This window comes from Candidatus Eisenbacteria bacterium, assembly GCA_020847735.1.
GTDB lineage: Bacteria > Eisenbacteria > RBG-16-71-46 > RBG-16-71-46 > RBG-16-71-46 > CAIXRL01.
In genome coordinates this window covers 1-57,671 of sequence record JADLBL010000011.1, presented here as the reverse complement: position 1 = coordinate 57,671, position 57,671 = coordinate 1, and the positions used below count along the sequence as shown (strand labels likewise).

The 57,671-nt window shown below is 69.9% G+C and carries 46 protein-coding genes and 1 tRNA gene (1 of these 47 running past the window's edge); 11 read left to right on the top strand and 36 right to left on the bottom strand.

The genetic code is table 11. From position 1 onward, the window contains the following. From IT347_04955 to rpmE, 6 genes are all read right to left on the bottom strand, one after another. Positions 1–78, bottom strand: partial view of a hypothetical protein gene (locus IT347_04955; GenBank protein MCC6348929.1) — the start only. 156 nt of this gene lie to the left of the window's left edge; only the first 78 of its 234 coding nucleotides appear in the window; the start codon lies at positions 76–78; the stop codon falls past the left edge of the window. Positions 79–124: 46 nt separating this feature from the next. Then, positions 125–607, bottom strand: a complete 483-nt coding sequence (locus IT347_04950) for a hypothetical protein (protein ID MCC6348928.1) — start codon at positions 605–607, stop codon at positions 125–127. A 10-nt stretch (positions 608–617) separates the two neighbouring features. After that, entirely contained in the window at positions 618–1,268 is a 651-nt protein-coding gene (locus tag IT347_04945) for a hypothetical protein (protein MCC6348927.1), read from the bottom strand. A 154-nt stretch (positions 1,269–1,422) separates the two neighbouring features. Further along, positions 1,423–2,499: a peptide chain release factor 1 gene (prfA, locus tag IT347_04940; protein MCC6348926.1), complete on the bottom strand. Its 1,077-nt coding sequence runs from the start codon at positions 2,497–2,499 to the stop codon at positions 1,423–1,425. A gap of 11 nt (positions 2,500–2,510) precedes the next feature. Then, on the bottom strand, positions 2,511–3,467 hold the full coding sequence (locus tag IT347_04935; GenBank protein ID MCC6348925.1) for a DUF1385 domain-containing protein: 957 nt from the start codon (positions 3,465–3,467) through the stop codon (positions 2,511–2,513). A 76-nt stretch (positions 3,468–3,543) separates the two neighbouring features. Then, positions 3,544–3,804: a 50S ribosomal protein L31 gene (rpmE, locus tag IT347_04930; GenBank protein MCC6348924.1), complete on the bottom strand. Its 261-nt coding sequence runs from the start codon at positions 3,802–3,804 to the stop codon at positions 3,544–3,546. Positions 3,805–4,291: 487 nt separating this feature from the next. Between rpmE and IT347_04925 the strand changes: the two genes are divergently transcribed. Beyond that, positions 4,292–4,624, top strand: a complete 333-nt coding sequence (locus tag IT347_04925) for a hypothetical protein (GenBank protein ID MCC6348923.1) — start codon at positions 4,292–4,294, stop codon at positions 4,622–4,624. 18 nt (positions 4,625–4,642) lie between these two features. Here IT347_04925 and IT347_04920 read toward each other — a convergent pair whose 3' ends face one another. From IT347_04920 to IT347_04860, 13 genes are all read right to left on the bottom strand, one after another. Next, on the bottom strand, positions 4,643–7,048 hold the full coding sequence (locus IT347_04920; GenBank protein ID MCC6348922.1) for a T9SS type A sorting domain-containing protein: 2,406 nt from the start codon (positions 7,046–7,048) through the stop codon (positions 4,643–4,645). Continuing rightward, positions 7,045–11,508, bottom strand: coding sequence for a DUF1929 domain-containing protein (locus IT347_04915; GenBank protein MCC6348921.1), 4,464 nt, complete (start codon positions 11,506–11,508; stop codon positions 7,045–7,047). The genes IT347_04920 and IT347_04915 overlap by 4 nt, the downstream gene beginning before the upstream one ends. A gap of 10 nt (positions 11,509–11,518) precedes the next feature. Further along, positions 11,519–11,674, bottom strand: coding sequence for a hypothetical protein (locus tag IT347_04910; GenBank protein MCC6348920.1), 156 nt, complete (start codon positions 11,672–11,674; stop codon positions 11,519–11,521). A 253-nt stretch (positions 11,675–11,927) separates the two neighbouring features. Then, on the bottom strand, positions 11,928–12,878 hold the full coding sequence (locus IT347_04905) for a PD40 domain-containing protein (protein MCC6348919.1): 951 nt from the start codon (positions 12,876–12,878) through the stop codon (positions 11,928–11,930). Between the two features lie 46 nt (positions 12,879–12,924). Next, a complete protein-coding gene (locus IT347_04900; GenBank protein MCC6348918.1) occupies positions 12,925–13,416 on the bottom strand; it encodes a DinB family protein in 492 nt (163 codons plus the stop codon). 137 nt (positions 13,417–13,553) lie between these two features. Then, complete coding sequence (gene rho, locus IT347_04895) at positions 13,554–15,047, bottom strand: transcription termination factor Rho (protein MCC6348917.1); 1,494 nt, start codon at positions 15,045–15,047, stop codon at positions 13,554–13,556. A gap of 592 nt (positions 15,048–15,639) precedes the next feature. Then, positions 15,640–16,299: a YbbR-like domain-containing protein gene (locus IT347_04890; GenBank protein ID MCC6348916.1), complete on the bottom strand. Its 660-nt coding sequence runs from the start codon at positions 16,297–16,299 to the stop codon at positions 15,640–15,642. 56 nt (positions 16,300–16,355) lie between these two features. Beyond that, a complete protein-coding gene (locus tag IT347_04885) occupies positions 16,356–17,738 on the bottom strand; it encodes a sigma-54-dependent Fis family transcriptional regulator (protein ID MCC6348915.1) in 1,383 nt (460 codons plus the stop codon). A 22-nt stretch (positions 17,739–17,760) separates the two neighbouring features. Further along, positions 17,761–18,060 (bottom strand): hypothetical protein, encoded by a 300-nt coding sequence (locus IT347_04880; protein MCC6348914.1) that lies wholly within the window; start codon positions 18,058–18,060, stop codon positions 17,761–17,763. A gap of 76 nt (positions 18,061–18,136) precedes the next feature. After that, positions 18,137–19,474 carry a hypothetical protein gene (locus tag IT347_04875; protein ID MCC6348913.1) on the bottom strand — a complete coding sequence of 446 codons (1,338 nt, stop codon included), beginning with the start codon at positions 19,472–19,474 and terminating at the stop codon, positions 18,137–18,139. 10 nt (positions 19,475–19,484) lie between these two features. Continuing rightward, positions 19,485–20,030 carry a DinB family protein gene (locus IT347_04870; GenBank protein ID MCC6348912.1) on the bottom strand — a complete coding sequence of 182 codons (546 nt, stop codon included), beginning with the start codon at positions 20,028–20,030 and terminating at the stop codon, positions 19,485–19,487. A gap of 111 nt (positions 20,031–20,141) precedes the next feature. Beyond that, positions 20,142–21,566: a dihydrolipoyl dehydrogenase gene (lpdA, locus tag IT347_04865; GenBank protein MCC6348911.1), complete on the bottom strand. Its 1,425-nt coding sequence runs from the start codon at positions 21,564–21,566 to the stop codon at positions 20,142–20,144. Positions 21,567–21,709: 143 nt separating this feature from the next. Beyond that, positions 21,710–22,510: a tetratricopeptide repeat protein gene (locus tag IT347_04860; GenBank protein MCC6348910.1), complete on the bottom strand. Its 801-nt coding sequence runs from the start codon at positions 22,508–22,510 to the stop codon at positions 21,710–21,712. Between the two features lie 216 nt (positions 22,511–22,726). Between IT347_04860 and IT347_04855 the strand changes: the two genes are divergently transcribed. Beyond that, a complete protein-coding gene (locus tag IT347_04855) occupies positions 22,727–26,293 on the top strand; it encodes a 5'-nucleotidase C-terminal domain-containing protein (GenBank protein ID MCC6348909.1) in 3,567 nt (1,188 codons plus the stop codon). A gap of 23 nt (positions 26,294–26,316) precedes the next feature. Here the strand turns inward: IT347_04855 and IT347_04850 are convergent, their stop codons facing one another. Together IT347_04850 and IT347_04845 are read right to left on the bottom strand one after the other, a co-directional pair. Then, positions 26,317–27,543: an N-acetylmuramoyl-L-alanine amidase gene (locus IT347_04850; GenBank protein MCC6348908.1), complete on the bottom strand. Its 1,227-nt coding sequence runs from the start codon at positions 27,541–27,543 to the stop codon at positions 26,317–26,319. Positions 27,544–27,626: 83 nt separating this feature from the next. Further along, the gene (locus tag IT347_04845) at positions 27,627–29,111 is read right to left on the bottom strand and encodes a Do family serine endopeptidase (protein ID MCC6348907.1); all 1,485 of its coding nucleotides are present in this window, start codon (positions 29,109–29,111) and stop codon (positions 27,627–27,629) included. 371 nt (positions 29,112–29,482) lie between these two features. Here IT347_04845 and IT347_04840 point away from each other — a divergent pair, with 371 nt between their 5' ends. Further along, positions 29,483–30,220 (top strand): UDP-2,3-diacylglucosamine diphosphatase, encoded by a 738-nt coding sequence (locus tag IT347_04840; protein MCC6348906.1) that lies wholly within the window; start codon positions 29,483–29,485, stop codon positions 30,218–30,220. Between the two features lie 42 nt (positions 30,221–30,262). Here IT347_04840 and IT347_04835 read toward each other — a convergent pair whose 3' ends face one another. From IT347_04835 to IT347_04805, 7 genes are all read right to left on the bottom strand, one after another. Then, positions 30,263–31,177, bottom strand: a complete 915-nt coding sequence (locus IT347_04835; GenBank protein ID MCC6348905.1) for a PorV/PorQ family protein — start codon at positions 31,175–31,177, stop codon at positions 30,263–30,265. 108 nt (positions 31,178–31,285) lie between these two features. Continuing rightward, the gene (locus IT347_04830) at positions 31,286–32,740 is read right to left on the bottom strand and encodes a DUF4384 domain-containing protein (protein ID MCC6348904.1); all 1,455 of its coding nucleotides are present in this window, start codon (positions 32,738–32,740) and stop codon (positions 31,286–31,288) included. A gap of 119 nt (positions 32,741–32,859) precedes the next feature. Further along, entirely contained in the window at positions 32,860–33,675 is an 816-nt protein-coding gene (locus IT347_04825; protein ID MCC6348903.1) for a hypothetical protein, read from the bottom strand. An 810-nt stretch (positions 33,676–34,485) separates the two neighbouring features. Continuing rightward, on the bottom strand, positions 34,486–37,608 hold the full coding sequence (locus tag IT347_04820; GenBank protein ID MCC6348902.1) for a sigma 54-interacting transcriptional regulator: 3,123 nt from the start codon (positions 37,606–37,608) through the stop codon (positions 34,486–34,488). 93 nt (positions 37,609–37,701) lie between these two features. Beyond that, on the bottom strand, positions 37,702–38,010 hold the full coding sequence (locus tag IT347_04815; GenBank protein MCC6348901.1) for a hypothetical protein: 309 nt from the start codon (positions 38,008–38,010) through the stop codon (positions 37,702–37,704). A 147-nt stretch (positions 38,011–38,157) separates the two neighbouring features. Beyond that, complete coding sequence (locus IT347_04810) at positions 38,158–39,084, bottom strand: hypothetical protein (protein MCC6348900.1); 927 nt, start codon at positions 39,082–39,084, stop codon at positions 38,158–38,160. A 56-nt stretch (positions 39,085–39,140) separates the two neighbouring features. Further along, entirely contained in the window at positions 39,141–39,683 is a 543-nt protein-coding gene (locus tag IT347_04805; protein MCC6348899.1) for a winged helix-turn-helix transcriptional regulator, read from the bottom strand. Between the two features lie 132 nt (positions 39,684–39,815). Here IT347_04805 and rlmN point away from each other — a divergent pair, with 132 nt between their 5' ends. From rlmN to IT347_04780, 5 genes are all read left to right on the top strand, one after another. Then, entirely contained in the window at positions 39,816–40,886 is a 1,071-nt protein-coding gene (gene rlmN / locus IT347_04800) for a 23S rRNA (adenine(2503)-C(2))-methyltransferase RlmN (protein MCC6348898.1), read from the top strand. 16 nt (positions 40,887–40,902) lie between these two features. After that, positions 40,903–42,414 carry a HAMP domain-containing protein gene (locus IT347_04795; GenBank protein MCC6348897.1) on the top strand — a complete coding sequence of 504 codons (1,512 nt, stop codon included), beginning with the start codon at positions 40,903–40,905 and terminating at the stop codon, positions 42,412–42,414. Positions 42,415–42,422: 8 nt separating this feature from the next. Continuing rightward, the gene (locus IT347_04790; protein MCC6348896.1) at positions 42,423–43,790 is read left to right on the top strand and encodes a sigma-54-dependent Fis family transcriptional regulator; all 1,368 of its coding nucleotides are present in this window, start codon (positions 42,423–42,425) and stop codon (positions 43,788–43,790) included. Positions 43,791–43,971: 181 nt separating this feature from the next. Continuing rightward, a complete protein-coding gene (locus IT347_04785; protein ID MCC6348895.1) occupies positions 43,972–45,270 on the top strand; it encodes a BamA/TamA family outer membrane protein in 1,299 nt (432 codons plus the stop codon). A gap of 15 nt (positions 45,271–45,285) precedes the next feature. After that, positions 45,286–45,963, top strand: coding sequence for a DUF4390 domain-containing protein (locus IT347_04780; protein MCC6348894.1), 678 nt, complete (start codon positions 45,286–45,288; stop codon positions 45,961–45,963). Between the two features lie 31 nt (positions 45,964–45,994). Here the strand turns inward: IT347_04780 and IT347_04775 are convergent, their stop codons facing one another. The 4 genes from IT347_04775 to IT347_04760 all read right to left on the bottom strand — a co-directional run bounded on the left by IT347_04775 (position 45,995) and on the right by IT347_04760 (position 49,514). Continuing rightward, positions 45,995–46,996, bottom strand: a complete 1,002-nt coding sequence (locus IT347_04775) for a hypothetical protein (protein ID MCC6348893.1) — start codon at positions 46,994–46,996, stop codon at positions 45,995–45,997. A 256-nt stretch (positions 46,997–47,252) separates the two neighbouring features. Beyond that, positions 47,253–48,353, bottom strand: a complete 1,101-nt coding sequence (locus IT347_04770; protein MCC6348892.1) for a hypothetical protein — start codon at positions 48,351–48,353, stop codon at positions 47,253–47,255. Further along, positions 48,331–48,948 (bottom strand): zf-HC2 domain-containing protein, encoded by a 618-nt coding sequence (locus tag IT347_04765; GenBank protein ID MCC6348891.1) that lies wholly within the window; start codon positions 48,946–48,948, stop codon positions 48,331–48,333. Before IT347_04765 ends, IT347_04770 begins: the two co-directional genes overlap by 23 nt. Then, a complete protein-coding gene (locus IT347_04760; GenBank protein MCC6348890.1) occupies positions 48,945–49,514 on the bottom strand; it encodes a sigma-70 family RNA polymerase sigma factor in 570 nt (189 codons plus the stop codon). Before IT347_04760 ends, IT347_04765 begins: the two co-directional genes overlap by 4 nt. A gap of 193 nt (positions 49,515–49,707) precedes the next feature. Between IT347_04760 and eno the strand changes: the two genes are divergently transcribed. Together eno and IT347_04750 are read left to right on the top strand one after the other, a co-directional pair. Further along, positions 49,708–50,994: a phosphopyruvate hydratase gene (eno, locus tag IT347_04755; GenBank protein ID MCC6348889.1), complete on the top strand. Its 1,287-nt coding sequence runs from the start codon at positions 49,708–49,710 to the stop codon at positions 50,992–50,994. A gap of 91 nt (positions 50,995–51,085) precedes the next feature. Continuing rightward, entirely contained in the window at positions 51,086–51,451 is a 366-nt protein-coding gene (locus IT347_04750; protein MCC6348888.1) for a septum formation initiator family protein, read from the top strand. A 65-nt stretch (positions 51,452–51,516) separates the two neighbouring features. On the opposite strand, the gene IT347_04745 is transcribed toward IT347_04750, so the two are convergent. Then, positions 51,517–52,329 carry a hypothetical protein gene (locus tag IT347_04745; protein MCC6348887.1) on the bottom strand — a complete coding sequence of 271 codons (813 nt, stop codon included), beginning with the start codon at positions 52,327–52,329 and terminating at the stop codon, positions 51,517–51,519. A gap of 217 nt (positions 52,330–52,546) precedes the next feature. Between IT347_04745 and IT347_04740 the strand changes: the two genes are divergently transcribed. Beyond that, a tRNA-Met gene (locus tag IT347_04740) sits at positions 52,547–52,623 on the top strand. Positions 52,624–52,811: 188 nt separating this feature from the next. Here the strand turns inward: IT347_04740 and IT347_04735 are convergent. From IT347_04735 to IT347_04725, 3 genes are all read right to left on the bottom strand, one after another. Further along, positions 52,812–53,576, bottom strand: a complete 765-nt coding sequence (locus tag IT347_04735; GenBank protein MCC6348886.1) for an ATP-binding protein — start codon at positions 53,574–53,576, stop codon at positions 52,812–52,814. Positions 53,577–53,772: 196 nt separating this feature from the next. After that, the gene (locus IT347_04730; GenBank protein ID MCC6348885.1) at positions 53,773–55,707 is read right to left on the bottom strand and encodes an ATP-binding protein; all 1,935 of its coding nucleotides are present in this window, start codon (positions 55,705–55,707) and stop codon (positions 53,773–53,775) included. Positions 55,708–55,727: 20 nt separating this feature from the next. Next, complete coding sequence (locus IT347_04725) at positions 55,728–56,924, bottom strand: AIPR family protein (GenBank protein ID MCC6348884.1); 1,197 nt, start codon at positions 56,922–56,924, stop codon at positions 55,728–55,730. Positions 56,925–57,671 lie beyond the last annotated feature (747 nt).

Below are 57,671 nucleotides of genomic sequence, written 5' to 3'. Positions count from 1 at the left end.
CGCAACGGCCGCCACCGGAGCGAACAGCAGCGGCGCCATCGTCACCGCAGCGAGCCAGCGGCGGGAAGTCTTCCGCATGTGGATCACCCCCTTTCCATGAACACGCGGGGGCGAACCGTAGGCGTCAGCGCGCAGGGGGCGCGAGGTCCTCCGTCGGCGAAAGCACGCGATCGAGCGTTCCGTCAGGTCCGAAGACGAGCGTCTCGCCGTAGACCCGCCGGCCCCAGCGGCGGCGCCAGGCGCCGGCCGAGTCCCACCACACGCCGGCCGCCAGGCCCGCGCCGACCACCAGCGAATCGGGCCGCCGCGGCACGTCCACGAGGAGCACGCCGAGCGCCGCACCGTCGTGGTCGGCCGCTCCGTCGCGGCGCAGCTCGGCGAGGCGCGCCGTGCAGTGCGGGCACTCCGGGTTCACGGCGACGATCCAGCGCCGCGCGGGCGCGCCGGGCCCCGGCGCCACCAGGCGCGCGAGCGAGGCGTCCGGCCAGCGCGGCGTCTCGTAGTGGCGCGTACGCTCCCTCCACCACATCGCTCCGAGCCCGACGAACAACACCAGCGCGAGCAGGAGCGCGAGGCGGTTGATCCGGGTCACGAGGGTCTCGGCCACGCGGGCTCCTTCATCCGGAGGGGCCGCGGCCCGGAAGGGCGCTCCCCACCCACAACTCGATCAGCCACCACTGCGCGAGGTGCGACGCGAACCACACCGCGCACGTCAGCGCGAACGCTTCGCGAAAACGGCTGCCCGTGAGTGCGGACTGAAACTCCGCCCACAGCGCGCAACGCGCCAGCGCCAGCAGCCCGGCGCCGCCGAACGCGATCGCGATGGCGCCCACGGCGGCGCCGTCGGGTGCGAACGCACGCGCTCCCGCGAGCGCCGCCGCCCACGGCCCGGCTCCGTGCCGCGCCGCGTCGAGCACCTGCAGCGCCAGCAGCTCGAGCACGCCCGTTTGCACCACCGCCACCGTGGCCGCCGCGATCGGCAGCCGCCGCCCGCGCGCGGCCCACAGCATGCCATAGAAGCCGGCCTCGGCCAGCGCCGCCAGCAGCACCGCGGCGGTCGCCACCCACGCAAGCACCTCCGGTGAGGACCACGCGTGCGCGTCCGGCGCGGGCAGCCGTCGCGGCAGGTCGCGCGCGAAGCGCGAGTGCCAGCCGTCCAGCGGCAGCCACACCAGCACCGGCCACCACCACGCCGGCCAGAACGCGACCTTCTCCCGCGGCGCGGGCTCCTCCCCGTCCCAGTCCTCGAGCATCAGCGGCTCGTTCATCCGAGCGACCCTCCCGTGCGGGGAGTCAGCACGGGACGTGCCGGGACCGAGCGCCGCGAATGCCCCGCGCTGCGCACCCGCGAGGCGTGCGCGCCGTGCGCGAAGCGTCACCCGCGGGGACGGACGCCCGGCGGCACGACGATCCGGGCCGCGGTCAGGAGCCGCCGCCGGCGAGCGCCGCGAGGCGCTCGGCGGCATCGGCCACCACCAGCGCCTCGGTCATCTCGCCGATCTCGCCCTCCATGAAGTTCGCGAGCGAGTGCAGCGTGAAGTTGATGCGGTGATCCGTCACGCGGCCCTGAGGGAAGTTGTAGGTGCGGATCTTGGCCGAGCGGTCGCCGGTCGAGACCTGCGACTTTCGCTGCGCCGCGTACTTCGCCTGGGCTTCGGCCAGTTTCGCGTCGTAGAGACGGGCGCGCAGCACCTTCATGGCCTTCGCCCGATTCTTGATCTGCGAGCGTTCGTCCTGGCAGGTCACGACGACGCCGGTCGGCAGGTGCGTGATGCGCACCGCCGAGTCGGTCGTGTTGACGCCCTGGCCGCCCTTGCCGCCCGAGCGATAAACGTCCACCCGCAGGTCCTCCTCGCGTATGTCCACGTCCACGTCCTCGACCTCCGGCAGCACCGCCACCGTCGCGGCCGAGGTGTGGATGCGGCCCGACGCCTCGGTGGCCGGAACGCGCTGCACGCGGTGCACGCCCGACTCGAACTTCATCTCGCGGTACACGCTCTCGCCCTCGAGCGTGAAGATCACTTCCTTGTAGCCGCCCACCGCCGCTTCGGAGAGGCTCATCACCTCGTGCTTCCAGCCGCGCGCGTCGGCGTACTTGGAGTACATGCGGTAGAGGTCGCCGGCGAACAGCGCCGCCTCGTCGCCGCCGGTACCGGCCCGGATTTCGACGATCACGTTCTTGTCGTCGTCCGGGTCGCGCGGCAGCAGCAGCTTCTTGAGCTGTTCGCCCAGCGCGGCCTCGCGCTCGCGCAGGCCCGGGAGTTCGGCGTTGGCCAGCTCGGCCAGCTCGGCGTCGCCGGACGCCGCCGCCTGCTCGTCGTCGGCGATCGTCCTCGCGACTTCACGGTACTCGGCGGAACGGTTCACGGTCTCCTGCAGCCGCGCGCGCTCCCGGGACAGGTCGCGCAGCCGACGCGGGTCGGTCGCCACCGCCGGGTCGGAGAGCAGCGTCTCGAGCTCGGCGTAACGTTCCTCCACGCGCCGCAGCGCCTCGGCCATGTTCGCGTCCATCATTGGATGAAGCTCAGCTCCTTCATGCCGCCTTCGGCGCGCATCTTCACCACGGTCGCGTCGTCGAGCACGCGCTCGAGCGAGCGGATCGCCACCTCGCACATCGCCAGGTCGGGCTCGCGGGTCGTGAGCAGCTGGAACTGCATGCCGGGCCAGGTGACCGCGCGCACCCACGGGCGATCGAAGTACTTGCCCGAAAGCCGGATGAACTCGAACGCGACGCCGGCGATGAGCGGCATGCAGGCGATGCGCACCAGGTGCATCGCCACGTTCGTCGGCCGCCCCACGAACGTGAACACGACGATGCTGATGACGACGACGAGGAACAGGAACGTCGTTCCACAGCGCGGGTGCAGGCGCGGGAAACGCTGGACGTTCTCCGGGGTCAGCTCGACGCCCGCCTCGACCGCGTGGATCGCCTTGTGCTCGGCGCCGTGATAGCCGAGCACGCGCGCCATCTCCTTCCACTGCGAGATGAGCAGCAGGTAGAGGACGAACGCGAGCAACCGGAAGAGCCCGTCCACGAGCCCGAAGGCGACGCGGCCGTGAAAGCCGAGCGTGCTCGTGAGCCGCGCGGGCAGCACCACGAACAGGAAGAGTCCCAACGCCAGCGCGAGCAGCAGGGTCAGGCCCTGGACCAGTGCGCCGAGTCCGCCCTTTCCTTCCTGCCCGCCCTTCGCGCCCTGCGCCGCGTCCTTCACCGGCTCGTCCTTCACCGCCTCGTCGGCGCTGAAGTTGAGCGCGAGGACGCCGACGTACATCGTCTCGAAGAGCGACACCGCACCGCGCACGACCGGCAGGCCGAGCCAGCGATGGCGCCTGGTCACCGATTCGAACGCGCGGTCCATGAACGTGACGGTGCCGTCCGCGCGGCGGACGGCGACCGCGATCTTCGACGGCGCGCGCATCATGACGCCTTCGACGACCGCCTGGCCGCCGACCGGCAGGAAGGGCATGGGGAACTCCGCGGACAAAGACTCGGGCCCCCGCGCGCGGCCGTGCGACCGGCATGCGGAGGCCCGATGTGCGTCGCTAGCCGTTCGAAGCTTCGGACTTCTCCGCCTTCTCGGCCGTGACCTTCGCGTAGCGCTTGCGGAAGCGATCCACGCGGCCGGCCTTGTCGAGCAGCTTCTGCTTGCCGGTGAAGAACGGGTGGCAGCTCGAGCAGATGTCGAGGTGAACCTTGCCGTCCGAGGAGTGCGGCTTGAGCGTGGTGCGCGTGCTCCACTCCGCTCCGCAGCCGTAGCAGTGGAACGGGCGCATCTCGTAGATCGGATGAATGCCTGCCTTCATCTGGGTGCTTCTCCGCTGCGGCGGCGTTCCCCGGCGTCCGGGCCGGCGCCGCTTCGCGCGACGCGGGACTGCGGATGGTGCCGGGCGCTCCGCCTGGGTAGGGGTGGTAAGAGGGCGGCGAGTATGCCCGAGCGGCGGGTCCGCGGGCAAGCAGGGGGCTGGCTCTGCTTTGCGCCGCTCCAACGCAAGCCAGTCCCGCCCAAGTCCAACGCGATTCCGTCCTCCCGAAGACAAACTGCGCCGCTCGCCGATCCCAAGTCTATTTGCGCGTTGTTACGCGAGCCGACCGTTCTCAAACCCCAGCCGGCGCCGGCTGGTCAGAGGACAGAATCACTCCTGAACGGCCGACGTGGCCGCGGGAAGCGCCATCGCGGGCACGAGGTGGGGACAGGACCCGGCGCAGAAGCGTATGGTCCCCGACATGTCGGATCCGGAGGAGCAAAGCGACCGCCCCCTCGCAGGGCCCGTGTCCCCGGCGGCGTGGATCGTGGCCATCGCCGCCGACGTCGTTCAGTTCGCGGCACTGCCCCTGTTCGTCGAGGGCGCGCTCTCACCACTGAACGATGCGCTCGACGTGGCAGTCGCGGTGGCCCTTGTCTGGATGCTTGGCTGGCACATCGCGCTGTTGCCCACCCTCATCGCGGAACTGATTCCGGTCGTCGGCATCGCACCGACCTGGACGACGGCTGTCGCGATCATCGCACTCGCACGGCGAAAGCGCGCCGTCACATCGTCGCCCGCGGCCGCCGCACCTTCGGACGGCTCGCGGGCCGAGGTGATCGAAGCGCGGCCGCGGGTTCCTCCGCATCCGACCGAATGAACCCACCCCTCCACGGAGTTATCGGACCCGCGTGAGTCTGGTCGTCACCGACCCGCCACCCGCTTGCGCGGAGACGAAGTACAATCCTGGTGCGACATCGGTCCCAGCGGTATCGCGGCCGTCCCACTCGAGCCGGCGCTCGCCCGCTTCAAGCCATTCATCGTGAAGCGTTCGCACCACCTTTCCCTGCACGTCGTACACCCGGACCAGAGCCGCTTCGGCCCGAGGCAGCGCCAGCGTCACCGTCGTCCGAGCCGTAAAGGGATTGGGGCCGCTCGCCCGCCACTCCAACGTCGAGATGCGCGCCGGTGTGCGCACGTCCACCGGGCCAAGATGCAGCACCTCACCGTTCCAGGTGAATCGTAACCGGTAGCGATACTCACGGCCCGGCTCGACTCCGGCGTCCACGTACTCCGCTTCGCTCGCGCCACCCGCGAGGGTCACCGAGCCGACCGCTTCCTCCGAGCCGCTGCCTTCACTACGCAGAACCACCAGGCCCGAGAGCCCTTGCAGGTCATTGACGCGCCAGTGGAGCCGCACGCCGGCCGCCACCGGCTCGGCCGCAAGGTCGGAGACCGCCGCCACCGCCGTCGGCACGTCCACGATGCGCGCCCCATAGATGTCGCAGCGGTTCGGCCAGTCGCGAAAGTCCGTCCACGCCACCATGCCGAAGTCGTCGCCCGCGGCCAGCGCGATGCGATCGCCGATCAGCTCCGCCGACTGGCTGCCGTCCCAGGGGTTGAAGCCCGCGCGAAGCGGCAGGTCGGGCCCGAAGCTGGCGCCACCGTCCACCGACACCGCCGCGTAGGGGCGCACTTCGTTGCCGAATGCCGAGCCACGCCGGTCGTACCAGGCCACGTACACGCGCCCCTGACCGTCCACGGCCACGTTGGGCTGATGCTGGTCCGCTCCCGCCGGGTCGTGGTTGACCCGGACCCTGGGCGACCACGTTACGCCGCCGTCGGTCGAGCGGATCAACACGATGTCCCGCATGTCGCGCGCCACCGATCCGGGAGCCACCTGCCAGGTGCGAAGGCGAAGAAAATAGTATGGCGCCTCGATGGTGCTTCCGGTCAAGCTCAGCAGGTAGCGTCCGGTGCGCGGCAACGTCACGACTGGCGCCTTGCCGTGGGCTCCGTTCTCCAGGTCCCGGTTTCCGAGCATGAGCAGCCACGCGAGCGACAGAAGGCTGCCATCCGGAAGCTGCTCGAGGAGCTGGCAGCCCTTGCCGTAGACGCTCGGGGAGTCACCGTCGAGCTGGATCGTCTGACCGGCGGCGCCGTCGAAGGCGAACCAGTCCCGGTCTACCGGGCCGGTGTGGCCGCCGCTCCAGAGCGAGCCGCTGATGTTGCTGTCGAGCGTCACCATCTGTGCGTTCGCGGGAGTGTCGTTGAGCTCAGTGTCAACATGAGTGACGGTTGCGGGCGCGGGCGTTCCCTCGGCATGCTCGGCCCAGGCGAGGTAGAGGGTGCCGCGCGATGGGTTGTTGCTGCGATCAATCGCGAGCGTCGGAAAGTTCGGGGCGCCCCGCACGAGGCCTTCGCGGTAGTACGGGTAGCTGCGGAGTCCCATACCGAAAGGCACGTTCCAGCCCACGGGCGTTGTCGCAAGGTTGTCGAGCATGCTGGTCACGACACTCGGGGGCGAGAACGTCGCGCCGAGGTCCGCCGAGCGGCGCATGAGGACCTGACCCAGGGCGTAATCCACCCAGGTCACGTAAAGCGAGCCGTCCGGCCCCACGACCAGGCTCGAACCGTTGCAGTTCGGACTGCTGAGGTCGAGGTGCGATGACCACGTTGCCCCTGAATTCAACGAACGGAGGAACCAGATTGTGCTTTGGTACGGTGCGTTGCAGCGGGTGAAGGTGGTGTAGACACGTTCACCGAGAGGGTCCGCTCCGATGACCGGCAAATCGTCTGGTCGGTCGTAATCGCCACCTTCATAGCCGCACGAAACCGCTGGCGTCCAGCTCGGGACATCGAGCGCCGGCCGGCGATAGTAGAAGTGCCCGATGTTGTCCACGAGCAGGTGCACGGCTCCCCCTTGCCCCGTAGCGATCGCCAAGGGAACTTGAGCACCCCAGTAAGGAGGAATGGCGAGTGGCAATACCCACTCATTGGTCCAGGTGACGCCACGGTCCATCGAGATTCCGTAGGAGACATTGTTCGGGTACGCGTCGGCACCACCCCAAGCACCGAAGGCCCCCTGTCCTTGAGCCACCAGTTGCGGATCGTGGTAACGAGTGGAAATACTGGTCGAGAGTCGTTGCTCTGGCATTGCGGTCTGGGCCCAGCCCCCACGCACCAACAGAGTTCCGACGACAAGCACCACGACAAGGAGCGCTTCTCGGTGGCGCCGAGTCCACAACGGACGGTGCGCGTGGTGCTCGCGAAACGAGCAGTTGGGGAAGTGCTCGGTCCTCATGGCAGCACCACCAGCTTGCGCTGCGCCCGGAACGTGCCGGCCACCACCCGGAACGAGTAGATCCCGGGCGCCAAGCGCGGACCGTTCGTGTGCCGCAGGTCCCACTCCAACGCCTGCCGGCCTGCGGCGTACTCGCCGTCGAAGCGCCTCACCCGGCGACCCTGCGGATCGAAGATCTCCAGGCGAACGCTCGTGCGCCGCGGCAGATCGAACGCCAGCCGGACCGTGCCGTGCGCCGGGTTGGGCGCCGCCGGGTGAACCGCGAAGGCGGTCGGAAGGCCACTCGGCTCATCCTTCGCCAGGCGACCGGCGAGCAAGTGCGCCAGCGAAGGCGCCACCGGCGTGCCCGTCGCCTCCAGCAGCCACGTGCGCGCGCCCTCCTGCGGCGGCGCCAGATCACCGAAGAGCAGCGAGAGCGTGTCGCCCGCGACCATCGCCAGGGTCGTGTCCACCGTGCCACCTACCGCGTCGAACGCTTCACCGGCGAAAGTGCTCACGGCATGAACGAGAGGCGCCGGCCGCGCCACGACCGCGCTCGCACCTGCGAGCTCACCGGCGAAACGCAGTGCATGGGCGCCCTTGAACGTGAGCCGCAGCCGTTCGGTCCGAACCTCCGGCAGGGCGGTTACGTCCCAGTCACGCCGCGGGTGAACCACCGCCAACTGTGTCCACACCCCGTCGCCAGGGTCGCGCTCGACGAGCACGCCGGCCGACTGGCTCCCGCCTGCCATCAGCTCGAGCACAAGCGTGCGCGCGGCCGGTGACACCTGCCCCGGCAGGGAGATCTCGAGCACCTCGCCCGAGTCGGCGTAGACCGGCTCGGCTCCAAGACCGGTCGCCCGCGCCGTGACATCGCGCCCCATCCGGTCGCGAGCGAGCGTCGTGGCGGCGCGAACGCCTGCCCGCAACTCCCCAGACGGGGCCACAACCACCTCGGTTCCCTCCGCGTGGTCGGCCGCGAGTAGTCGCACCTGCGAGACGAGCAGCCCGCGGCTCTCGCCCTGGCGGAGGTACGCCCGCCGCTGACCACCGACCAGTCCCGGCGGCTGCCGCAGGCGCAGCATGTCCCGTGCTCGTGCGCCGAGCGGCACGCCGGGGAAGAGCGTGTTCTCGTTCGCGGATGGGCTGCCCGCGCCGGGCTTCCCGAAGTCGCCCCGGCTCGCCGTCTGGGCACGAGTGCCGTACTGGCCGCCGCCCCCACCGCCCGAGCTGCCGCCGTCGTCACACTGGACGGCGTTCGTCACGAGTTCGTTGGAGAGCGCCGAGCTGTCGGCGTTGTCACCGATCGCCTTCAGAGCAAACCGGTACCAGACCTGGTCCTGCAGACCGTCCACCATCACCTCCTCGGTCGCGAAGACCGCCTGGGGCGCCGCAGTCGCCTTCGCCGTCCACTGGTTGAAATGCGGCGGGCTGCTGTTGAGCGTCCAGCGCAGGTTGTAGCTCCTCGCCTTGCCCGAAAACGCCAGCGTGTCGTCATCGGCCGGGGCGTTCCAGCGCAGCCGAATCGCCGGCGTGCTCTCGCACGCGTTGACCTTGCTCAGGTTCATGTACGTCCCACCCCGCGGGGGCACGACGTCGAGCGAATCGCGCTGGGCGCCCGCAGGTCGGCGCACCGTCACCCACCTGGCAAGCGAGGGCACGGGCAAGGAGCTGGCACCGGTGCCGCGGCCGAGGGTGACGAACAGCATGTACTCACCCGGCGGCGCGTAGAAGCTGTCGGGCGGCGCCCACGCCAGCAGACGCGCCGGGGCCGTCCGCGCCACGAACGCCAGCGGCACGAAGCGCTGGCTCTGGTCGAAGCCGTGCGTGACTGCCGCCGGCCGCAGCAGAGCGACGCTGCGAATCGAGTCCAGATCGGCCGCGTCGGCGAGCGTCAGTGTGAACGGCTCGCCGTAGCGCAGGACCTCGGGCCCGTCGGCGATCGCCGGGCGATGCGCATAGCTATCGCCGCTGAACAGGTACGGCGGCTCGAAGATGCTCACCGTCACCCGATCCGCCAGGTTCGGATCCTCGCCCCCTGAGGTCATCACGCGTCCGTCCGGAAGGAGCAGTGCGGCCGAGTGATAGTTGCGGATCTTGTGATCTTCTCGCAACGAGTCCCCGATCGCGTTCCAGGATCCCGCACCGACTCGCCAGAGTTGTGGGCGCTGGACAGGCAAGCCGCCATCGCTGAGCGGCTTGGTCACGCCCCCGGTCGCCAGAACGTCGCCGGTGGGCAGCAACGTCAAATTGTGATTCATCCGGGCGGTCAACGGGGCGTTCCCTTGTCCTCCGTAAACCTCCCACGCCGGCATCTGCCCCGCCGCGATCTCGATCGTTTCGGTCCGGGCATGCGCCGTACCCTGGTCGCTGGGGCCGTGCGAGCCCGCCCGCAGCACCTTCCCCGGCCGGTACATGACCGCCGATCCCATCACCGCGGCATCCATGAAATGGTGGGAGGCGTCGTCCGACCACTGGTTCGTGGCGAGGCTGTAGAACCGCCGGTACGGCTGATCCAGCCGATCCGCCGGGGCCGGACCGGCGTTGAAGAGCCGTCCGTCCGGCAACACGAACAGGTAGGGATACGCCGAGATGGATCGCTGGCTGAGCGAATCCTGGCTCGTCACGGTGGTCCACGTTCCCTGCGGCGCCGACCACGGCGAGCACGACGGCGACGTGCCGCTCGGATCGTACGCTTCCAGGCTGCTCTCGTTGATGTAGCCCGCGTCCCCGTACGCGAGCAGCGACAGGCCCTTGGTCGGCGGCATGGCGGGAAAACCCCGGGCCCGCACGGGTGGCTGGAACCACTTGTTCTTGACCCCGGATCCGTAGCTTTCGACCTGAATGCACCACACCGAGTCCGTGAGCCCGCCCGCCTGGCCGTCGCCGTTCAGATCGCCGCCGACCACCACCAGCCGCTCGCTCCAGCTGTCGTAGGCCATCGCCGCGCGCGCGCGCGGCAGCGGACCTGGCTTCTGATTGCACGACCACGCGATCCAGTCCCATTCGTAGTTCGGACCCGCCGCGGTCGTGTCCGAACGGCTCAGCGCCCACAGGTGCGAGTCGAGTCCGTTGGTGCAGCGCGCATCGGCGTCCGTCAGCAGATTGCCGCGCCCGTCCTGGCCGCCGAACAGGTAGAACTTGTGCGACTCCCCGCGCAGCATCGGCCGCTGCTGCGTCGCCATGTGCCCCTGGCGCGCCTTCGGCGAGCCCCAGACCGGATCCGTCGCCGGCCGCAATGCCTGCCACTGCGCCGGCGCGACGCTGCCCACACCGAAGGTGTAGAGGCTGTCCGGAGCGAGGGTGCTGTCGTTCGTCTGCCCGCCGAACACGACGAGCCGCGCGTACGGAGCCCCGCTCACGCCGGCATCGCCCGGGTCGAACCACAGCGTGTGGCCGTAGCGGGCACGACCCGGCGTGTCGTCGGGCAGCACACGCTGCCAGGCAAGGTCCTGCACCTGCCGGTAGTAGCCGTCCACCAGGCGCGAGGCCGAGGGACGGACCCGCCCGAGCCACAGATCGCTCAGCGCGTGCCCGCTCGAATCGAGGCCGCCGAACAGATAGCAGGCCAGACTGTCCTGCGCGCCGGTCAGAGTCGTCCTCGCATCCCCCCAGGTCACGCCCGCCCAAACCATCGCCGCGCGCGTGCGCGGGCACGGAATCGCCTCGGGCAGGCCGGGGGTCGCGTCGTAGTCCATCTGATTGAGCCGGATCCAGGTCATGACCGAATCGTTCGGCAGCGGCGAGGGCTGCACGAGCCAGGCATCTCCCAGCACCGTGTCCTCGGCGGCCGACACCACCTGCCGGCCACCGAAGATCACCGCCGTGCCGCTCGGGATGCCGGCCTGCGCGTGGTCCTCCCGCGCACGCGGGTACTGCCCCGCAGTCGGAAAGTTCTTCCGCACCCGGGTCAGCCCCGTGGGCGGCGTTATCTCCGCCGGCACCGCCGTCGTGTCGCCCCAGTAGTATCGCGCCGCGAACGCCAGCGAACGCCACGTGCGGTCGCTGGCGCCGGCGTTCGTGCGGCCGCCGTAGGCCCCGAACCAGCTCCGCGCTTCACCCGCCGCCGCCAGCGTGCGCCCGTCCGGCAGCGCCGTCGCCGTCGCGTACCAGCGCTCGGCCGCCATGGTCGCGTCCGTCGTCCACGGATTCGCCGCCCCGCCGAACCACGCCGGATCAAATGTGTACACCGTCTCGCAGGCGTTCCGCGGCTGGTAGTTCCCGCCCAGGAACAGCATCCGCCCATCGGGCAGCACCGAATGTCCGTTGCAGAACAGGTCGTTCACCGCCGTGTCCGGATGCGCGACCGATTCCAGCACCGACAGCGAGTCCACGAAGGTCGCCGGTGGCAGCCGCAGCGTGTCGTCGTCCGCGAAGAATCGCCACAGCTTCATCTTCTGGTTCGAGCCCGACTCCCCGAACAGGAACACCTTGGCCGCGTTCGACTGCGGCTCGCGCAGCAGCACGACGTGCGTGCCCACGACGCCGAGATCACCCGTGCTCGACCACCGGCCGGTCGTGCTCAGGGATGCCGCACGAGTTCCGGGGGGGGGCAAATTGCGTGAGAAGCATCGCGAGCACCACGACCTTCCGACCGGTGCCTGCCGGCGCGGGCAGCGACGTGCGTTGCGTGACGGACGACGGCATGGCGGCCTCCTCCGAACGGGCCTGCGGCCCGCGATGAGCCGAGTCGTCCCGGGGCCGCTGACCGCCACGCCGCGATGGATCGCCGAGCGTCCGTCCCAGGGTGCGAAACGACATCCTCTCCCTGCTCGATTCGGGGGTGGGAAAAGGTTACGCGCTGAATGTCGAACTGGGAAGGAATTGTTCACGGCGGCTTCATGGACATGCTGCGAGCGAGTCCAGGATCCGGCGAATGGGTCGGCCCCCGACCCTGGACCTACCGCTGCTCGCGCGGGTCGCCGATCACGATTCGCGCGGCGCTGCCGTCGGCGCGGGCGACGCAAATGCGCGAGCGCGGCCAGGCGCCGGCGAGGAACGCGATGCGGCGGCCGTCGCGCGAGGGGCGGGCGTAGAAGGCCTCGATTCCTCCCAGCACGACCTGGTTCGAGCCGTCGGTCGCGATGGTGGTCAGCAGCCTTCGGCCCGCCGGGGTGAGCCCGGCGAACAGCAGCCGTCCGTCGGGCAGGAAGCAGGGATGGATCGCGCCCGCGTCGGTCGTGGGCACGACCGCGGCGTTCGAGCCGTCGGCGCTCGCGACGTGCAGGCGATCGCCGCCCGCGTCACGCGCGTACCAGACGAGCTTCGTGCCGTCGGCCGACCAGGCCGGATTGTGCGAGTCGGTCGAATCGTTCGTCAGCCTTCGTGGGTTCGAGCCGTCGGCGTTCATCACGAACAGCTCCTGCGCGCCGTCGCGGTTCGAGGTGAATGCGATCCGGTCGCCGCGCGGCGACCATGCCGGCTCGCGATCCACCGCCGGGTCGCGCGTCAGCCGCCGGGCGTCGGACCCGTCCCGCCGGGCGCTGTACACGTCCCAGTTGCCGTCCACCTGCGCGCCATAGACGAGCCGGCGGCCATCGGGCGAGAAGTCCACCCACTGCGCGTTCGGAACGAGGCGCACGCGCCGGGTGCCGGCGGGAGTCGAGCTCCAGATGCTCCAGCTCGGCGAGCTGTCCGGCTCGACGATCGAGTACTCGGACCAGGCGATCGTCTGGCCGTCGGGCGACCAGGCGACGTCCTGCCGGAACGACGGCGGCGTGGCGGGCGCGGCCGGCGTCGCCGGCGCGGACGGAACGGCGGATTGCGGCGCGACGGACACCGCCAGACCGGCGAGCAACGCCGCCAGCGCGAGAGCGACGCGTGCGAACTTCACCCGCCGCGCCGCGCGCACGCGCTCCCTTCCGCGATCGGCCCCGGCGACGCGGGCACGGGGCGCGTCACGCCTTAGGCTTCAGCACCGGCAGACCCTGCGCCCGCTTGAGCGCGGCCATCTCGCCCGCGTGCCAGAGGTTGTGCTGCACGGCGCCGTGCAGCTGCACGTATGCGCTCGACGCGCCTTCCTTGAGAGGCCGGTCGAGCCTCGAGTCGGGAAACGCGCGGGCGGCCCGGACGAGCGCCGCGTTGGAACGCCGGAGTTTCGCGAGCGTCGCGTTCCACGCGGCCAGGGTGGGTTTCGGAGCGGGCGGCCAGTCCTTCGGACCGCCGAGCTTGATGACCGGCCAGCGACCCGCGAGATGCGCACGCACCGCGTCCTGCCAGACGATCTGATGAAGCGCCAGATCCCAGATGCTCTTCCAGCCGGAGATCGGCCTCGCGGCGGCCTGCTTCGGCGTGAGCCCCGCCAGCACTTCGAGCACCGACGGGCCGTGCCAGGCGGGCCCCGCGAGGCTGCGGTGAAGCTGGTCGGCGATGCGTGCGGTTTCCTTCATGGATCCTCCGGGCGGAACGGACGCCGCACGCAGGATAGCAGCACGAGCCCGCGGGACTTCGCAAGGAAGTCGGGTACGGCGTGCCGGGCGGCCGCGCGCGCGGGCCGCCGGCCGGCACGCGCGGAGCCGCTGAAGGATCAGGAGTTCATGTTCTCGAGAAACTTCTTGTTCGTCTTGGTGTCGCTCATGCGCGTGATGAGGAACTCCATCGCCTCGACCGGGTTCAGTTCGTTGAGAAACTTGCGCAGGATCCAGACACGCGAGAGCACGTCGGGCGCGAGCAGCAGCTCTTCCTTGCGGGTGCCGGAGCGGTTGATGTCAATGGCCGGAAAAATGCGCTTGTCGGCGATCTTGCGATCCAGGACCAGCTCGGAGTTTCCGGTGCCCTTGAACTCCTCGAAGATCACCTCGTCCATGCGCGAGCCGGTCTCAATGAGCGCGGTCGCGACGATCGTGAGCGAGCCGCCGGCTTCGATGTTGCGCGCCGACCCGAAGAAGCGCTTGGGGCGCTGCAGCGCGTTCGCGTCCACGCCGCCCGACAGGATCTTGCCCGAGTGCGGCACGACCGTGTTGTGCGCGCGCGCCAGGCGCGTGATCGAATCGAGCAGGATGACGACGTCGCGGCCGTGCTCGACGAGGCGCTTGGCCTTCTCGATCACCATTTCGGCGACCTGCACGTGGCGCTCGGCGGGTTCGTCGAAGGTGGACGAGACGACCTCGCCCTTCACCGAGCGCTGCATGTCGGTGACCTCCTCGGGGCGCTCGTCAATCAGCAGCACGATGAGCACCACCTCGGGATGGTTCTCGGCGATGGCGTTGGCGAGCTTCTGCAGCAGCACCGTCTTGCCCGCCTTGGGCGGCGAGGTGATCAGCGCGCGCTGGCCCTTGCCGATCGGCGAAAGCAGGTCAATGATGCGCGTCTCGAGGCAGCGGTCCTTGGTCTCGAGGTTGAGCTTCGCGATGGGGTAGAGCGGCGTCAGGTTGTCGAACAGGATCTTGCCCTTCGCCGACTCGGGGCTCTCGAAGTTCACGGCCTCGACGCGCAGCAGCGCGAAGTAGCGTTCGCCTTCCTTGGGCGGCCGCACCTGCCCCGACACGGTGTCGCCCGTGTGCAGGTCGAAGCGTTTGATCTGCGAAGGCGAGACGTAGATGTCGTCGGGCCCCGGCAGGTAGTTGTATTGCGCCGAGCGCAGGAAACCGTAGCCCTCGGGCAGGATCTCGAGCACGCCCTCGTTGAAGATCAGGCCGTTCCGCTCGGTCTGGCCCTCGAGGATCATGAAGATCAGCTCCTGCTTGCGCAGGCCGCTCGTGCCGGTGATCTCGAGCTCCTGACAGATGCGCAGCAGCTCGGACATGGTCTTGCCCTTGAGCGCCTGCAGCTCGAGCGTCTGCGCGCCCGGTGCCGTGCCGACGGACGGGGTCGCGGGGGCTTCGCCGGTCTCGGGCGCTGCCGGGATCTCCTGGGGTTCCATGCGCGGTCGCCTTGGCTGGAAGTGGGCGCCGCCCCACGTCACGCCGAAGGCGCGCGTGCGGCGGTGTGGCCGTGGACGGCGCTGGGCCGCTGGCCTCGTGGTCGGCTCGGGTGCGCGAACGGGTCCGCGACGGGCGCGAACCGGATGCTGCGGAGACATTCCTCGTGGCTGGGAGCGTGAAACGGATCGGCTGGGACCGGTGAGACCGGTCGAACGGCTCCTGGGATGCGGGGATCGGGAAGGCTGGCGTTCGGGGCCCGCGGGGCGGGGCCGTGGTCGGCGGCGCGTGGCTGGCGTGGTGCGCCTGAACGACGGGTGAAATTTAGTGAGGTGCGCGGCGCGGTGTCAAGAACGGGAATCGATTCGCGGGGCTTTTCGCCCCGGCGTCACCGGTTGTCGGCGGGTGCCCGCCGGCTCCGCAGGTCCAAGGAGGCCTCGCCGGTCGTGCAACTCCGCCCGCACGGCGCGTGCGCTTCGCAGCCGGGGCACGGCAGCAGGGTCCGGAGCCGTCCTGCGGCCGGCCGGCTAGCAGCTTCGATTTCAGGTCGCTAGCGCGTAATCGCAGGCCGGGCGGGGCGTGGCATCGCCATTGCTCGATGCTCCGGTGCGGGGCGCGTGAGTCGCGTCCTACCATCCGAGCCTGCCATCTCCAGCGTGGCTTGCGCCCCCGCGAGGTCTTCCGGTACGACGCGCCGGCTCTCCCTGGGCCGGCGTTGTCGTTCGTGCGGCCCGCCTCCCGGTCGCCCGGGCGTCAGCGCCGCGTCAGCGCCAGTTTCACGTGCACGGTGGCCGGATCGCTCGTGCACCAGTCCGGCAGGTCGGCGATCGCCAGTTCCGCCCGGACCGTGTCGCGCCGGCCGCTGAGGTCGAGCGGCGCGAGCACGAGGGAGTCCAGCCCGCCCAGCGATTTCGCGGCGCCGGTCACCTTCACGAAGGGCGGATCCAGCCGGACGAATCCGCCGAACTCGAAGCCGGCGGCGGGAACGCCGACCACGCGCGCCGCGATCGGCAGCTCCCGCGTCGTGCGGCCGTCGATGTCGATCTCGATCATTCGCGGACCGATGAGATTCTCGACCGTCACGCCCTGCTCCGACATCGGCAGATCGGCGGGGGTCAGCGCGCGGCTGAAGCGCCCGGTTCCCGCGCCCAGCAGCGACAGCTTGAGTCGCGGCTCGCGCACGCGCATGCCGATCAACTGCTTCCAGGTCCCGCGCATCTGCGCCTGCACGACCGCGGGGGCCGGCCCGCTCAGCGCGAGCGAATCGGGCAGGTCGGTGAACTCGACCGGAAAGGACAGCAGCATCGTCGTGCTGCGGTCCGTGTAGACGTTGAGATACACGGCCACGGCCAGCAGCAGGGCGGTGAACTTGAGCCCGAGATTGTCGAACAGCCAGCCGCGCAGGACGTTCATGTCCGGGTCAGCATACGCGGCGGGCGGGCGGCGCGGAAGGCTCCGCTGGCCCCGGGCTACTCCGCTCCGTCGGCGTCGTCCTCGCCCTCGCCAGGCCGGTGAAGGCCGTGTTTCTCGAGCCGCGAGTAGAGCATCCGGCGGGTGAGGCCCAGCAGCCGCGCGGCGCGACTCTTGTTGCCGCCCGCGCGCTCGAGCGCCTTGAGGATCAGCTCGCGCTCGATGGTCTCGAGCGACAGGCCCTCCTCGGGGATCTCGGGCACCCACGTCCGCTGGACGCGCTGCTCGGGGCGCGCGAAGGACAGGTGCGCGGGCTCGATCGGGTCGCTGCCGGCCAGGATCAGAGCCCGCTCGAGCGTGTTCTCGAGTTCCCGAACGTTCCCGGGGAACGCGTAGCCTTCGAGCTCGCGGGCGGCGTCGGCGCTCAGCTTCTCGGGCGCGGCGCCCTGGCGACGCAGAAAATGCGCCGCGAGCCGGGCGACGTCGCCCGGACGTTCGCGCAACGGCGGCAGCACGATCGGAAAGACGTTGAGGCGGAAGAACAGGTCCTCGCGAAACGTCCTTTCCCGGACCATGTCCTCGAGCGGGCGGTTCGTCGCCGCGAGGATGCGCACGTCCACGGTGATGGGGGCGTTGCCGCCGACGCGCGTGAACGTCTTCTCCTCGATCACCTGCAGGAGCTTGACCTGCAGCGACACGGGCAGCTCGCCGATCTCGTCGAGGAACAGCGTGCCGCCCGCGGCGTCCTCGAAACGGCCCGGCTTCTGGCGCACCGCGCCCGTGAACGCGCCCCTCTCGTGGCCGAAGAGCTCGCTCTCGAGCAGCGCCTCGGGAAGCGCGCCACAGTTGACCTTCACGTACGGTCCGCCCGAACGGCGGCTGAGCGCGTGAATCGTGCGCGCGAAGAGGTCCTTTCCGGTGCCGCTCTCGCCGCGCAACAGCACGGTCGAGTCCGTGGCGGCGACCTTGCGCGCCAGTTCCAGCGCGCGCCGGGTCGCCGGCGCCTCGCCGACCACCGGGAGCGCGGCCGCGCGCAGGCCCTCGACCGTCGCCGAAAGGCGGCGCACGTCGCCGCGCAGGCTGGCGCGCTCGCGCGCGGACTGGAGCGCGAGCGCGATCACCTCGCCGAAGTCCCCCTCCTTCTCGACGTAGTCCCACGCGCCCAGCTTCAGCGCCGCGCGCGCGGTTTCGAGCGCGGCGTAGGCGGTCATCACGACGACGACCGTCTCGGGCCAGCGCTCGCGAACGGCCGCGAGCACCGCCATCCCGTCGGGGGGCGCCATGCGCAGATCCGTGACGACGGCGTCGAAGCGCGACTCCTCGAGGCGCCGGAGCGCGGCGGCCCCGCCGTTGACGAAGGCGGTCTCGAAGCCGGCGTCGCGCAGCTCGGCGGCGACGAGTTCGGCGTTCTTGACCTCGTCGTCCACGACCAGGACCTTCACGCGTCCCTCCCCTGCGCCCGGTTCAGCGGCAAACCTGGACGATTCCGTTGGGCTCGCTGGTCTCGGCCCACGGTCCGCTATCAATGCGCACGCGCACGTACCCCGCGGCCGTCTTCTTCTGAACGCGCACGCAACGCAGGGCGCCGATGACCTTGTAGGAGGAATTGCCGCAGTCGAAGATTCCCTGCCCCTCGTCGATCTGGCCGTCCCAGCACGTGTCCGACTGGATCTCGATCCGGTAGCGCTTCGAGCAACCGCCGGTCGCGAGCGAGCCGGCCAGCACGGTGGCGAGCAGGAGCAGCAAGGCGAGCTTTCGCTTCACGAGGTTCTCCGTTCGAAAGTCACGGCTTCGTGCGTCGGCAACCGCGGCAGACGTTAGCCTTCCCGAACGCTTCGCATCAACCGCCGGCGCCCGGGCGCGGCTGCGACGGGGCGACGGGCAGGAGCCGGAACGTCGCGCTCACGCCCGTGCCGCCGCCGGGGCTGCTGGCCACGGCGAGCCGGCCACCGGCGCTCTCGACGAGCCGCTTCGAGAGGAACAATCCGAGCCCCGTGCCCCTCGCCTTGGTCGTGAAGAACGGCTCGCCAAGCCTGCGGACGACATCCTCCGCCATGCCCGGGCCCTCGTCGCGCACCGACAGCGCCGCGCGCCCGCCGTGACGCTCGAGGGCGACGCGCACCCTGCCCCCCGGCGGCGAGGCCTCCAGCGCGTTGAGCACCAGGTTCAGGCAGACCTGTTTGAGCGACTCGAGATCGAGGCGGACGACGGCCGGCGAGGCAAGGTCGCCGGCGCGATCGAGCACGCAGCCGCGGGCCCGCACCTCGCCCTCGAGCAGGTCCAACGTCGCGCCGAGCGCGTTGGCGAGGTCGCCGGTCTCGCCCGGGTTCGCTTCGATCCGGGCGAACTGCAGGTAGCGGCCGACCGTGCGGCCGAGCCGGTCCACTTCCTCGATCACCGAATCGGCCATGCGCTGCGCCTCCGGTTCGAGCTTGCCGAGCCGTTTGGTCGAGCCGCGAATGATCGCCAGCGGATTCTTGATCTCGTGCGCGAGCGTCGCGGTCATGCGCCCCATCGCCGCGAGATTGTCCGCGCGCGTGAGCTGCCGCTCGAGCGCGAGCGTCCGGCCGATTCCCCGCACGAGGATGCCGGCCAGCACGGCGATCGCGAGCAGGCTCACCAGCGCGACGAGCGTCAGGCGCCGCCCCAATCGCCGCAGCTCTCCCGCCCATTCGGGATGAGCCTCGGCGACCAGCACCGCGACGACACGGCCCTTGTCGATCACCGGATGGAACGCCGTGCGCACCTCGCTTCCTTCGCGCGTCAGGGGCGGCCCGCTCGTCGCCTCGCCCGCGATCGCGCGTTCGAGCGCGGGACGTGCGAGCGAGTCCCACATGCTGATCGCGCCGATTCCCTCCTCGGCGCGGCGCACGTCGTAGAGCACCGCCCGCGTGGTGTCCACGAGCTGGAAGTCCTCGAATCCGGTCACGGCGCAAAGCATGTCGAGTTGCGCCTGCACCTCGAGAAAGCCCCCCGTCTCGGCGCCGAACTGCCGCAGCTCGGCGATCGCGGAGGGTGCGACCTGGGTCGCGGCGATGTTGGCGACCCGCGCCACGCGCGCACGGAACTCGCCTTCGAACGCGGCGCTGAGGCCCCGGTAGGCGAGCGCCGCCGCGAGCGCCGTGACCAGCGCGGCGACGAGCGCGAAAGCGAGCGTGTAGGTCTGGCTGCGGTGCACGCTCGGGACGCTAGCCGCCGCTCGAGGCGCTGGTCACCCGCACGAGCGTCGCGATCTGACCGGCGTGGCGCGCGGTGTGCTCGGCGGCGTGCGAGAGCAGGCCGATCACGGTGGAGGGAAGCTTCGCGCGTCCGACCTCGCGGGGCGTGAACAGATCGTCCTCGAAGTAGGTCGAGAGGTCGTGCAGGACGGACTCGATGGCTTCGTTCACCCGCCGGACGAGTTCGGCGCGCTCTGGTCGCGCCGCGTCCACGTTCCGTTCGGCCTCCAGGTCCGCGAGCTGCGCCGCGCTCAGCGATTCGCCGCGGGCGTAGGTGGCGAGGCGCACGAGGCTGCCAGCCAGATGGGCGGCGTGATAGCCGATGGACGCCGAGCCGCCGGGGCGGGCCCAGATGCGTTCGTCGCTGAGCGACGCCAGCAGGGGCGGCAGATCCTCGCGCACCTGCAGCAGCGAATGGGCGACCGGCTGAAGCGCCGGCGGCAGCTCGGGCACGGGGCCGCGAAGCCAGACTTCGGGGCGGGGCTTTCCGGGTGACGCTGGAGCTTTGGCGGTCATGACGCGAAGGCTAGCCGAGCCGGCGGCGCGTGGCGAGCCGGAGAACGCGTGACGCCCGCGGGAATGCTCCCTCCGCGGGCGCCCTGCCTCCCTGCGAGCCGTGAAGCCCGGTCAGCTCTTCGCGGCCGCTTTCGCTTCCATGCGCATCAGGTGGATCGCCAGCCCGTCGGCATCCTCCGCGGCCTCTCCGATCGCCTCGGTCATGGTCGGGTGGGCGTGGATCGCCTGCGCGAGGTCGGCGATGTTCAGGTCGGCCCCGATCGCCAGCGAACACTCGTGGATCAGGTCGCTCGCCTTGGCGCCGATGATGTGCGCGCCCAGCACCTGGTCGGTTCGCGCGTCGCCGACCAGCTTCACGAACCCGGCCGTCTCGCCGTCGGCGATGTTGCGCCCGTGGGCGCGGAACGGGAAGCGACCGACCTTGACCTCGCGTCCCTCGGCCTTCGCCTCGGCCTCGGTCAGGCCGACGCTCGCGATCTCGGGACTCGTGAACGTCGCGGCGGGCACCGCGCGCCAGTTCGTCTGTGCCGCATGGCCGGCAATGATCTCGGCCGCGGCCTTGCCCTGGGCGCTCGCGAAGTGCGCGAGCTGCTTGATGTCGGTGACGTCGCCGATCGCGTAGATGCCCGGCACGCTGGTCTGCAGACGGTCGTTGACGGCGATCTTTCCGCGATCGGTGCTGGCGATGCCGATCTTTTCGAGCCCGAGTCCGCCGCGGTACGGGCGCCGGCCGGTCGCGACGAGCACGCAATCCACGTCCACCGTCCTGCCGCCCGACAGCGTCAGCGTCAGCGAACCGTCGGGGTTGTCCCTGCGGTCCTCGACCCTGGCGCCCAGGTGAAGCGCGATCTTCTGCTTCTTCATTTCCCGCTCGAGCGCGGCCGAGATCTCCTCGTCCTCGGCCATGACGAGCCGCGGCAGCATCTCGATCAGCGTCACCTGCGTGCCGAGGGCGGCGAAGAAGGAGGCGAACTCGCAGCCGATGACGCCGCCGCCCAGGACCGCGAGGCGCTTCGGCTGTTTCGTCAGGTCGAGCGCCTCCTTGCTGCCGATCACGCGTTCGCCATCGAGATCCCAGCCGGGCGGCGTCCACGCGTAGGCGCCGGTCGCCAGCATCACGTTGTCCGCGGTGATCTCCTGCGCGCCTCCCGCCGGCGGCGTCACCGACAGACGATTGGCGCTCTCGAGACGCGCGACGCCGCGGTGGATGTCCACGCCGCGGCCGGAAAGCAGCGACTTCACGCCGCCCGTCAGTTGCTTGACGATCCGATTCTTCCGCTCGAGCAGCGACGGCCAGTGGATCTTCGGTTCCCCGACCTCGATGCCGTATTCCTTCGCGCGCTTGATGGTCTCGTAGAGGTGCGCGGTCACGATCCAGGCCTTGGTCGGAATGCAGCCCCAGTTGAGGCACGTGCCGCCCAGTTCGTCCTTCTCGACGACGGCGGTCTTCAGGCCCAGTTGCGCGGCGCGGATGGCCGCGACATAGCCGCCGGGGCCGGTGCCCACGACGACGAGGGAATAGTGCGGTTTCGACATGGCGGGTCGTCCGTGCGAAAGGGAATGGCGCGGGCCGGGTGCGCCCGGCGCGTGCGAAGCGAAAAGGAACCGCGACTCTTGAGCCTCGCGCAGCCCCTGTCAACAGGGGCCATCGCGGGAGCGGCCGCGCGTCGCCGCGGGGCTCAGCGTGGGCCGGAGCCCTCCGCCTTGCCGTCCCGCTGCGCTCGCACGCGCTGGATCGCCTCTTCGAGCGGCGGTCCCATGCCCTGCGGGGGGTTCGACGCCTTCGCGCGCTCGTAGAACTGCAGGGCAACCGCCGGCTCGTGCTGGGACTCGGCGACGAAGCCGAGGTTGAAGAGCGCCACCGGATGGTGCGGGTCGATCTCCAGCGCCTTCTTGAAGAGCTCGACCGCCTCCTGCGGGTGCGACAGGTTGAAGTAGCACACGCCCAGATCCACGAGCGACTCGACGCGCTGCGGGTCGATCCGCAGCGACGCGCGGTAGTGGATGATGGCCTCCGACCAGTTGCCGGTGTCGTAGAGAACGTCGGCCAGCGCGATGCGCGCCACGACGTTGGTCGAGTCCTTGGCCAGCTCGGCCCGCGCCAGGTCGGCGATCTGCTGCTGCTGCGTCTGCGCTCCCTCGACCGGAACCGGCGCGTTGTTCTTCTGGAACCCCCGGAAAGCCGTGAAGAGCACGATCAGCACGGCGAGCGCGCCGAGGATCACCCACAGCTGGGTCTGGAGCTGCTGCGCCGGGCCGGCCGGCCGGCGCGGCCGGATCGGGCGCAGTCGCGGGATGGACGGATCGAACCCGCGGACCTGCGGCTCGGGCGTCGGCGGCTGGGCCGCCGGATCCGGCGTGCCGGCGGAAGGTGGCGGAGCGTCGGCGGCCGGGCGCAGCGGGAAGTTGCAGCGCGCGCATCCTTCGGCGGTGTTCTCGTTCAGGTGGCCGCAGCTCGGGCAGCGAAGCGATTCGGGCATGTCGGGACTCCGCGGGCTCGTGGCCGGGCAGGGGAAGCGACACTATAGGGGCGCGCGTTCCGCCGTCTCAAGCGGCGGGCGCGGAACGAGGCCGCGCCTCCCCGGGCGGGCGCATGCTGGCGGGGCCCGCGTCGCGCTGCTACGGTTCGCGGCCGCAATCCACCCCGAAGCCCCGCGCGCCCCGGCCGCCGGCGTGCGTCTGGAGGTTGTCCGCGCATGCGTCGTTCCATTCTCGCCGCGCTGTTGGTTCTCGCCTTCCTCCCTCCCCCGGCGCGCGCCGAGGAAACCCGCGTCACCATCCTCCACACGACCGACCTGCATGGCGCGCTGCTGCCGTTCGACGACCTGCGGAACCAGCCGGTGACCCGCGGACTCGCGAAGATCGCCACGATCGTCTCCGAGGTTCGCGGCGGCGGCACGCCGGTGATGCTGCTCGACGCGGGCGACGCGACCTCGGGCAGCGCGCTCGTTTCGGTCTGGCAGCGCGACCACGCGGGCGAGCCCGAGCCGGTCACGCGCGCGATGAACGCGCTCGGCTACGACGCGATGGCGGTCGGCAACCACGAGTTCGACTACGGGCCAGCGGTGCTCGAAGCGACCCGCGCCGCCGCCAACTTCCCGTGGATCGCGGCGAACGTCGTTCGCTCCGACGGCTCGCCGGCGTTCCCGCCGTCCGTCGTCCGCGAGTACCCGGGCGGAGTGCGGGTCGGCGTGATCGGGCTCGCCACCCCGGCGGTGCCCCGGCTCGTGGATTCGACGCAGTGCGCGGGCTACCAGTTCCTTTCGCCCATCGAGATCGCCCAGCGTGAAGTGAACCGACTGCGCGGCGCCGAGCACTGCGACGTGGTGATCGCGCTCGCGCATACCGGGCTCGAGAAGGACACCCGCACCGGGCAGCCGCGCCTGGGAGACGTGCCGAACGAGAACTTCGGCTGGCGACTGGCCCACGAGGTGGTCGGTCTGGACGTGGTCATCCTGGGGCACACGCACACGATCGTGCCCTCGGTGATGGTGGACGGCACCCTGGTGACCCAGGCCGGGCACTCCGGCGACGCCGTCGGCCGCGTGGACCTGACGTTCACGCGCGCGACCGACACCAGTCCCTGGAAGCTGACGGATCGGCGCGCGCGTGTGATCGCCATCGCCGACACGGTCGCGACCGACCTGGCGCTCGCCGACACCCTTGCCGGCTACGCGGCCCGTACGAAGGTGGCGCTCGACGTGGTCGTCGGTCACGCGGCGGCTCCGCTCGGCGCTCCGGGGGGACGCTACGCCGACAACGCGCTGCTCCAGCTGGTCCAGCGTGCGCAGCTCGACGCCACCGGCGCCGACGTCTCTCTCGCGACCCTGTTCGACGGGACTCAGCGGATCCCCGCCGGGCCCGTCACGGTGCGCGACCTGATGCGGCTCTACCCGTACGAGAACACGCTCGTGACCGTGGAGCTCGACGGAGCGGACCTCAAGGAGGCGCTGGAGCACTCGGCGCGGCTGTTCGCCGACTACACGTACGACGACCAGCAACCGCTCACCGTTCCGGGCATGCCCACCTGGAACTTCGACATGCCCCTGGGCGTGACCTGCGAAGTGGACCTGACCCGGCCCGCGGGCGACCGCATCCTCCAGTTGTCGCTGAACGGCCGGCCGCTCGATCCCTCGCGAAAGCTGCGGGTCGCGGTCAACGGCTACCGCGCCGCGGGCGGCGGCGACTTCACGATGATCCGCCGGGCGCGCGTCCTCGGGCGGCCGGCACTCAGCGCCCCCGCCGCGCTCCTCGACTACGTCCGGCGCCACCCGGACGTGCCGGCGAAGATCGAGCCGGCCTGGACGCTGTTGCCCGACTACGCGGCGATGCCGGAGCGTCCGCTGATCGACCGGCTGGTGCGCTTCGGGCTGGTTCCCGCCGCCGAAGTGCGCCACCTGATTCCCGAGGAGCCGGCCCGGCGCGTGGATCTGGCCTACGGGCTGGGGCGGGCGCTGAACCTGCGCTCGAAGCGCCCCTCCGGGGCGTTCGGGGACGTGCCCGACGAGGTGCAGGTCTGGGTGGACGGCATCCTCTCGCGCGGCGTGCTCGGCCGCGACGGACAGGGCGAGAGCTTCAAGCCCTTCCAGCCGGCGACCGTCGGCACGGCGCTCGACTGGTGCGAGCGGGCCGCGCGCTCCGCGGGCTTCGCGCTCGCTTCCGGCCGTGCGGGCGACGACGCCTACCGTCGTGGACTGCTCACCGGCCTGTCGCTGGCGGGCGGAACGTCGCTCGACGCCGCGGCGCTCGGCGGCGGGCTGACGCGCGCGCAGTGGCTGGGCATGGTCTCGAACATGCGCTTCCCGCAGGTGCGCGTCATCGAGACCACCGACTTCCACGGCGCGGTGATCTCGACCGCGCGCGACCGTCGCAGCGGGCGCGCGACCGGCGGCACGGTCTACCTCGCGTCGGCGATCGAGCAACTGACCTCCGAGAATCCCGCGGGCACGGTGCTCGTGGACGGCGGCGACACGTTCCAGGGCTCGATGCTGTCGAACCTCCAGTTCGGCCGGCCGGTGGTCGAGCAGATGAATCTGCTCGGCTACACGGCCCACGCGATCGGAAATCACGACTACGACTGGACCGCCGACACGCTCAAGGCGCGCGCGATGCAGATGCGCTTCGCGACCCTCGGCGCGAACATCACCGAGCGCAGGACCGGCAGACGGCCGTGGTGGGTGCGCAGCGACACGATCGTCACGCGCCGCGGTGTGCGGGTCGGCATTCTCGGGCTGGCCTATCCCGGAACGCCGCGGGTGACCCTCGCGGAGAACGTCGCGCACCTGAAGTTCGGGGACGACTCCGCCGCGGCGGCCCCGATCGTCCCCCGCCTGCGCAAGGAAGGGAGCGCGATCGTGATCGCGGTCGGGCACATTCCGGGCGAGACGGATTCGACGCGCGGCGCGCACGGGGACGTCGCGAGGCTCGCTCGCGGCGTGCCGGGCGTGGACGCCTGGCTCGGGGGCCACAGCCACAACGTCATTGACGACCGGATCAACGGGGCCTCGGTCATGATCGCGGGAGCGCTCGGCCAGTGGCTCGCGGTCGTGGACATGGTCGTGGATCCCGTGAAGCGGCAGGTGCTGGAGAAGCGCCAGCGCATGATTCCGGTGATCGCGGGCGACGCCCCGGTGGACTCGTCGTGGTTCGGGCGCGTCGAGCGCTGGAACGAGAGCGTCGGGCCCATCGCCGCCGAGGTGATCGGGCGCGCCGCCGTCGCGCTCGACCGCCGCCGGCCCGAAGCGACGATCGGGGACTTCATCTCCGACGCCATGCGGTTCGTTTCGGGCGTGGACATCGCGATGCAGAACCCGGGCGGCATGCGGGCGAACCTCGCGGCCGGCGAGATCACGCGCGGCGCGATCTACGACATCATGCCGTTCGACAACACGATCGTGACCGAGAAACTGACCGGCGACGAGGTGAAGCTCGCGCTCGAACAGGGACTGCGAAACGAGCGCATCACGCAGGTGAGCGGGCTTCGCTACACGCTCGACCTGTCGAAGCCGAAGGGCAGCCGCGTCGTCTCTCTGGCGCTCGCGGACGGGACGCCGCTCGACCCGGCGAAGCTCTACAAGGTGGCGGTCAACAACTTCATGGCCACCGGCGGCGACAACTACAACGTGCTCGCGACCGGGGCCGAAAAGACCGACACGGGCCTGCTGATCCGCGGCGCGATGGAAGCGCTGGTTCGCGACCGATGCAAGGCGGGCGGCGTGCTCGACATCCGGCCGGACGGGCGAATCGCCGAGGCGGGGCGCTGACGCGGCGCCCGCCCGCCGGACCGCTACCGGCCCTGATTCGCGGAAGGCGGGAGGGCCGCCTCGGCGGGTGACCCACCCAGCGGGACGCCCGCCTGCTTGAAGTAGGCGACGACCCCGTTGGCGAGCTGTTTGCCCATCTGCCTCTGGAAGGCCGGGTCCTTCAGCAGCTTCACCTCGCGGTAATTGTTGATGAAGGCGGTCTCGACCAGCACGCTCGGGAACTCGACCGACTTGAGGACGACGAATCCCGCCTGCTTGATGCCGCGTGACTCGACGCGGCGGTCGGCCGCGATGTGGTCGAGCAGCGTCTCGGCGAGCAACTGGCTGCGCTCGAGAGCGACGTTGCGCTTCACGTCGTACAGCACGCCGACCACGTCGTCCTGCGCCTGCGGCGGAACCCCGCCCACCAGATCGGCGGCGTTCTCGAGGTCGGCGAGGTCCGCGTCGGCCTGGTCGCTCGCGCCCTTCAGCGACAGGAAGTAGACCTCGGTGCCGCTGCCGCGGCCGCGCCGCCGGCTCGAGTTGCAGTGGATGCTCACGAACAGGTCCGCCCGGGCCTTCTCGGCGATGCCGTAGCGTTCGCGCAGCGGAATGAAGAAGTCGGAGTCCCGCGTCAGGATGGCCCGAATGCCGGTCACCTTGTTGAGCTCGTCGGCCAGAGCCCTGGCGATGGCGAGCGTGACGTTCTTCTCGAGCACGCCGCCCGGGCCGCGCGCGCCCGTGTCGTCACCGCCGTGACCGGCATCCACGACGACGAGCCGGACCCGGTCGCGCTTCTTGGCCGCCGCGAGCGCGGCGAGCCGCCTGCTCTCGGCCTCGCGGGCCGCGAGGCTGAAGACGTCCACGACGACGCGGAACGGTTTCTCGGCGTCGGCGGGAAGCACGAAGGCGCGAAACGAAGCGCCGGGCGCCAGCATGAGGATGAAGCGGACCCCCGACTCGTCGAACACGGTGACGACCGAGTCCACCGCGGTGTCCCGCACCGCGAGGGTCGCGGGAACATCGGCCGCGGCGGTGATGCCGGGCGCCGGCACCGAGACGACGAGCTGGCGCGCCGAGCCGGAGTCGGGCATGACCGGCGCGACGGGCTGGGAGAAATCGAACACGATCCGGGTGTTCGACGGCGCGGACCAGGCGCGGATGCCGCCCAGCGTCGGGGGCGCCGGCGTGTCCGCATGGGCCGTCCCCGCGGCGGCGAACGCCGCGCACACCCATCCGAGCAGCAATGTGGTCTTCAGGGACTTGAGCATCGTCGTCGGTTTCCGTCCATGGAACGACGGGAGGCGGCCTGCGCCGCCTCCCGCCCGTGATTCCGTGTCGAGCCGGGAAGCGATCAGTTGCCGAGTCTCAGCGTCACGAACCTCGAGGCGCCTTCGCGGTTCACGAGCAGCGCCGCCGGGCGTCCCGCCTTCTTCGCGGAGTCCATCAACTTCGTGAACGAGGCGGCGTCCTTCACGGACGTCGGCCCCACCTGTTCGATCACGTCGTTCGGCTGGATCCCGCGTTCCTCGGCCAGACTACCGTCCGCCACGTCCGTCACGCGAACGCCGGCCTGGATGCCGAGCTGCTTCAGCTCGTCCGGGCGCAGGTCCCGGACGCTGATGCCGCCCAGGTCCACGGAATCGTCCGCGCCCGTGACCGCGGGCGTGTTGGAGGCGACCTGCGTGTCCTTGTCCGCCAGCGTGATGTTGAAGGTCAGGCGCTTGCCACCACGCAGCACGACCAGCGACGCCTTCTGTCCCGGCGGGGTATCGGCCACCTTCAGGCGGAGCTTCTGCAGATCGTTCACCGGCTGCCCGTCGTACTCGACGATCAGGTCGTTGCGCTGAAGGCCGGCGCGCGAGGCGGGGGTGTTGTCGAGCACGCGCTGAATGAGCACGCCCTCCTTGCCCGAAAGGCCGAAGCCGTCCGCGAGCTCGGGCGTGAAGTCGGCGAGCAGGACGCCCAGCATCGAGCGCCGCACCTGCCCGTGCGCGACGAGCTGATCGGCGACGTGCTTGGCGAGATTGATCGGAACCGCGAAGCCGATGCCCTGGCCGCTCGTGTTGACGGCGGTGTTGATGCCGATCGCCTCGCCGCGGATGTTGCACAGCGGTCCGCCCGAGTTGCCGAAGTTGATGGACGCGTCCGTCTGGATGAAATCCTGGTACTCGGGGGTGCCGCCATAGATGTTGAGGTCGGTGCGGCCCTGCGCGCTCACGACGCCCACGGTCACCGAGCCGCGAAGCTGGCCGAGCGGATTGCCGATGGCGATCGCCCAGTCGCCGACGCGCATCTGGTCGGAGTCGCCGAGCGGCAGCACGGGCAGGTTGCTGCCCGAGATCTGGATGACCGCGACGTCGGTTTCGGGGTCGGCGCCCACGACCTTGGCCTTGAACGAGCGACGGTCGTTGAGCGTGACCGTGATGTCGTCGGCGTTGCTCACCACGTGATTGTTCGTGAGGATGTGGCCCTGCGAATCGAAGATGAACCCGGAACCGGACGACGGGGTGCGCTGCGGGCGGCGCGGCGCCTGGTCACCGAAGAAGCGGCGCATGAAGTCGTCCGCCCCCGGATCTCCCATGGCGGAGGCCTTCTTCTGTACGTCGATGAACACCACCGCCGGGAGCGCGCGCTCCACGACGCTCACGAACGGGCTCTCCGGCAGCGCCGCGGAGTTCTGCGCGGCCACGGACGCGACCTGCGCGTCCGCCGCGCGTGAGGCGCGCTGCAGGTTGAGGCCCGCGCTGAGACCGAGGCCCACCACGAGTCCGGCGACGACGAGCGCGACGGCACCGATGAAGTAATTGCGCGGGCGAATGACCGACCTTCCGTCCATCTGACTCCTCCGTGCTTGACTTGGGAGACGGGCGATGCGGCACCGGAGGGGCGGGCGGCCTCTCCGCATGTCCTTGAGAGACTAGGCCGCGAGGGCCGGGATCCGATAGACCGATGCTGTTCAGCGGCCGTCAATTTGGCCGCGTGCGCGTCCGACCCGAGGGCCTCGCGCGAAAGCTGGCTTCGTGGTTTCCGGCGCTCGCTATGGGGTCAGACGCGCCGGATGCTGCGACGGTTGCGCGTGCGACTCGAGAACTGATGAAGCATTGACGTGTGGTCCGCCGCCGCGCGGCCGACCGGAGGAGCCGGGCTCACCCGACGCGCCCGGCAACGCTTGGCGCGGTTCCTGTACGACGACTAGACTGCGCCGGCATGCACACCGGCACGGTGGTGTTTCTCTCGGACGCACATCTGGGCGCCGAGTCCAGGGAACGGGAGGCCTCGCGCGAGGCCAGGCTCCACAGCCTTCTCGACACGCTGCCCGGACGCGCATCCTCCCTCGTTATCGTCGGCGACCTGTTCGACTTTTGGTTCGAATACCGGACCGCGATCCCACGCCGCGCCTTCCCCACGCTGGCCGTCCTGCAGCGACTGCGCGCCGCCGGGATCGACATCCAGTACCTGAACGGCAACCACGACTTCTGGCTGGGCAGTTTCCTGCGCGAGACGCTCGGCGTGCGCACGACGGACCGGCCCGTGACGATCGAGCAGCAGGGCCGTCGGCTCTGGGTGCATCATGGTGACGGCCTCGTGGGCGGCGACCTCGGCTACCGCATGCTGCGCGGCGTGATTCGCAGTCCGCTCAGCATCGGGCTCTACCAGCTGCTCCATCCGGACCTCGGCATCCCGCTCGCCCACGTCGTCTCGGGCTGGTCCCGCGGCTCGCGCGGGCACCCGCCGCTGCAGCCCGAGCGGCTGTGGCGCGAGATCGCCGGGCCGCGCTTCGCGGAAGGTTACGACGGCGTGCTGGTCGGGCATTTCCACCACGCCTACGAGCGACGCGAGAACGGCCGCGAGTTCTTCGTGCTCGGCGACTGGATCGAGCGCTTCACGTACGCCGAGATGGAGAACGGCCGGATCACGCTCAAGACCTGGCCGGCTCCGGCCTGACCGCGACCGCGGCGGCCGGCCGCGGCACGCCCGGCGCAGGCTTCAGAACTGAGCGCCGAACGAGAAGCGGTGCGTGTCGCCGAGATCGAGCTTCGACGGCACCCAGGCGTAGTCCACGCGGTAACCGCGGTAGCGCCAGCCGAGGCCGGCGCTGAAGTTCGCGATGTCGTCGCCCTGTCGCAGCCCGGCGCGAAGCGACGCGCCGGTTTCCGACTCGAGCTCGCCGCCGAGCGCGACCACCGCCTGGCGGCCACGCGTCGCGCGCACGTCGAGCGCCGGGGTCAGCGCAAGGCCCCGCCCGAGCGCCCGGTGCCAGGCGAGCCCTCCGTGAAGCGCGAGGGGCAGGCCGACGGGGGCGCCGCGCTGACCGTCGAACTCGTAGTGCGCCGCGGGGCCGAGGTGCTGCACGGCCAGGCCGGCGCGCAGGTCACGCCAGCGTTCGGGGAGCCATGCGAGACCGGCGCTCATGCCCCAGGTCATCGCCGACTCGCTGGCGATGCGCTCCCGCACGAGCTGCGCCGCGAAGCCGACGCTCGTGCCGCCGGCGCCCTTTCGCCCGTAGCCCAGCTGCATCTCGAGATCGTGCGCGCCGAACGTGCCGATGAGATTGCCGAGCTCGTCGCGCTCCTCGATCGGCTCGGTGTACATCGCCCGAACGGAGGCCGCCATTCCGCCGCCGAAGAGCTGCCCGGCGAGCGCGAATTGGTCGTGCCGCAGGCTCTCGAAGAACTCGTAGTGGGTCGCGACGAGCTGGGTGCCCTGGACCCCCGAGAGTGTCGCGGGGTTCCAGAACGCCCCTTCCACCCCTTCCGCCACCGCAAGGTACGCCCCGCCCATCGCCGAAGCCCGGGCGCCCGCGGGCACTTCGAGGAAGGCGAAACCGGGCGGCGCGGCAGGGGCGGCCGAAGCAACCAGCAGGCTGACAAGAGGGAGCAGCAGGGACCTGCGTCGGATCACGTCTCGAAACTCCAGGGAATCGAACGCACAAGGCAGCGGGGCCGGTGACTCCGGCCCCGCTGCCCGCGAATCAGGCGCGGCAGTATACGCTACACCCGGGTGCTGTCGTCAGCGGCCGCCGCCCTTGTGCTTGCCTCCGCCCGAGGAGCCGCCGGGCTCTCGCCTCGGTTGCTCCGGCCGCTCCTGCCTGGGCGAATCCTGCCGCGGCGGGTCATAGCGCGGCTGCTCGTGGCGCGGCTGGTCCTGCCTGGGCGGGTCGTGGCGCGGCTGCTCGCGGCGCGGCTGATCCTGCCGCGGAGGATCGTAACGCTCCGGCTCGCGGCGCGGCTGATCCTGCCGCGGAGGGTCGTAGCGCGCCGGCTCGCGGCGCGGCTGATCCTGCCGCGGCTGGTACCCCTTGTCGTCGCGGTCGGGCGTCGTCGGCCTCGGCGGCCGGAAGCGCGGCTGCTCCCTCGTGCCGGCGCGATCCGGCGCCTTCACTCCCGGAGTGCCGCCTGCGCCGGGCGGTGTGCGCCAGACCTGGCCTCCCGGCCGATCCCCCTGGCCGACGTCGGGACGATTTCGTCCGATGGGAACCGACCCGCGGCCGCCGGGGCCACCGGCGCTCTTGATGAATCCGGGAGGCAACCCGCGCGGCGCATCGCTGCCCTTGACCGGCGGCGGGATGTAGCCGACGGGAGGCGCCGACTTGTGGCGCACGAGCGGGCCACCCCAGAGATTGCTCCAGGTGCGTGATCCGTCCCACGAGGACCAGCGATCGTGGCGGTCGTACCAGCCGCGATAGCGGGGCGGGCAGTCGGAGCGAACCACGTAGTAGTAGTAGGGCACGTGGCTCGACCACATGCACGGCCCCCAGCACCAGTTCCAGTTCACGCGGAAGTCGAACACCGAACACGACGCGTAGTACGGGTCGAACCCATCCCACCACGACCAGGATCCCGGCCGGTGGCAGTCGTTGCAGAGATAGCGCGGATAGCGGACCTCGTGACCCACGTAGTAGGTCGTGTAGGAGGTCGCGAAATCGTCGAGGTCTCCCGGATCGCCCAGCACCGCACGGCGGATGCGCTCGATGGCGACCGTCGGGTCACCGAGTACGCGGCCGTCGTCGTCGAAGCCGTCGGTGTCGTCGTGCCGCCCTTCGTAGCCGACGCTCTCGCCCTGCGGGTCGAACGGTCGCAGGTACCAGGGCAGCTCACGGAACGGCCGGCGCGACGCCAGCGCGACGATGTAGCCCAGGCCCGTGTCGCTCTCGACCGTCAGCTCGTAGCGCGAGTCCTCGGGCGGCAGGCGCAGCGTGCTGCGACCTTCGACCATGCCCGAGGCGCGCCGGAACGGGAACAGCACCGTGACCTGACCGTCGGAGTTGATCTCGTAGACGAGCAGGTAGGCGTCGTCGTTGGCGCGCACCTTCACCTGCATGGCGTCACCGGCGGTGTAGACCGCGTCGTCCCCCCGGTCGGTCCAGACCTCGACCGAGAGCGGGCGGGCGATCGCCGCGGTGGCCGAAACGAGCAGCACCGCGATCGTGGCGGCGACTCCGGAAACCCAGTTCGTGCGCAGCATGGCCGTCACTCCTTCGCTACAGGTACCCCGTGAGACAGGACCTTTCTCCCCGCGTCCTGTTGCGCGCGGGCACTATCCTAGCGCAGCCGCCTCCGAAGTCCGCCCGCTTCACGTTGATTTCACCTCAGCCAGGCGATCGGCCGGCCCGCCTCGCCCTCGCGGGTCGTGCGCTGGACCATGAGCTCGCCGTTGCCCGGGTCGGTCTGGTAGGCCCAGTCGAACACCACCGCCGAGGCCGAGAGGCTCGTGACCCGGAACTTGGCGTAATGGTTGTCGCGGGTCCAGACCACGTAGGCGTGGCCCGGGATCAGTTCCACCGACCCGGTCGGCGACCAGCCGGCGGGCGGCGCGAAGTCAATGGCGTCCAGATTGGAAGTCCAACCCATGTCCTGAATGTCCGTGTTGACGTCCGGCGTGAACATCTGGAACACGCTGCCGTTGTAGCCGAAGAAGATGTCCGTGGCAGGATCGTTGGAGGCCCGCGTCGAGGCGGCCGAAAAATCCCAGCCGGCGCCGGTCACCCCGTCGAGGAAGTTCGACAGCGTGGCGCCGAAACCCGCCGGGCGCGGGGTGTCGAAGACGGTGTCGTACGAGAGCTCGCTCTCGTTTCCGGCGTTGTCCACCGCCGAGACCGCCAGGTACCGGGTCACGCCATTGGTCATTCCGGCGACGACGAAGCTGGTCTGTGTCGTCGTGCCGACCCGGTAGTAGGGCCCGTCGGCGCCGTCCGCGAGCGAAGCGGTGTAGATGCGATAGCCGGAGACGTCGCCTTCGGTGTTGGCCAGCCAGTGCAGCGTGGCCTGCTGATCTCCCGTGACGGAGTAGAGGCCGCGCGGCGCGGCCGGAGGGGTCACGTCGCGAGGCGCGGAAGTCTCGTTGCAGCCGGCGACCAGGAACGCCAGCGCGAAGGCGGAAAGCAGGAGGACGGTACGCATGACACGATCTCCGCTCGAATGGGACGCAATCCGTTACCCGTGGACTTACACGGCAATGCCCGTGCCAGATGGACGCGCCGGGCACCGGGACGTTCCCACCCCGGCGGGTTCAAAGCTACCGCGTGATCCCCCTGCGGGTTGGAAGAATTGAGACCGCCGCCGGCTCGAGGAACCGGCGGCGGTGCGGTGTGCGCCTCGGACTCAGGTGTGCAAAGGGCGCCACACCGGCTGAACAGGGTGGACACCGGTCGAGCTTCATCGCGTCTACAGCCTAGACATCCCCCAGTGTTGGCCAAAGCCGCGAATAACCGGTGTCCGAAACCTCTGGCCCGGCGTACTCCCGCGAGACGAAGAGCCTGACCGGGTACTTCTCGCTCCTCATCCCGGGGCCGTCCCATCACCGAACGACCAGAGGATTGCTTCAAATCTGAAACTCCAAGCTAGCCGGTGGCGGATTCCGATGCGTTGTCTGCTAGACGGGGCTCGTACCCTCGACCAGTCCCCGCGCAGCCGGCTAGCCCAGATGTGCCCGGCGATGTTCCGCCGGTTGTGTGGAGGTCCCCCCCTCCGGCCCGATGACAAAGCAGCCGCTGTGCCAGCGCGCGCACAACTGCCGGACATTCTTTCAATCGGTGCCGTGCAAGCGGGTTACGCGACAGATCGAGCGACGTTCGAATCCGCCTTTCGGCATGCCGGATTCGCGTGATGTAGAAACAGCTTTCAAAGTCGAAGGCCCCGTTCTGGCTAAGTGCCTGAACGGGGCCAACATGCCTGTAAAACAATCTTCGGGTTCCGGTTCGGAAAGTTCTTTTAGCCCCGGCTTTCCTCCTGCGGAGCCTCGAGGCGATAGGTACGGATCCGGTTGAGCAACGTCGGGTAGCTCACCCCCAGTTCGCGCGCCACACGAGCCTTGTTGCCCCTGTGCCGGGCGAGCGCGCCGGCGATCATCTGCTTCTCGAGTTCGGAGACGCCGCTGCGAAGCGTCCTGCCACCCGGCGGCCCCTCGAGGGGCGGCCCGCTCGGCGCCCGGGCTGCCGGCTCGCTCGCGCGCACGTCGCGCAGTTCGGCGGGCAGCAGCTCCAATCCCAGGGTGTCGCCCTCGTCCGCCAGCACGACCATTCGCTTCACGAGCTTTTCCAGCTCGCGCACGTTCCCGCGCCACTCGTGCGAAAGGAAGGTGCGCATGACTTCCGGCGTGAAGCCTCGCAGGGTCTTGTCCATCTGCCGGGAGTAAAGCGCGGCGAAATGCTGAGCCAGCACCGGGATGTCCTCGCGCCGCTCGCGAAGCGAGGGCACGCGCACGGTGATGTCGTTGAGCCGGTAGTAGAGATCCTCGAGGAACCGTCCCTCGCGAATGCGCTCGCGCAGGTCGCTGCTCGTCGCGCAGATGACACGCGCGTCCACCTTGCGCGTGCGCGTCGCGCCGACGGGTCGGATTTCCCCGCGGTCGAGAACGTGCAGCAGCTTCGCCTGCATGGCCTCGGGAATCTTCTCGATCTCGTCGAGGAAGATGGTGCCGCCCGCGGCCTCCTCGAACAGTCCGGTCTTGTCGCGGGTCGCGCCCGTGAACGCTCCGTGCACGTAGCCGAAAAGCTCGCTCTCGAGCAACTGCTCGGGCAGCGCCGCGCAGTTCACCTGCACGAACGGATGGTCGCGACGGTTCGACGTCTCGTGCACGACCTGCGCGAACAGGCCCTTGCCGGTGCCGGTCTCGCCCATGAACAGGACGGTGGCGTTGCTGTCGCCGACCTTCCGCAGGAGCAGCAGGATGTCGGCGATCTCGCGCGAGATCGAAACGATGCGCTCGGTGCCAGGGCTGGGGCGAAGCTTGTCGCGGAGCTGCTGGTTCTCGGTCAGCAGCAGCGAGCGCTGCGCCTCGACGATGGCCACGGCGGCGCTGTTCGCGAGCACCGCGAGCATGTTCAGTTCGCGCTGGCGGAACGCGCCGAGCAGGTTGTCGTTGAGTCGGTCCACGTAGACCAGCCCGACCGATTGCGACGGGAAGTTCAGCGGTACGCAGACGAGCGAGCCCACCCCTTCGAGCGCCTCGGTGAGCGCGGCTCCGAACCGCGGGTCGGCGGCGACACGGCTCGAGAAGGTGGGGCCGTTCTCGGCGAGACGGGCGCCGCCCACCTCTTCGAGCACGCGCAACACGCGGCGGGCACGATCCCGGCCGAGCCCGTGCTGAGCGACGACGTCCAGGCGCCCCCCCGTCGAGCTGAAGGCGAGAAACCCCCGGTCGCCGCCCGAGTGTTCGACCGCGAGCTTCACGATCTGGGCGAGCAGACCTTCCATGTCGTTGGTCTCGCGGAATAGCCGGTTGGCTTCTTCGAGCGCCCGGAACTCGTTGCACGTCGAGAGCGAAACCGCGACGTACTGGCGCTCGATGTCGCGCCGCAGCGTGGCCAGCCGCTCCTCGGTGCCGGAATCGGTGCACTCGGTCAGCCACAACTCGGCCTGCTCGAGCAGGGACAGCGCCTGGTCGTAGTGTTCGCGCTCGGATTCGAGCCGCGCGAGCGTCAGCAGCGCTTCGGCGGCGAGCGAAACGACCCCGAGCTGGCGGAACATGGCCGAGGCGCGACGCGCGGCGTCGCTGACCGGCTCGAGCGCCAGGCGCAGCCGCGAGCTCGCCGGCAGCAGCAGCAGGTATTCGCCCCATTCCGCCAGCGTGATCGCGTGCTCGTAGGACTCGCCCAGCCGGTCGAACGCCTCGATCGCGTCCCGCAGGTGCCGCTCCATCGCGGCCGCCTGCCCGCGCAGGGCCTCGAGTCGAGCCAGCGTTCGCAGGGCGATGGCGTGCTCGACGCGGTCGCCCAGTCGCTCGGCCAGCGCGAGCCCCTTCATGCCGTGCGCATGCGCTTCGTCGAGGCGACCGATCCACTGCATCGCCAGACCGACGCGCGTCTCCAGCTCCATCGTCATGTCGCCGTGCGGCGCCGACTCGCGCGCCTCCTCGAGCGCGGGCTCGAGCAGCGCCAGCGCGGCGGCGCCCTGGCCCCGATCGAGCTCGATCTCGGCGAGGAACTCGCGGGCCAACTGCGATTCGCGCTGCGCCCCCGTCTGGCGCGCGAGTTCGAGGGCTCGCGAGTAGTGTTCGCCCGCGCGCTCGTACTGGCGGCGGCGGCGGCAGAGCATGCCGAGTGCGAGCAGCGCCTGCGCTTCACTCGTCGGGTGGCCCACCTCGCGGGCGATGCGAAGCGAGTGACGGAAGTGCTCGTCCGCGAGATCCCACTGCCCGAGCCGATAGCGAATCAGGCCGAGGCTCTGATGGTGCGAACGCATGCGGGCGTACAGCCCCTTGCGCTCGTCGATGGCCAGCGCCTGCTCCAGGAAGCGCACCGCCTCGCGCCATTCGCGCAGGTTCTTGTACGTGATGCCGAGGTTGTTGAGGGCGATGACGAGGCCCTCGGCGTGCTCGATGCGGCGGAAAGTCGCCGCGGCGTTCTGGAACCACTCGATGGCGGCGTGAGGCTGACCGAGGCGCTGCATGTTGCTGCCGAGCGTCAACGCGATGTTCCCGACGGTGCGGTGCTCGTCCGTGTCCCGAAGCACGGCGTAGGCGTAGCGCGCGTAGCGCAACGACCGCCGGTAGTTCGACGCGTCGAACGAAACCGCGGCGAGTCGCGCCGCGACGGCGGCACGGACGCGCCCGTCCTCCAGGACGCGCCCTTCGACCCGCGCCCTGCGGGCGGCCGCTTCGGCGGCGTCGCTCGCGCCCCGGTGGTATTCGGACTCCGCGAGCTTGAGCAGCAGGCGAACGCGCGACGGCACGTCGTGCGCGTCGGTGGCCGAAAGGGCCGCTCCAAACGCTTCGACGGCGCCCGCGTAGTTGTCCGCGGCGAGATTCAGATCTCCGACCGCCTCGCGTTGTCCGAAGCCGTCTCGCGGCAGCAGGACCCGTTCAGGCTGATCGGGGGGGATCGCTCTCTGCACGGTCAAGTCCTCGACGATTCACAAACCCGGTTGGGTGCTCGGACCACCTTGCCCTTGCACCTGCACGTCATCGAGCCACGTGAAGACCGAAAGTCAGCGTCTCGCGTGTCGCTGGGCGTGATGGCTCCGCATCCGCCACTTGATCCAGTAGTCCAGCAGCCAGAAATTCGGCAGCCCGACCAGCGAAGCGGGCTTGACCGAAGGCTGAGGAGAACCGTTGCCGGTCGGGTCCGGTTCCCCACCGAACGAACCGGCGCCCGGACGCGACGACGTGAACGACGTCGGAGCCGGAAGCGAACGGCGCTCGGAAGGTCGGGCCGAGGCGGCCTCGATCCCCGCGATGGCGATCGCCACCGCGGCAAGGACCAGTGAGACGAGGAGTCTGCTGCGAAGCTTGGTCATGCGAATCCCGCTCCCTCCAGCACTGGCAAGAAGTGACGAACAACACCGCCCGGCTGGAGGACGCCGGGACGGCAGCGAACAAAATGGAGTGGGGACCAGCGGTTGCCTGCGGGAAGTATCCGCCGCCTGCAAAAGAATCGTCAACGGCTAACTGCCCGTCCGACGGCCCGAGAGCCATTCCTCGGCGGCGAGGCGGACCAGCCCGTAGCGCAGGCCCTGCGTGGAGGCCACAAGCCCCGGCGCCTGGAAGCGCTCCATGAGCGCCCGGACGATCAGGGCACCCGCCCCGATGATGTCCGCCCTGCCCTCCCCCATGATGGGGAGATTGCGACGCTCGGCGAGCGACAGCCGGACGATGCGATCGATGAGCGCCTGCGCGCGCGAACGCTCGATGTACCAGCCCTCGAGCATGGCCGGGTCGTAATCGGTCAGGCCGCGGTCGAGCGACGCGAGCACCGTCACCGTTCCGCCAACGCCCGCCAGCAACGTACTGCGCTCGGGCAACTGTGCACAGCCATGCATAAGTTCACGGGTGATGATGTCACTTGCGGAACGGATCGTCGCATCGTCCGGGGGATCGCCAGAGAGGGCGCGCTCGTGAACCGAAACCGCACCGAATGGCAGGCTGTTCCAGCGTCCGGCGCTGGCGCCGACCCCGCTGACCACCTCGGTGCTGCCGCCGCCCAGATCGAAGATCACGCACTGACTCGCGCGCGACCGACTTCCGAGCCCCAGAACCACCGCCCGGTAGACCAGCCGCGCCTCCTCGTCGCCGCTCAGAATGCGGACCGGCAACCCTGCTCGTGTGGCGATGCGCTCGGCCGCCTCCTGCCCGTTGGCGGCGCTTCGCAGCGCCGCCGTCGCGCCGGCAATTACGTGAGCGGCGCCCAGCGAGCGTGCCCTTCGGGCGAACTCCTGTGCGATGGCGGACGCCCGGTCGATCAGCTCGTCGGCGATGACGCCCGACTCGTGCAACCCCTTGCCAAGTCGACAAGGTTCGCCGGCGCGCGCCACCGACTCGAGGTCAGGGGCCCACGGGTCGTCGCCGGTCAGACCACCAACCAGGAGTCGCACGGAGTTTGAACCGATATCTATTGCACCGAAACGCATATGTTCGGGTCCTTCGACGTTTACAACAGGAAATCCTCCAGCGTCTCTCGAGGGCGGCGGAATCCGGGCCGCGAATCTTGCTTGGAATCCGCAGATGTACCAGATGCCGGGCCGGAGTAGTGAGGCGTTTCCGCGTCCCCTCCCACGGAAGTCTCCGGGGCAGATGCTCCGGCCGCCGGCTCCGGCGTCCGCGAGGCACCATGGAGCGCTCGGGGTGGTTGCTCGCCCACGGCTCTGGTGGCTCGACTGGATCGGGTCGCCCTCGACGGGCTCGGCCGCGGGCCTTTGCCGATGCCACCGGCGCCGGACGCCGTCCCGGAGCCCGACAGCAGCCAGCCGATCAGCGGGGCCACGCCGCGGCGCTCCCGGTCGAGCCCGACCAGTACGCGCTTACCGTCGCGCCGCGACCTCACCAGGCCGGCTCGCTCGAGCGCCTGGATGTGCCGAGTGGTGCAGGACTGCGAAAGGCCGATGGCGAGCGCGAGGTCGCCGACGCACCGCTCTCCCTGGATGAGGCTGAGCGCGATGCGAAGGCGTGAGGCATGCCCCAGCGAGGCGAGCATGGCGTGAAGATCCGAGGCGGCTTCATTCATTGCATCGCCATGCATATCATGCCGCTGGCCGTGGTCGCAACGTCGAATGCTGTGGTACTTTGCGGCCCGTCGCGCCCCAACGCATCATCACCTGGAACCCGCATGGAATCCGCGATCCCAATCCTGCCTTCGAACGATTCAACCCCAAGTTTCTACGGGTTCGCGCGAGCGCGCCTCGCCGGACACCTGGGTCGCATGGGGCTTTCGGCTTATCGGGCGGACCAGTTGTTCGCGTGGGTTTATCAGAAACAGGTTCGAGAGCCGTCCCGGATGACGAACCTGCCGGCCAGCCTCCGGCAGGAAGTCGGCGCCATCCTCGACATGGCGCTTCCGCCCGCGCACGTGCTCGCCAGCGCCGACGGTGACACCCACAAGCTGGTGTTCACGCTGGAGGACGGCGCGCGGGTCGAGAGCGTGTCCATGCGCACGCCGAAGCGCCTCACCTTCTGCGTCTCGTCGCAGGTCGGATGTGCGCTCAAGTGCGCCTTCTGCGCGACCGGACGGATGGGATTGCTGCGCAACCTGCGCGCCGAGGAGATCATCGCGCAGGTGCTCGTGATGGGCGACCTGCACCAGTGGCGCGACGACCGCTTCAACATCGTCTTCATGGGCATGGGGGAGCCGCTGGCGAACCTCGGTCCGGTGAGCGAGGCGATCCGCATCCTGCACGACGAGCGCGGCCTGAACCTCGGGGCGCGGCGGATCACGGTCTCGACCTCCGGACTCGTCCCGCAGATCCGCGAACTCGCCAGGCTCGACCTGCAGGTCGGGCTCGCGCTCTCGCTGCACGCCACGACCGACGAGGTGCGGGACCGGCTGATGCCGGTCAATCGCCGCTGGCCGATCGCCGAAGTACTGGACGCCGCCCACGAGTACGGCGCCACCGTCGGGCGCCGCGTGACGCTCGAGTACACGCTCATCGGGGGCGTCAACGACTCTCCCGGGGACGCGGACCGTCTGGCGGCTTTCGCTCGCGCCCTGCCCAGCAAGATCAACATCATTCCCTACAATCCGGTGCCGGGACTCGAATGGAAGCGGCCAAGTCCGCAGGCGATCGCCGAATTCGCCGCAAGACTCCACCCCCGGGCGCCGGCCGTAACGGTCCGTAACACGATGGGCGGCGAGATCTGGGCGGCCTGCGGGCAGCTCGGAGGCCTCTCGCCCCAGGCGTGACGGACGGCGCGCCCGCGTGAGTCTCCGGGCCCGGCTGCTCGTCGCGTTCCTGGCACTCGCGCTCCTGCCGACGCTGGGCTTCGCGGTCTTCACGATCGACCAGCTCAACCGCTCCACCGACCGATGGTACCGGCCGGGAGTGGACCAGGCGCTCGAGTCCGCCGTCGAGGTCACACGCACCGCGCTCACCCGGCTCGAGGCGACGGTGCTCGAGCGCGCCGACTCGTGGGCGGCCGAACTCCAGCCCCTGCCGCTCGACGCCGCCCGCCGCTCGCGCCTGCGCGACGGACTTCGTGACGCCGGGCTCGACTTCGTCCTCGTCTGCGTGCGGGTGAACGGAGGCTGGCACGTCGCCGAGCAGATCGTGCCCGGCGGCGTGCTGGCCGCCGACACGCTCGACCTTGCTCCCGAGATCGGGTCCGCGCTCGAGGGTTCACGCCTACTGCGCTCGCCGCGTGGCGTGCTCGCCGCCGTCGCGGCCATGGGGCCCGACGCGGCGATCGTGACCGGCGTGCGGCTCACGCCGGATTTCTTCGCGCGCGTCGAGCAGATCGGCCAGGCGCGCGGCTACTACGGCCGGCTTGCGGTGCTCGTGGACCTGCAGCACCGCTGGGTGTGGCTGCTGGTCGGGGCGCTGTCGGTGCTCGTCGCGGTCACGGCCGTGCTGCTCGCCCGCACGCTGTCGCGCCAGATGTCGGAACCGCTCGTGGGCCTGACGGCGGCGTTCGGGCGGGTGGCCGAGGGTGACCTCGGCGCCCGGGTGGCCGAAGCGGGCGCGCCCGAGCTGCGGGCGCTCGCGTCCTCGTTCAACGCGATGACGACACGCCTGGCCGAGGCCCGCGAGGGACTCGCCCGCGCCGAACGGGAGGCCGCATGGCGCGACGTCGCGCGCCGGCTCGCGCACGAGATCAAGAACCCCCTCACCCCCATGCGACTGTCGCTTCACCGCCTGCAGAAACGAGCCGACGCCGTGCCCGAGCGGGAGCGGGCGGCGGTGCGCGACAGCCTCGCGGCGCTGCTGCAGGAGGTCGAGCATCTCGCGCGGCTCGCGGAGCAGTTCTCGAACTACGCCCGGCTGCCCGAGCCGCGACTCGAAGGGCTCGACCTGGGCGAGGTGGCGCGCTCGGCGGCGGCGCTGCACGAGCCCGAAGGCCTGACGGTGCGGGTCACCTGCGCGGGCAGCGCCCCGGTGCGCGGCGACCGGTTGCTGTTGTCGCTCGCCGTACATAACCTGCTGCTCAACGCGTGCGAAGCGAGCCCGGCGGGCGCCACCGTCGAGGTGCGCGTCGGCACGGAGGGCGCGCAGGCGCGCCTCGAAGTGCTCGATCGCGGACCAGGTCCTCCGGCCGAACTCGCCGAACGCGTTTTCGAACCCTATGTCAGCACCCGCAACCGCGGCAGCGGACTCGGCCTCTCGCTGGTACGCGACATCGCCGTCCAGCACGGCGGCCACGTCGAGCTGTCGAACCGCGAGGGCGGCGGGGCGTGCGCCCGGCTCTCGCTCCCGCTCCAAACTCCGAACGGATGATCGAACCCATGGCCAGGCACGACTCCTTCCAGATCCTGCTGGTGGACGACGACTCCGCGATCCGCCGCCAGCTGCGCGGCGTGCTGGAGGACGAGGGGCACGTCGTCCGGGAGGCGCCGAACGCGGCCGGGGCCTACGCCGAGCTCGAGGCCGCGCGATTCGACGTCGTGCTGCTCGACATCCGCATGCCCGGCGAGAACGGGCTCGACGCTCTGGTGCGCATCGCCGAACAGGCGCCGGACACGGCCGTTCTCATCGTTTCCGGCGAGGGCACGGTCGAGAACGCGCTCAAGGCGGGCCAGCGCGGCGCCTTCGACTTCATCGAGAAGCCGATTCGCGATCCCGAGGCCCTGCTCGTGACCCTGGCCGAAGCGGTGCGCGTCTCGCGACTGCGTCGCGCTCCCCGCCCGCCGGCCGGCGGCGCGCCTCCCGCCGGCGACGAGACGCTCGGCATGGTCGGCGACAGCCCGGCGATCGCCCGGCTCCGCGAGCAGGTTCGGCGCGTCGGCCCCTCGTCGGGTCGGGTGCTCGTCACGGGCGAGAACGGCTCGGGCAAGGAACTGGTCGCGCACGCGGTGCACGCGCTTTCGAAGCGCTCGTCCGGGCCGTTCGTGAAGCTCAACTGCGCCGCCATCCCGAGGGACCTGCTCGAGAGCGAACTGTTCGGTTACGAGCGGGGAGCGTTCACCGGAGCCGTGCAGAGCAAGAAGGGCCGGCTCGAACTGGCCGACGGAGGCACGCTGTTTCTCGACGAGGTCGGGGATCTCGCCCCCGAGGCGCAGGCCAAGCTGCTGCGCGTCGTCGAGACGAACGAACTCGAACGGGTCGGCGGCACGCGAACCGCCCGCGTGGACGTCCGGCTCGTGGCGGCGACCAACAAGGACCTCGCCGACCAGGTGCGCTCGGGCGAGTTCCGCGAGGACCTGTACTTCCGGCTCAACGTGCTGCCCGTCCAGGTTCCGCCGCTGCGCGAGCGGCGCGCAGACATCGGCACGCTCGCTCGCTACTTCCTGGCCCAGTTCGCCGCCATCGAGGGTCGCACCGGCCTGCGGCTCACGCCCGAGGCCGAGCAACTGCTCGCCGAATATCCGTGGCCCGGCAACGTCCGCGAGATGAGAAACCTCATGGAGCGCGCGGTCGTGCTGGTCGAGGGCGAGCAGGTCACGCCCGCCGACCTGCTGCCCTGGCTCGAAAGCCAGCCGGGCGACGGCGAGGAGGCCGGGCTGCGCGGACGGGTCGCGCGCAGCGAGATCGATTCGATCCGGCGGGCGCTCGAGGCCGCGGACTGGAACGTCACGCAGGCCGCCGCCGGGCTGGGCATCGACCGCACGAACCTGCACCGGAAGATGCGCAAGTACGGCATCGCCCGGCGATGAGCGCGTCGCGGCCACAGCACTGTGGCGCGTGCGCGACAGTTCGCCGCGGCGGCGCGCGCCGCGGCCGCGCAACTCCGCGTCCGGCGCGGGCCCGTGCCCGTGTTCGGACCGTGGCGCTGGTATGCGCATTGCCTTCTGACTGGGCGCGTCGTCCGTTCCCTGCCCGCCCTGGAGGCATCGCGTGAATCGCTGGCCCATCGTCCTGCTCCTCGCCCTGCTCGTCGCGCCGCCAGCCCGCAGCCAGGGCGCCGCGGCGGACAGCATGGATTTCCGCCCGTTCGGCGGCTACCGCGACAGCGCCGGAGCCGAACCCGTCCTCGAAGAGCGCTCGCTCCCGCTGCGCGGCGACAGCGAGGGCGACTGGTTGCGTGCGCCGGTCGGGGATGCCCTGCTCACGGCGCCGGAGCCCTGGCGCGACGCTCACGCCCGGCGCGCCACGGACTTCAGCCTGTCGCTCGACTACAACCGCGTGGACCTGCTGCGCTACGGCCTGTGGTTCCAGGCGCAGCAGCCGCAGACCATGAACCCACGGCTCGGCGCACGCCTGGACTACGCCACCGGGCGCCGGCGCGTGCTCTACGGCGTGCAGATCGAGCAGCCGCTGCTGCCGACCGCCCGTTTCGTGCTGGGCGTCGGGATGATCCGCCGGACCGACCACCCGGACCTGCAGCAGGTCGAGGACCTCGAGAACTCTCTCGCCCTGCTCGTCGCGCACGAGGACTGGCGCGACTACTTCGAGCGCGAGGGCTTCGGCGCCTACCTGTCGTGGCGCGTGCCGGACTTTTCCACCGTCAGCGTCCACCTGCGCGGCGACGAGTACCGTTCGCTCGCCTCGAGCCGCCACGTCCGCTCCTGGCTCCACACCGATCGGCCGCTGCGCCCGAACCCGGCGATCGACGAAGGGGTGGCCCGTCGGGCGCTCGTCCGCCTCGAGCGGCTCGCCCACCGGACGCAGCTGTCGCGCGGCGGCTTCTATCACTGGATCGAACTGCAGCGCGCGGGTGGCCAGCTCGGAGGCGATTTCACCTACACGCGCGCGCTCGCCGACCTGCGCAGCGTCGTGCGCCTTTCACCGGCAACCACGCTCGCGCTGCGCGCCGTCGGCGGCTCGCGGCTCGCCGGCACCCTGCCGGCCCAGGAACAGTTCGCGGTCGGCGGCGTGGACGGTCTGCGCGCGCATCCCATCGGCGCCTTCCGCGGCGACCGGATGGCGCTCGCGCAGGCGGAGTACACGGTCGGCTTGTGGCGGTTCCGCGAGGGCGGCTTCGAGAGCGGCCTGCACGCGATCGTGTTCGCGGACGCGGGCACGGCATGGAGCGGCTCCGGCGGCGCCTGGGACGTCGGCCGGCAACACTTCGCCGTGGACGGCGGCGTCGGCCTGTCCACCTCCGAGGACGACGTGCGCGTGACCTTCGCCCGCAACCTCCAGGATCCGGGCTCCGATTTCGTGGTGGGACTCCGCTTGAACCGACCCTTCTAGCCGAACAAGGACCGCTTGACTCCCCGGCTCCCCGCCCCCGCCCGCTCCGTGTCCGCGTTCGTCGCGGCGGTCCTCGTGCTGCTCTCGGCCGCGCCCGCGGGCGCGATCGAGTTCGCCTCGTTGCGGCCCCATCGCGACGTGGAGGGACGCATCGGCATCTCGTTCCGGCTCGGCGATCCGCTGGAAACCCGGGTCGAACAGAGCCTGTCCCGGGGCATGCCGGTGACGCTCGCGCTGCATGCGGAGCTGTGGCGCCGCCGCAACGGCTGGTTCGACCGCGTCGAGCGCTCGATGGACGCCACCGTGCGCCTGCGCAGGGACGTGTGGGCGAACGCCTGGCTGCTGGAACGCGCCGGGCTCCCGGCAATAACGGTCTCTTCCCTCGATTCGCTCGAGTCCGCGCTCTCGGGCCCGTTCGCGATGTCGTTTCCGCGGTCCGATCGGCTCGCGCCGTCAGCCAGCTACTTCGTGGTGCTGTCGGCCACGGTGAAGCCGCTCAGTGTCGAGGACGCCGAAGAAGTCGAGGAGGCGCTCTCCGGTGAGGTTCGCGGGCGGCAGGGCTCTGGGTTCGGAGCGTTGACCGCGCTGCCACGCGCGCTGTTCGACACGGTGCGCAACATCGCCGGGCTGGGCGATGCGCGGGCACGCGCGGTGAGCGCGGAGTTCTCGCCCGACAGCCTGCCGGACCGCTGACGCCCGGGCATCAGCGCCCGGGCCGCCGCGCTCAGGGCAGGCGGACGATGCGCGTCACGCCGCCCGAGCCGTCGCGCACGCGTGCGAAGACCACCGCGGCGCGCACGTCGCGGCCCGTGTTGTCGCGCCCGTCCCACAGCCAGGTCGAGCCGAGCGCGTCGGCGAGGGGAGTCACCGTCGCCAGGCGGCGCCCGGTCACGTCGTACAGGTCGAGCGGCGCCGGCGAGTAGCCCGCACGCGCCAGGCGCACGGCGCCACGCCCGCCCGTACCGAGCACCGCCAGCGCCAGCGGACGGCCCGCCGGAGCGGCCAGCGAGGCCATGAAGGAGGAAAGACCGGTGACCAGAGTCGGGTACTCGAGCTCCGCGTTCTCGATGGTTCCCGCCGTGTTCGCGAGTGGAGCGCCGAAGAGCACGCGAAAGTCCTCCGCCCAGATCTCGTGCGGCCGGTCGGCGTGCGCCGACGTGCCGGTGTATACCTCGGCGTCGTCAATGCCCCGCAGCTCGCGGTAGCGGCTCCAGTTCTCGGTGTCGCTGTCGGGAAGGACGACATGCTGCACGACGTGGCCGAGCTCGTGCGTGAACTCGGCGATCTGCTGTTCGGCGGCCATCTCGCGAACGCCCGGCGAAAGCAGGATCAGGCCGGGACCGGCGGCCGACTCGAGGCCCAGCCGACGCGGGTACGGCAGAACGAAGACTTCGGCGGAGACGTGCTGGAGCGGGTAGCGGATGCCGGTGAGCGCGACACCGACCTGCGCCGGATCGAACGGATGGAACTGGCCGTCGCCCCGGTTCGAGATCGCGGGATCGTCCACGCTCGTGACCAGTTCCCAGCTCGCGCCGCCGGGCACACTGAACACGAGGCTCCCGTCCACCCAGCGGCAGTAGTCCCGAAGCGTCTCCTGCGCCGTGTGCAGGCGAATGCCGGGCGCGGCGGCGCTCGCGGCCACCTCGTTGGCGAATGCGGGCATCGCCGGGGACGCCAGCAGGAAGGCGGCGAGGCCGAGGAAGCGAAGGTGACGGGCGGGCGTCATGCAGGTTTCTCATGGCGAGCCCTGTGCCATGGTCATGCGTCTCGCCCGCCACCGGGCCGCCCGACCCACGGCACTGTTACGGCCTGTGCCGCAACGCTTTCGGCGCGCCGGCCGGGACCCGCCTCCGTGCTCGGGCTGGTTGCATGCGCCGTCAGGAGCGATTCTTCGGGTTCGTCGCCCCAGACGCGAAACCGCCCCGGGCCAGGTCACCCAGGGCGGTTCGGGTCCACTGCGGCGGCGAAGCGGGGCGGGTTCGTCAGGGCATGGCGGAGGCCGCGCCGGCGGCGGTTGTGTTCGCCGCCGCGGGCTCATCCCCGAGGGTCAGGGGACGGGTGCCCAGCCGGGAGAGCAGGAAGGCGCCCGAGCCGATCACCGAAAGACCCGTCATGACGAGCAGGCCGACGAGATGGAAAAACACCGCGAAGGTGCGCGCCGTGCCCGGGCTGCTCCAGAGCAGCACACCGATCGCGAAGAAGCAGCCGACCAGCAAGGTTCCGGCGAGGATCGGACGCATCGCTCCCCGGCCATCGAGCGGACGGCGGGTGAGCTTGCAGCCGAGCACGTAGGTGCCGGCGATCTGCCCCGCATACACGAGCGCGACATAGACGAAGGGCAGCATGATCCCGATCGGCAGCCCGATCACGGTGACGATGAGCAGGATCGCCGCGACCGGCATGACGAGAAACGCCAGCAGGCCCAGCACCAGCGACAGCAGCGTGCGGCGCGAGGAAGTGACGGCGACGCGCACCAGCCGTTCGGGAAAGAGGGCCGCGAAGACCCAGCCGAAGAACAGGGTGACGATCCAGCCCAGGGCGAGGAACGCCAGCATCACCGGCACACCCGGCAGCCCGAAGCTGAGCGGCGCCAGGCCGATCGAGACCGTCTGGCCGCCGATCCGCACGCCCTCGGTGTGCTGGACGGCGCCGCCGACGGCGACCGCGTCCCCGTCCACGCTCGCGCCGGGTTCGAACTCCACCGAGCCGAACACGGCGACCACGGAACCCGAGACGTTGCCGGCGACGTGAACGCTGCCGAAGACCGCGACGACGTCGCCGTCCAGTTGTTCGCCGGCGGCAACGTTCGCGTCGGAGAACAGGCGGACCATGCCGGCGCCGCCGTCCCCGTGCAGGGCGATGTCCGCCGACGAATCCGCGGCCGCGGCCGAGTCCCCGTCCGAGGAGCCCGACTTCACCACGATCACGCCGCTGTTCGAGATGCGTACCCGGCGAACGACCTCGCCCGAGTCGCCTCCGCGATGGACCACGACATCGGCGGCCGCGCTGCCCGAGACGACCGCCAGCACCGCGAGGGCCGCGGCCGCGCGCTTCCAGTTCCTAGAAGCCCAGGACGCCGACATGGCGGCTCCCTCCCATCGTCCGCCCGCGCTGCGGGCGCATCCACCACAGCAGGGCCACGCCCACGAGCAGCGCGGCCCAGATCGTGAACAGAACCACCGGCTGCGAAAGGGGCTTGAGGACGGCCTGCAGCGCCGGCAGCGAGCGAAGCCATTCGCCACGGGTGCTCACCAGCTCCACGGCGTGGACGAGGCCGGTATTGAGGGACTGCATCACGAACAGGAACGCGCGCACGAGCGAGCGGGCCGCGTCGGCCGTGAGCGTGAAGAGCCACGCACGGGACACGGGAGCGGCAAGGGCGAGCGCCAGTCCACCGAGGCTGGCCGCGAGACTGACGCCGTACGCCCAGCCGGCGAGCCGGACCCAGCGCGCGGGATGCGCGGGCAACGCCTCGGCGAGCACCCGATCCACCAGCCCGGGGCCGGGATCGAACAGCGGCAGATGTTCGAGACGCTCGAATACGAGACGATAGCTCGCCAGTTCGCGGGCGCATTCCGCGCAATCGGCGAGGTGCGCTTCCAGCTCGCGCGACTGCTCGTGGCTCAGTTCGCCGTCGAGGTAGTCCTGCACGAGTTCGAAGTCGAGGTGACGATTCATGACGATTGGCCTTCGAGCCGGTCCTTCAGGAGCGCCCGCGCGCGGTGGATTCTCGCCTTCACCGTGCCGAGCGGCATGTTGAGCGCTTCCGCGATCTCCTCGTACGACAGGTCCTGCTGGTGCCGGAGGACCACGACGATCCGGTAGTGCTCCGGCAGCGAATCAATCAGGTCCCTGGCCCGGACCTCCTCCTCCGCGTGCACCGCCTGCTCGTCCGGCAGAAGGCCGGGGTCCTCCACGTCGATCGTGCGCTCCTCCGTGGACCCGGGTTCCGAGTAGTTCAGCGAGACCGTCTTCACGCGCCTCCGCCGCAGGTGATCAATGCCCAGGCGGGTCGCGATGGTGAACAGCCAGGCCGTGAACGGCCTCTCCGGGTCGTATCGTTCCAGCGCCCGGAACATCCGGACGAAGGTTTCCTGGGTCAAGTCCTCGGCGTCCTGCGGGCTACGCACCACCCGCATGAGCACCGAGAAAACCTGGCGCTGGTAGCGGAGTACGAGGTCCCGGCAGGCCTTCTGGTTGCCCGCGAGCGCCCCGCGAACGAGCTCGGCATCCTCGCCGCTCACGTTCCAACGACCTGTGCCCGCCTACGGGCTCGAGGAGGGCGATGTTTCATGGCGGCGCACCTTAGGGAGGCGGTCAGGGCGCGGTCAAGACCCAGAGGCCCGAAAGCGTGCATTTCGCCCGTCGGACCCATCCGGGCACACCCCAGGGCGCGGGCCTTGACGCTCGAATCGTGCCCCTCGTAGCCTGCCGGCCATGATGACCATCACGGCACTGCATGCGCGGGAGATTCTGGATTCCAGGGGCAATCCCACGGTCGAGGTTGAATGCCTGCTCGACGGCGGCGCCCTCGGGCGGGCGGCCGTCCCCTCGGGAGCTTCCACGGGCGAACACGAGGCCGTCGAGCTGCGCGACGGAGACGCTTCCCGCTACAGGGGCAAGGGTGTCCTCGAGGCGGTCCGGCACGTCAACGAAACGCTGGCCCCCGCCCTTGCCGGGATGGACGCCTACGACCAGTCCGGCGTGGACGCGCGGCTGATCGAGGTGGACGGCTCGCCCAACAAGGGCAAGCTGGGGGCGAACGCGCTGCTCGGCGCCTCCATGGCGGTCGCGCACGCTGCGGCGGCCGCGCTCGAGGTGCCCCTTTACCGGCACCTGGGCGGCGCGCACGCGCACGAGCTGCCGGTGCCGATGATGAACGTGCTCAACGGCGGCAAGCACGCGGACAACAACGTGGACCTGCAGGAGTTCATGATCGTCCCTCTCGGCGCCCCGACGTTCCGCGAGGGCCTGCGCTGGGGCGCCGAGGTGTTCCACACGCTGGCCTCGGTGCTCAGGAAGCGCGGGCTTTCCACCTCGGTGGGCGACGAAGGCGGCTTCGCGCCGAACCTCAAGTCGAACGAGGAAGCCCTCGTCGTGCTGGTCGAGGCGGTCGAGAAGGCCGGCTACAAGCCCGGCGAACAGGTCTGCTTCGCGCTCGATCCCGCTTCGAGCGAGTTCTACAAGGACGGCCGCTACGTGCTCGCGGGCGACGGGGGCAGGCAGCTCTCGGGCCCCGAGATGGTGGACTACTACGCGGGGCTGTGCTCGCGCTACCCGATCGTCAGCATCGAGGACGGGCTGGCCGAGGACGACTGGGCCAGCTGGCTGCTCATGACCCAGAAGCTCGGAGCCAGGATCCAGCTCGTCGGCGACGACCTGTTCGTGACCAACGTCGAGCGTCTCGCCCGCGGCATCCGCGAGAAGACCGCGAACTCGATCCTGGTCAAGGTGAACCAGATCGGAACGCTGACCGAGACGCTGGCCGCCATCCAGATGGCGCAGCGCGCGAACTACACGGCCGTCATCTCGCACCGCTCGGGCGAGACCGAGGACGTGACCATCGCCGACCTCGCGGTCGCCACGAACGCCGGGCAGATCAAGACCGGTTCCCTGTGTCGCACGGACCGGGTCGCGAAGTACAATCAGCTCCTGCGGATCGAAGACCAGCTCGGCGCCAGCGCCCGTTATCCCGGCCGGCAGGCGTTTCGGGCGCTCCGCTGATCGCTGCACCGGCGCCACGGACTGGCGCCGCCGGAGGACGGCACGCCTCGAACCGCGCGGCGCGCCGGCGCAACCGACAGGGAGGTCGAACGTGCGCCCCAGGGACATCACCGCACGCGTCCTGAAGAAGCCGCTGCGCTCACCCTACCTGCCCGGTGGTGGCGAGCGCCGGTGGATCCGCTGGGCCCTGCTCGCCGTCTCGGCCTGGTTGCTGTGGGCGGCCGTGCTCTCGGACCACAGCCTGTGGCGCATCGTGCGCCTGCGCCAGGAACTCACCGAGACCGACGTCGAGACCCGGCGCGTGCAGGCCGAGACGCGCAAGCTCGAGGCGCGGCTCGACGACCCGCGCGTGCGGCAGGAGCACGCCGAGGAGGTCCTGCGCCGGCAGGGCCTGGCGCGCCCCAACGAGACCATCTACCGCCTCGGGAACGGCCACGCGGACTCGCTCGCGCGCTGAGGGGAAGACGAAAGCGGGGCGGGCGCCCTCGAAGGCGCCCGCCCCGCCGTCCTTCGGCGCCGGCTTCAGAACCCGATGCCGACCGCCAGCTTCACGCCGATCCCGCTGACGTCCAGCTTGTACGGGCTGCCGTCCGGATTGAGCACCGCGGTGTAGCGCGGCGTCGAAGTCGGAACGCCGTCCTGGTCGGCCGCGTCGAGCACCATGCCGCGCAGCACGCCGCTGCGGTAGACGACGCCCACCATCGCCGAGAAACGGCTCGCGAAGAACATGTGACCGCCGCCCTCGACGTAGTAGCCGGGTGCGTCCTGCGTCAGCGAGTAGCGCTGGGTGCCGCCCGAGTTCGCGTACAGGGTCGAGTCGAACGTGGCCATGGACAACACCTGTTCGAAGCGGGCGCGCGTGTGCGTGTACTGAACCATGCCGGCGCCGAAGTACGCGCGCGCCTGGAAGTCGCCCTGGTTGTAGGGCTGCAGGTAGTAGGCGGCGCCCACGTGCACGGGCACGGTGAGGACCTCGGTGTGCAGGTTGATGCCCGTCGTGATGCTGGGCAGGAATTCCTTGCGCTGCCCCGCGCGCAGGTGCGAGATGCCCGCGGTCACCGCGAAGTTCGGTCGCACGAAATACCGCAGCTCACCGTCGAACGCCCACGTGAACGCGATCTTCTCGAGATGCTCGTAGCCCACCGGGTCGAGCTTGAGCTTGTTGTACCGCTCGATCGCGTCGTTGAAGTCGCCACCCGCGACGCTCGTCGGGATGCCCGAGAGCATCAAGTTCAGCCGATGGACCTCGGCCGCGGCCCGGGCCCGACCCGCGCTCAGGGCCAGCAGGCACACGAGCACGGCCCCCGGCACGGCCCAAGGACGGAATCGAATCAACGGAAACCTCCGTGCAAACGTGACGTTCAGGATGTTCAGGAAGCGTGGGTGCACCCGGTCAGACGGCGCAGCATATCGGCGCGGCAGGGCCCGCGCAACGCCACGGCCGGGCCGGAGTTGCCGCGTTCCCGGCGCCGCGACCGCATCGCCGGGCACCCGGCCAGGCGCCGGGCGGCCTTGACACCCTGCGTGCCGGCCGCTAGTTTGCCGGCACTGTTGCGGGGTGGAGCAGCCTGGTAGCTCGTCGGGCTCATAACCCGAAGGTCGCTGGTTCAAATCCAGCCCCCGCTACCAACTTGAGTGCCCCGGTGGGGTAACCCGCCGGGGCTCGTTGTCGTTCTGGCGACCCTTCGGCCCGCGTGCTCGCCGAGGCATTCGCGAAGCACCGGAGCGGTTCCCCAACGGCCTGCCGCGGCTGAAGGCTGATCAGCGACAACTATTCTTTCCGGCCGGCGACAACTATTTCTCCCGGACTCTGACCCTCAGCTCTTGCTCTCTTTGCCCTTCTTCGACGCCTCCAAGCGGTAGCTGGCCAGGTTCTGTTCGAGGATGACGCTGTGGTGGACGAGGCGGTCGATCGCCGCCGCCGTCGTCATCGGATCCTTGAAGATCGACTCCCACTTCAAGAACGGCAGGTTGCTGGTCAGGATCACGCTGCCGCGCTCGTAGCGGTTCGCGAGCAGAGCGAACAGCACCTCCATTTCCTCGCGGTTCTGCTGCACGTAGCCGATGTCGTCGATCACGATCGCGTCGTGGGCGGCCAGCCGCTTCAGGACCCGAGCCAGCTTGAGGCCGCGCTTGGCGACCAGCAGCTCCTGCACCAGCAGGTTGCACGGGGAGAAGTAGACCCGGCGCCGGCGACGGACGATCAGCTCCTGGCCGATGGCGCACAGCAGGTGGGTCTTGCCGCTCCCGGGGTTGCCGAACGCCAGCACGTTCTCGTGCCGACCGAGGAACGAGCCCTCGAGCAGGACCTCGACCTGCTGGTGAACGCGCGCCGGCAGGCGCCTGTGGTCGAACGTCTTGAGGTTCTTCTCCAGCGGCAGCCGCGACTCGCGAAGTAGTCGCGCGATCCGGTTAGCCCGGCGTACCTCTCTCTCGCGCCGCGCCAGCTCGAGCAGGTAGCGCTCGTGCGCAAGGTCCTCCTGGCGCGCCTTGTCGGCCTGCTCGGCGTAGCATTCACGGATCGTCGGCAGGTGCAGATCCTTCAGGTGCTGGGTCAACTCGGTCTTCAGCGCGCTGGTCATCGCCATCACGCACACCCCGCCAGCGCGTCGTAGGGCTCCAGATCCACCTCGGCGATGGTCACCGCCGTCGGCTGCGCCAGCGGCTCGCCCGAGTGCACGATCGCTGCGACCGCCGCCGCCGAGATCCCCTCGCCATGATCGATCAGGTGGCGCAGCGCGCCGTCTGGCGCCGGGCGGTGGTTCTAATTGTCGCCCATCACTCGTCCCTGACTTGCTGCGCTGCGGATCCCACGAGGCACGCAGTTTTGAGTTCCGTGAGCCTGGCCAGGTAGATCTCGAACTCGCGACCCGCTTGCTCGAAGTGCCACTTTGCCCAGGCATGAGCCGCCGAGGTGACGATGTGCATGCTCAGCGCCGCGACGGCACGGAGGTTCTCAAACGCCTCCCCCTCCTTCGTCTCGTTCCCGTCTAGCAAATCCGCCGCCTTGAACAAAGGATGCCGCCCGTTAATCGCGAGCTGGCGCTCGGTGGTCCTCACTTCGGCCTCTTCGTCGTTCTCGCCCATCTCCCAGTCGATGACGGGCCTCAGCTGGGTACCTGACACGAATGCGGGATTGCCTGCAAGCAGGTCGGCCAGCGCACCTGGTAAGCCTGCGGGGTCGTGGCCGTCACGAGCCGTGTTTTCCTTTCGCCGGATGTTTGAGCTACCGCATCCAACCTTGCCGGTGGGCTTTCCGTCACGGCCCACTGAGTACTCGCGGCAGATTCGGGGCGTCTGGTCTCGAGGCGCCTTCCAGCTGTCCGTGCAGTCCAGGCATTCCCAGTGCGAGTTATTGACGACGGGAACAGCCTTCACTCCTTGTTCCGTCAGTGCCTTTCGAATATTCCGGTCGGCTCGGTCGACCGCGCTGGTGTAGCGATCGCTCTTGAGCTTGTTGAGCCCGCTGGAAAGCGGATCGAGGGCCTTGCGATAGCGCTCCTGCATGCGTGAACGCTCCTCCCGCACCTCGTCTTCCCTGACAAAGTCGGAGAGCAGGCCGACCATGGACCTGACGTACTCGGCAAACTCAGCGTAGGAGTCGTTGAGCTCGATCCCTTCGCGGCTCGTCGTGTCCCGCAGAGCGGGGTTCGCGTCTTTCGAGATGTGAATCGACCCCTCGAGGTAGTGCGGCTTGAGGCGGAAGCGGCTGCCGCCGGTGTACCGGGTGCGGTAGATCTGCAGCCAGTCACCTTCGGGTCCGGGCTCTCCATACGGTCTCACGCGGCACGCGTCGCGAAAGACCCGCACCCCCATGTTCCAGTCGGCGTCCGCGTCACCACCCCGGCTGACCTCGGCCTTGCGGAAGCCTTGGCCGTAGTAGCGAAGCCGTCCGCCAAGCGCGCCGAAGCCCGGTATGTCTACCGCCCGTGTCTCGACCTTCGGCTTTCCATCCTTTGTGAGCACGATGCGCTGGCTCCCGTCCGCGCCCAGCATGAACTCCAGCGAGTGCGTCTCTTTTCCCTGGAGCGGGTTGCGCAGGACACCATTCAGCTCGGGCCAAGGTGTGCGGAGTTCCACCGCAAAGTCAGCAACTCCTGCCTCGGGGTCGATGAGCTGCGCGAGCTGTGCCCGAAGCTTGACCCATCGCGGCTTCGACCACCGAATCCGCAGCGGCTTGATTTCAAGTCGAGAGCCGTGCACGGGCTCATACAGCTTCGAGCCCTTGATCTTGATTGGAAACTCGTAGTCGCCAAGCTCACGGTCGCCCTGCAGCTCGTCCCAATCGAAGAGCACCTGATAGACATCCGCCTGCCCCTCGGGCCGCGTCCGGAGCAGCAGCGTGTGGCCCAGCTTCTGCGCGGCGAACCGACCGACGCCCTTCTGTCCGAGGCGCCGCCGCTTCAGCTTCGGACTACGCTCGTCTCGAATCTTGTTCTCGGTGGCCAGCCAGGCCCATTTGCCCTGAAGGTCGTCCAGCCCCATGCCGCTGCCGTCGTCCTGAATCGTGATCGTCTGGCCAACCTCGCCCTCGCGGAATTCGACAAGCACGTGCGAGGCATCAGCGTCATAGGCATTCTTCACCAGTTCGAGCACCGCCGTGATCTCGTCCTTCAGCTGCTCCGCGCCAAGTCGCGCGGGCATCGCCGCACCCGTTCGGAAGCGAAGGACCATCCCGTCATGGGAGTCGTTCGTCGAATCGAAGAGCGTCATCGAGTCTCCCTTAGCGGAAGTCACTTCGCCGCCTTCGACCGCAGGTACACCAGCTCCGCGGCCTGATAACAACTCTGCCAGACAAGTGCCGACTTTCCCGTCTTCGATGGGTTGCGCTGATCGAGAGCGAAGTTGCCGACAATACCGGCAAGCGTCTCCCCGAGCCCGGACATGAGCAGCACCTTAGGGTCGAGACCCTTGCCCCACACGTACCGCCCGTCAGATTCTTCGAGAATTGCACGGAACGCACCGAGGATCGGGTACTTGAACCCGGTCGGAATACTGTACTTCGAATCGCCCTTGACGAAATAGAGGGGTTCGCGGCGCTTGCCCTCGTACATGGCCACGCCGGTGAGCTTCCCGAACTTCCCACCGCTCACATCCTCTCCCTTCCCGCGCGCCCGGTTGTAGAGCTCGGGCAGCTGCAGGTGGATGTGGTCCCAGAGCTGGAGAATGTCGTTCGCAAGCGGGTAGATCTTCTCGAAGGACCTCCGGTTCTGGCCGAAGTGGTTCAGGCTGGCAGCCTTCGAGCGATACGCATTGATCGGGTGGGTGGCAGCATCGAAGTGCTCCCGATCGAAAACCATGAGCAGCGAGATGATCTCACGGATGTCGATCGGCTTGGTGCCACCGTCCTCCATGATCTCGTGCTCCTTGTACGCGATGAGCTCAGCGTACTGATGACGGGAGACAGCCCTCTTGAGCTTGTCGAACTCGCCCGCCAAGTTCATCAGGCTCTCGTCGCGCACTTGATTCGAGGTGTTGCGAGCGTCGACGAGATCGCGGATGTCGTCCTTCGTGAATCCCTGAATGATCTCGAGTCGGACGTACTGAGTCCCCTCGAGACCTTCCTGCTCCTCGATGAGGATCTTGTACGTGTGCCCGCCATCCATCAGCCCATGGAGATTCGGATCCTCCATCACGAGCGACAACTTGCCGGAGCGATTGTCGAACGACACGTCGGCGGCCGAGATGACGAGCCCGCGGTTCAGGAAGAGGAAGGTCTCCGTGTTCGCGTGCAGGCTGTCGCGGATGGCTCGCGGGACGGACCCAGTGAGCTTCGGGTCACGAACGTTGATCTTCCGCCAATCAGTGAGATCGGGAAGATTCTTCACCTCGACGATCGCGAAGTAGTCGCGGAACCCCTTCGGCTGAAACGGGGTTTCGAGGTGGCGGAACGAAACAACGGGGAAAGTCAGATGGGTCGTAGCGGCCATGGTGGCGCTCCAATCGCAAAGGCGATTCGCCTTGTGCCCAACTGAGGGTGGACCCCTGCAGCTGGCGTCGGCCTATTTGGCGCGACGGGGCGCAGTCTCCGCTCTGCGGCACACCGAAGTCAAGCGTGGAGTGCGGCGCATCTCGGCGGGCCAGGCTACGGGGAGGTCCCTGGACTGCAGTTCGTCAAGCGACTCCAGGGAAGGGCAATTACCGCGCGTCCCGGCTGGACCGCCGAAGAATGCGCATGAACCGGCCACGCGCTCGGCGCCAAAGTCGAGGAACTGCTGCTGGGCCCGTCAGGCGGGGACGATGCCGTGGCAACGGTCGAACCAGATCACGTAAAAGGCGTCGTCAAGGTGCGCGCCGAAGATGCGCTGACGCTCGGACGCTCGGATCCCGACGATGCGGACGTCAGGACTCAGGTTCGCCGGACGAGTGACGCCTCTAAGCGCTGAGTTGGGGTAGACCGTCCAGTGTAGTCCGGTCCTGCTCTGTGGCTGCTTGCCCCCTGTCCTGAAGACGTCGGTCCAGGTCATCGATGTCATCTTCTGGAGGCACCGCACCGCGGCCCGCACCTCGTCCGACCCGTGCCCACCCAGACAGTCCGGCTCATAACCCGGGGGCTTCCGAGAATGGTGTGGCTGGAATCATGCGCCTGACCACGCGCAGGCGGGGTAGAGGTCGAGTCCGCCGCAGTGGAAGTAGATCGCGATGCGGAAGCGCGCGCGGCTGCGGAACCCGCAGGC

What these genes read in the sequence shown, in the direction of transcription:
- IT347_04945 (MCC6348927.1), bottom strand. Translation starts at nt 1,268, where the DNA reads ATGAACGAGCCGCTGATGCTCGAGGACTGGGACGGGGAGGAGCCCGCG.
- prfA (MCC6348926.1), bottom strand. Translation starts at nt 2,499, where the DNA reads ATGGCCGAGGCGCTGCGGCGCGTGGAGGAACGTTACGCCGAGCTCGAG.
- IT347_04935 (MCC6348925.1), bottom strand. Translation starts at nt 3,467, where the DNA reads ATGCCCTTCCTGCCGGTCGGCGGCCAGGCGGTCGTCGAAGGCGTCATG.
- rpmE (MCC6348924.1), bottom strand. Translation starts at nt 3,804, where the DNA reads ATGAAGGCAGGCATTCATCCGATCTACGAGATGCGCCCGTTCCACTGC.
- IT347_04920 (MCC6348922.1), bottom strand. Translation starts at nt 7,048, where the DNA reads ATGAGGACCGAGCACTTCCCCAACTGCTCGTTTCGCGAGCACCACGCG.
- IT347_04910 (MCC6348920.1), bottom strand. Translation starts at nt 11,674, where the DNA reads ATGCCGTCGTCCGTCACGCAACGCACGTCGCTGCCCGCGCCGGCAGGC.
- IT347_04900 (MCC6348918.1), bottom strand. Translation starts at nt 13,416, where the DNA reads ATGAAGGAAACCGCACGCATCGCCGACCAGCTTCACCGCAGCCTCGCG.
- rho (MCC6348917.1), bottom strand. Translation starts at nt 15,047, where the DNA reads ATGTCTCCGCAGCATCCGGTTCGCGCCCGTCGCGGACCCGTTCGCGCA.
- IT347_04890 (MCC6348916.1), bottom strand. Translation starts at nt 16,299, where the DNA reads ATGAACGTCCTGCGCGGCTGGCTGTTCGACAATCTCGGGCTCAAGTTC.
- IT347_04870 (MCC6348912.1), bottom strand. Translation starts at nt 20,030, where the DNA reads ATGACCGCCAAAGCTCCAGCGTCACCCGGAAAGCCCCGCCCCGAAGTC.
- lpdA (MCC6348911.1), bottom strand. Translation starts at nt 21,566, where the DNA reads ATGTCGAAACCGCACTATTCCCTCGTCGTCGTGGGCACCGGCCCCGGC.
- IT347_04860 (MCC6348910.1), bottom strand. Translation starts at nt 22,510, where the DNA reads ATGCCCGAATCGCTTCGCTGCCCGAGCTGCGGCCACCTGAACGAGAAC.
- IT347_04855 (MCC6348909.1), top strand. Translation starts at nt 22,727, where the DNA reads ATGCGTCGTTCCATTCTCGCCGCGCTGTTGGTTCTCGCCTTCCTCCCT.
- IT347_04850 (MCC6348908.1), bottom strand. Translation starts at nt 27,543, where the DNA reads ATGCTCAAGTCCCTGAAGACCACATTGCTGCTCGGATGGGTGTGCGCG.
- IT347_04845 (MCC6348907.1), bottom strand. Translation starts at nt 29,111, where the DNA reads ATGGACGGAAGGTCGGTCATTCGCCCGCGCAATTACTTCATCGGTGCC.
- IT347_04840 (MCC6348906.1), top strand. Translation starts at nt 29,483, where the DNA reads ATGCACACCGGCACGGTGGTGTTTCTCTCGGACGCACATCTGGGCGCC.
- IT347_04830 (MCC6348904.1), bottom strand. Translation starts at nt 32,740, where the DNA reads ATGCTGCGCACGAACTGGGTTTCCGGAGTCGCCGCCACGATCGCGGTG.
- IT347_04825 (MCC6348903.1), bottom strand. Translation starts at nt 33,675, where the DNA reads ATGCGTACCGTCCTCCTGCTTTCCGCCTTCGCGCTGGCGTTCCTGGTC.
- IT347_04815 (MCC6348901.1), bottom strand. Translation starts at nt 38,010, where the DNA reads ATGACCAAGCTTCGCAGCAGACTCCTCGTCTCACTGGTCCTTGCCGCG.
- IT347_04805 (MCC6348899.1), bottom strand. Translation starts at nt 39,683, where the DNA reads ATGCTCGCCTCGCTGGGGCATGCCTCACGCCTTCGCATCGCGCTCAGC.
- rlmN (MCC6348898.1), top strand. Translation starts at nt 39,816, where the DNA reads ATGGAATCCGCGATCCCAATCCTGCCTTCGAACGATTCAACCCCAAGT.
- IT347_04790 (MCC6348896.1), top strand. Translation starts at nt 42,423, where the DNA reads ATGGCCAGGCACGACTCCTTCCAGATCCTGCTGGTGGACGACGACTCC.
- IT347_04775 (MCC6348893.1), bottom strand. Translation starts at nt 46,996, where the DNA reads ATGACGCCCGCCCGTCACCTTCGCTTCCTCGGCCTCGCCGCCTTCCTG.
- IT347_04770 (MCC6348892.1), bottom strand. Translation starts at nt 48,353, where the DNA reads ATGTCGGCGTCCTGGGCTTCTAGGAACTGGAAGCGCGCGGCCGCGGCC.
- IT347_04765 (MCC6348891.1), bottom strand. Translation starts at nt 48,948, where the DNA reads ATGAATCGTCACCTCGACTTCGAACTCGTGCAGGACTACCTCGACGGC.
- eno (MCC6348889.1), top strand. Translation starts at nt 49,708, where the DNA reads ATGATGACCATCACGGCACTGCATGCGCGGGAGATTCTGGATTCCAGG.
- IT347_04735 (MCC6348886.1), bottom strand. Translation starts at nt 53,576, where the DNA reads ATGACCAGCGCGCTGAAGACCGAGTTGACCCAGCACCTGAAGGATCTG.
- IT347_04730 (MCC6348885.1), bottom strand. Translation starts at nt 55,707, where the DNA reads ATGACGCTCTTCGATTCGACGAACGACTCCCATGACGGGATGGTCCTT.
- IT347_04725 (MCC6348884.1), bottom strand. Translation starts at nt 56,924, where the DNA reads ATGGCCGCTACGACCCATCTGACTTTCCCCGTTGTTTCGTTCCGCCAC.